Genomic DNA, 56,341 nt, shown 5'->3' with positions numbered 1-56,341 from the left:
GGCCCAGGGTCTCGGCGATGCTTCGCGACTGGTCGGCCACCTGGCGCAGGACGTCGTCGCCGTACAGGCCCTGACTTCCGGTGAGAAACCAGATCTCGTGATCGGGGTAGGGGGTGACATCGGTGTCCATGAGGGGCTGCCTTTCAGGAAGATCAGGGAGATCAGGAAGATGCGGGGATGTCGGCGCGCAGACGCCGTAGCCGGTGCATGACCTCATTGGTGCCGCGGCCGAAGTAGTCGTGCAGGAGCCGGTATTCGGCGTAGAGGCGGTCGTAGGCCGCGGCGCGTTCCGGGTCCGGCTGGTAGACACCGCGATCGGCCTTGCCCATGGACCGGGCGGCCGCCTGGATGTCGGAGTACGCTCCCGCCGCCACCGCGGCGTGCATCGCCGCACCGAGAGCGGGGCCCTGGGCGGAGCCGATGACGCCGAGGGGACGGCGGGTGACATCGGCGTAGATCTGCATGAGCAGCGCGTTCTTCGTCAGGCCGCCCGCGATGATCAGCTCGCCGACCGGCACCCCCGAGGTCTCGAACGCCTCGATGATGGTCCGGGTACCGAACGCGGTGGCCTCCAGCAGCGCGCGGTAGATGTCCTCGGGCCGGGTCGACAGTGTCAGGCCGACCATCACACCGCTGAGGTCGTGGTCGACCAGGACGGAGCGGTTGCCGCTGTGCCAGTCCAGCGCGATCAGCCCGTGCTCGCCCACCCGTTGCCCGGCCGCGAGAGCCGTCAGGTGTTCGTGCGCGTCGCGGCCGAGGGCGGCGGCCTGTTCGGCGTACGCGGCGGGGAAGCCGGTGCCGACGAACCAGCCGAAGATGTCGCCGACACCGCTCTGCCCGGCCTCGTAGCCCCACAGCCCCGGCAGGATGCCGCCGTCGACCACGCCGCACATGCCGGGCACCGTCTCGTGGCGGTCGGAGCTCATCACATGGCAGGTCGAGGTGCCCATGATGGCCACCATCTGCCCCGGCTCCACCGCACCCGCCGCGGGCGCCGTCACATGGGCGTCGACGTTGCCCACGCAGACCGCGATGCCCTCGGGCAGCCCGGTCCAGGCCGCCGCCTCGGCCGTCAACCCACCGGCGAGGCCGCCGAGTTGGCCGATCGGGTGCTCCAGCTTCTCCGTCACGAAGTCGGCGAAGCCGGGGTTGAGCGCCTCCAGGTAGGCACGGGAGGGGTAGGCGCCGTCCTGGAGCTGGCCCTTGTAACCGGCGGTACAGGCGTTGCGGACGTACGTCCCGCACAGCCGCCACACGATCCAGTCCGCCGCCTCCACCCACCGCTCCGTGCGGTCGTAGATCTCGGGATCTTCCTCCAGCACCTGGAGGGCCTTGGCGAACTCCCACTCGGAGGAGATCTTCCCGCCGTACCGCGGCAGCCACGGCTCCTTCCGTTCGGCGGCCAGTGCGGTGATCCGGTCGGCCTGGGCCTGGGCCGCGTGGTGGCGCCAGAGCTTGACGAAGGAGTGCGGGCGGGAGGCGTACTCGGGCAGCTCGCACAGGGGTGTGCCGTCGGCGAGCACCGGCAGGACCGTGCAGGCGGTGAAGTCCGTGCCGATGCCGATCACTTGCTCAGGGCGCACACCGGCTGCCGCGAGCGCTGCCGGCACCGCGTGGCGGAGCACGTCGACGTAGTCGGACGGGACCTGGAGGGCCCAGTCCGGGGGCAGTCCCGTACCGTCCGGCAGTTCCCGGTCCAGGACCGCGTGCCGGTACACGTGCTCGGCCGTCCCCAACTCCGCGCCGTCCCGCACGCGGACCACCACGGCCCGTCCGGACAGCGTCCCGAAGTCGACTCCTACGACGCAGGGTTCGGGGTTCGTGGCTGTCTCTTGTCCGGCGTTCACCGGCGGCCTCCTCCACACTCAGGCGTTCGACATATCGATCTGCGTTCGAAGAAATGCGAGAGGGTCGGCGAAGTCCACCGGCCCGACGTACTAACTCCGACTCCTGCCGAAGTAACGAGCGCGCGCCCGGTCGAGCAGGATGGCGACGCCGAGGACCGCTCCCTGGACGACCTGCTGGTCGTAGGGGCTGACCTTGAGGGCGAGCAGGCCGTTGGTGATGAACTCCAGCAGGATCGCGCCCGCCGCGATCCCCGCGATACGGCCCTCGCCGCCCGACAGTGACATCCCGCCGACCACGGCGGCGGCGATCGCGGTCAGTTCCCAGCCGGCGCCGACCGAGGGGTCGGCCACGTTCATACGGCCGATCACCAGGATGCCGACCAGACCGGCGAGGGCCGCGCTGGCGACGTAGGTGGAGGTGATCCGGCGGGCGGTCGGGATGCCGGCCAGCCGGGCGGCCTCCTTGTTGCCGCCGACCGCGTAGATCTGGCGGCCCACGTAGGTGCGCTCCAGCACGAACCAGGCGACGGCCGCCGCACCGACGAAGAACAGGGCGGGGACCGGTACTTCGCCGAGGTAGTACTGGCTCAGGTTGCTGAACATCGGGTCGAGGTTGTTGATGGGCGAGCCGCTCGTGATGGCGAGCGCCGTGCCCTGCGCGACGGTGTAGGTGACCAGGGTGATCACGAAGGGCGGCACGTTGAGGCGGGTGACCATGACGCCGTGCCAGAGACCGACGCAGGCGGTGATCACCAGCGTGAGCAGGATCGCGAGGGGGGCGGGCAGGCCCTCGTTGACGTTCATCCAGCCGGCCAGGATGCCGGCCAGGCCGGCCAGCGCGCCCACCGACAGGTCGATGCCACCGGTCAGGATGACCAGCGCCTCACCGATCGCGAGGATCCCCACCTGCGAGAGGTCGCGGCCCATCACCTGGAGGTTGCCCACCGCCGTGTACGTCTCCGCGTTGGCGGCGATCGCCACGAACACCACCACGCAGGCGATGATCACGCCGGCCTCCGGGGAGGCGGCGAGTCTGCGGGCGAGGGTCGATGCGGCCGAACGGGACGGCGGCGCGACCTCGTTCGGGGCGAGCGTGGTCTGCGCGCTCATGCTGTAACTCCGTTCGTCACTTGGTGCTCATCCAGCGAGGAGGTGCCGGCCGCGGCCGTCATGATCCGCTCCTTGGTGGCGTCGGCCCGGTCGATGACCGTGACCACCCGCCCGTGGTTCATCACCGCGATGCGGTGGCAGATCCACAGCAGCTCCTCCAGTTCGGAGGAGGCGACCACGATCCCCATGCCCTGCTCGGCCGCCTGGTCGATCAGCTTGTAGATCTCCGCCTTCGCGCCCACGTCCACGCCACGGGTCGGCTCGTCGAGCAGCAGCAGACGCGGTTCGGCGGCGAACGCCCGGCCGAAGATGGCGCGTTGCTGGTTGCCGCCGGACAGCGAGCCGATCGGCTGCTCCACCGACTGCATCCGCACGTTGACGTTCTCGGTGATCTTCCGCGCCTCGGCGCGTTCCCGGCCCGGTGCGAGCAGACCCCGGGTACTGATCCGTTTGAGCACCGAGACGACGACGTTCGCCCGGATCGACGCGAACAGGACGAGCGACTGCTCCTTGCGGTCCTCGGGGATCAGCGCGATCCCGGCCGCCACGCCGTCACCCGCGCCCCGCGGCCGGTAGGGCGTGCCGCCCAGCAGCATCCGGCCGCCGGTCGAGGGCTGTGCCCCGGCGATCGTGTGGACCAGGCGGCTGCGGCCCGAGCCCATCAGCCCGGCCACGCCCAGGATCTCGCCCTCGCGCACGTCCAGGTCGACCGGTCCGAGACCGTCCGCGGTCAGGCCCTCGGCCTGGAGCAGGACCGGGCTCGTCGCGGGCGGTGCCTTCGGTTCGCCCTGCGCGACCTCGCCGCCGACCATCTCGCGGATCAGGCGTTCCTCACTGGCCTCGGCGGGTTCGAGGTCGGCGACCAGCCTGCCGTTGCGCAGGACCAGGACACGGTCGCTGATCTCCCGCACCTCGTCGAGGCGGTGTCCGATGAACAGCACGGTGCCGCCGCGGTCGGCGAGTTGGCGGGCCAGGCCGAGCACCATCTGGGCCTCGACCGGCCCCAGTGAGGAGGTCGGCTCGTCCAGGATCAGCAGCTTGGGTTCGCGGCCCCAGGCCTTGGCGATCTCGATCATCTGGCGGGTCGGCACCGGAAGGGTGCGGACCTCCCGGTTCACCTCGATCGTCTCGGCGGACAGGCCGATCTCCGCGAGCATCGCCTTCGCCTCGGCCCGCTGTGCCGTACGGTCCACCAGCAGCCGTCGCTTCGACTGGCGCGGGCGGCGGCCGAGGAGCAGGTTCTCGGCCACCGAGAGCTGTCCGACCAGCGGGAACTCCTGGGAGACCATGGCGATGCCGAGCTGCCCCGCGGCCTCGGTGGACCCGGCGGCGAGCGGCTCCCCGTCGATCAGGATCTCGCCGCCGTCCCGGTGCACCGATCCGGCCAGCGTGCCCATCAGCGTGGACTTCCCGGCGCCGTTCTCGCCGACCACGCCGATCACCTGGCCGGCGTAGAGGTCGAGTTCGGGCAGGTCGAGGACGCGCACCGGTCCGTAGGACTTGTGCACCCCCCGCAGCCGCGCGGTGACCGCGCGGTCGGGGGCGTTCTTCGTGGCCGTCATGCTCAGCCGATCCCGAGCTGCGACTCGAGGGACTGGTACGCGCTCAGGTCGGACTTGGTGACCAGGCCCACGCCGGAACTCAGGGTCGAACCGTCCTTCTCCAGGTACGGCTTGACGAGCGCCATCGTCTTGTCCTTGCCCAGCACCTTCTCCGCGGCCAGGATGTACGCCCCGGTGTAGCCCTGCTGGTACGGCATCTGCACGACGGTCCCGGAGATCACGCCGGACTTGATGAACTTCAGCGTCTGGGCGTCGGAGTCGTCGGACACGATGTGCACGGACGAGGTCTTTCCGGCCGAGGTGACCGCCTGCGCCAGCGCGGGACCGTCGTAGGAGTAGACGCCGTACAGGCCGTTGACGTCCGGGTTGTTCGCGAGGATGGTCTCCGCGTCCGAAGTGGCCGTACTGGCCTGGAGGTTGTCGTTGACCTTCTGGGCGACCGTGATCTTGGTGCCCTTGAGAGCGGCCTCGAAGCCGGCGATCCGCTGGGTGGCGTTGGAGGCGGTGAGGGAGCCGACCAGGATGGCCACCTTGCCCTTGCCGCCGAGCACCTGCTTCATCGCGGTGCCCGCCTGGAAGCCGGCGGTGTAGTTCGGGGTGCCCAGGTAGAGCGAGGCGGCGTCGGTGCCCGGCAGCGGGGAGTCGATCGCCAGGACGCCGATGCCCTTCTGGACGTCGGTGTGGATGGTCCCCGCGGCCGAGGTCGGGTCGATCGCCGAGATCGAGTAGCCGGTGACGCCCTGCGAACGCAGGGTCTCCAGCTCCGAGTTCTGCTCGGTCAGCTTGCCGCCGGGCGGGGCGAAGTAGGTGCACTTGCTCTTCGCGATGCCGAGGTCGGAGCAGCCCTTGAGGAAGCCGACCTGGCCGGCCTTCCAGTAGTCGGCGGCCACGTTCACGACCATCGCGATGTCGACCTTGGACAGGTCCTTGCCGGCCAGCGCGGACTTCAGCGCCGCGTCGAGCTTGGCGAGGTTCGTCTGGTTGAAGGTGACCGAGCCGGCCAGCGCGACCGGGGCGGCGGCCTTGGTACCGGCCGAGCTGGACGCGTCGGAGCCGCCCGCGCTCTTGGAGCAGCCTGCGGCGGCGAGCGAGAGGAGCACCGCGGTCGCGGTGGCCAGGGTGCGGGACCTTCTGGTGCGGAGCATGGGAATCAGCGCCCTTCTTGGCGTGTCTGGTTGGCGTGTCTGTCTGGTGTCTCGGGATGGGTGGAAACGCTGGGAACGCACACCTGTTCACGGGCATGCCGGTGCCGGGGAGAGGCGGGGCAGGTGTGGGGGCCACTTGGAAGCGGTACGTGGCGGAGGGCGCCGTAGTCGCCGGGCGGGGGGCTCATCGAGGTGAGCGCGGCGAGGGCGCGGGCTGTCTGACGGAGGGTCAGGACTGAGAAGGAGCCGGCCGTTCGGGGCGGTGGGCCGGGGTGGAGCCGTCGCGCGTCGGGGACGTCACGGCCGATCGCTCATGGTCGGCGCGGCGGCTGCCCGAACGGCAGGTGGCTCACAACAAGGCTTGCAGATAAGGGAGTTGTCATCGGAGCGTTAGCAGGGACGGGTCATGTCGGACTTTCCGTTCGGGGTCGCGGGCGGGTCGCCGAGGTCCGCACGACAAGGCTGGGCGGGATGACGATGTGGGGTCTCTCGCCGGATGCCGGGATCCCGGCGTCCGGATCACCGACGAGCTCGATCAGCGCGCGCAGGGCGCGGCGGCCGAGTTCGTCGAAGTCCTGGCGGACGGTGGTCAGCGACGGGCCGAAGTACTCGGCCTCCGGCATGTCGTCGAAACCCACGACGCTGATGTCCTCCGGCACCCGGCGCCCTGCCTGCTGCAGGGCCCGCAGCAGGCCGAGGGCCAGGTGGTCGTTGGCGCAGAACACCGCGGTGACCTCGGGGTCGGCGGCGATCCGACGGCCGTGCTCGTATCCGGTACGAGCCGTCCAGTCGGCGCCGGCCGAAGGGTCGGGCACGGGAGCCCCCCGCTTCTCCAGAGCGGCGCGCCAGCCGGCCTCGCGTTCCTGTGCGTCGAGCCAGGAACGCGGCCCGACCAGGTGGTGCACCGTGCGATGGCCGAGGTCGAGCAGGTAGGAGGTGGCCAGTTCGGCACCCGCCTCGTTGTCCACGGCGACCGAGACCAGCGCGGTGTGGGTGCCGCAGCCGACCGCGACCAGGGGCACGTCCGCCGGCACGTTCGCCAGTGCGCCCACCGCGGCGGTCTGCGGCGCGATGACGACGATCCCCGCCACGTTCTGGTCGCGCAGCCGGTCCACGGCGTCCAGCACCGAGTACCGGTCAAGGGTGCCGACCGCCGCCACGGTGACGGAGTACTCGTGCTCCCTGGCCGCCTGCTCGATGCCGTAGAGCATGCAAGCGGGGCCGTAGAGCGTGGTGTTGAAGCTGATCACCCCCAGGGTGCGGGTGCGGCGGGACGCCAGGGTGCGGGCGGCGGCGTTGGGCCGGTAGCCGAGTTCGCGGACGGCGGCGAGCACGCGTTCCCGGGTGCGGGGCCGGACGTTGGGGTGGTCGTTGAGGACCCGGGAGACGGTCTGGTGCGAGACCCCCGCGATCCGGGCCACGTCCGCCATCACCGGTGCGCGATCGCCGTCCATGTCCCGCCTCCTCACACGCCGTCGTGTTGTTGTCAATGGTCTGCTACTCCGGTGGGAGCGGCACGCCGTCGATCGAATTGTTAGCGCACACATTCTTCAGGGGCAAGGCAGCCCGGGCCCCTCGATCACGGGTTTTCCGGACTTCGACGAGCAAGCAAAGCACCTTGTGACCTGGCAGTACGTCCCAGCCGAACGCCCCTTCCGGCATCGCCGCGCACCCGGGTAAACAGACGGCACAGCTTTTGTTTCCGCACTCTTGACTGTTCGACCGTGTTGACCCGGTATTCATCGGGCCGTAAAAAGACGGTGCCACAAGAGCGGCCGTCCAGGTCGCCGACCGCGCGAGAACGGCACCCACACCAGTCCCCCACCCCGGACCGATCCGCCGCCCTGACCAGCAGTGACACTCCCCACGACGCTGCTCGATCCGCGGATCGCCCAGTCCGACCTCCCCCCTCCCCCACCCCTCGCCCTCCCGTACGGCTCGCATGTGCGCCGATCTCCGAGGGCCCGAAATGTTAGCGCCCACATTTCTGTCTCCCGGAGCACATGGCGCCGGACGAGAGAAGAACCCACGACGGAAGAGGTTCACCGTGACAGGTCGAGTGACAGGCCGAGTGAGCAGCCGGGTGAGAAGCCGACTGCGAGGCCCGCGCCGGAGAGGGCTCCTGCTGACACTGGGCGCGATCCTCACGCTCGTCGGAGGCGTCCTGGCCGGGGTCGTAGGCACCGCGGGCACAGCAGCGGCCGCAACCTCCCTGCCCTGCGACATCTACGCCTCCGCGGGAACACCGTGCGCCGCGGCACACAGCACCACACGGGCGCTCTACGCCTCCTACAGCGGCTCCCTCTACCAGGTCAAGCGCGCTTCGGACGGCGCGACCACCAACATCGGCGTCCTCAGCGCCGGCGGCTACGCCAACGCGGCGGCCCAGGACTCCTTCTGCTCCGGGACGACCTGCACCATCACCAAGATCTACGACCAGAGCGCGAACCACAACGACCTGACCATCGAGGGGCCCGGCGGCAACGGCGGCCAGGACGTCGGCGCGATCGCCGACGCCCTGCCGGTCACGGTCGGCGGCCACGCGGCGTACGGCGTCTTCGTGTCCGCCGGCGTCGGCTACCGCGACAACAGCACCACCGGCATCGCCACCGGCAGCTCCCCCGAGGGCGCGTACATGGTGACCAGCGGCCACCACGTGAACAACCGCTGCTGCTTCGACTACGGCAACGCCGAGACGTCCGGCAACGACACCGGCAACGGCCACATGGACGCGATCAACTTCGGTACGGAGTGCTGGTTCTCGTGTTCCGGCGCCGGATCGGGCCCCTGGGTCGAGGCGGACCTGGAGAACGGGCTCTTCTTCGGAGGGAACGGCTCGAATTCGAACAACAAGGGCAACTCCAGCGAGTACGTCACCGCCTTGGAGAAGAACAACGGCACGACCACCTACGCGATCAAGGGCGGCAACGCCCAATCAGGCTCACTGACCACCTGGTACAACGGCGCGCTACCCAACCTCGGCGGATACACCCCGATGCACCTGGAGGGCGCCATCGTCCTCGGCACCGGCGGTGACAACAGCAACGGGTCCGACGGCTCCTTCTTCGAGGGCGTCATGACCTCCGGCTACCCGACCGACGCCGCCGACAACGCCGTACAGGCCAACATCACCTCGGTCGGCTACACCACCCCCGCCGCGAACTTCCCGGTCACCGGCACCGCGTACCGCCTGACCAACGCCAACTCCGGCAAGGTCCTGGACGCGGTCAACTGCGGCACCGGCAACGGGACGTCGATCGACATCTGGGCCTCACTCGGCAACACCTGCCAGCAGTGGAAGTTCGCCAGCGCGGGCAACGGCCACTACACGATCAGCAACGTCAACAGCGGCACGGTCCTGGACGACAAGAACTGCACGCAGAGCAACGGCACGGCCGTCCAGCTCTGGGCCTCGCTCGGCAACACGTGCCAGCAGTGGGACGTCACCAAGTTCGGCAGCCACTACACGATCACCAACGTCAACACCGGCATGGCGTTGGACGTGGCGAACTGCGGAACGGCCAACGGCACGGCGGTCCGGCAGTGGCAGCAGCTCGACAACGCGTGCCAGCAGTGGAACATCGCGCCCTGACCTGACGGTCGGGGCCATCGCGGGCTCGTCGGCCCCTCCCCGCCGACGGGCCCGCGCTTCATCGGTTCATCTGGGTTCACCTGGTTACCTCTGACACGAAGGAACTGCGCATGCCCTCAGAAGCCGGACCGTCCCGCAGGACCGTCCTGACCGCCATCGGTGTCACGTCCCTGGCCGGGACCTTCGCCGGGTCCGTTCCCGCTGTCGCCGCGCCCGCAGCCGCAGCCGTGGCCGCTCCCGTGGCCCTCCCCGCCGCGGCCGCACACTGGAGCTTCGACGAAGGCTCCGGCACCACCGCCGCCGACGCGTCCGGCAACGCCCACACCGCCACGCTCCAGGGCGCGGCCGGCTGGGACACCGGCAAGGTCGGCGCCCACAGCCTGAGTCTCACGGCAGGCGGCAACGCCACCGCGTCCGGACCGGTCGTCGACACCTCGAAGGCCTTCTCGGTGGCCGCCTGGGTCAACCTCGCCCAGCTGGGCGGCTACCAGACCGCAGTCAGCATCGACGGGACCGTGGTCAGCGCCTTCTACCTGGGTCTACGAGACGACACCGGCACCTTCGCCTTCGCCCGCCTCGCGTCCGACGCCACCCAGGGAGCCGCCGTAGCGGCCGCTGCCTCCGCCCCGACCGCCGGCACCTGGACCCACCTGGTCGGCGTCAGCGACGCCACGGAAGGCGTCACCCGCCTGTACGTCAACGGCGTACTGGAAGGGGAAACGGCCTACACCGCGGGCTGGGCCGGCACCGGCGCCACCGCCATCGGCCGCGCGCTGTACGGCGGCGGACAGGTCGACCAGTGGCACGGCCTGATCGACGACGTACAGCTGTTCCCGACCGCCCTCACCTCGGACCAGGTGGCGACGCTGGCCGGAGTGCCGGTGGAGTCGACGACACCGCTGCTGAGCGTGGACGTGGCGAATCCCGCCCACGCGGTCTCCCCCATCCTCCCGGGCCTGATGTTCGAGGACATCAACCACTCCGGCGAGGGCGGCATCTACGCCGAACTGGTCCAGAACCGCTCGATGATGGCCAGCGACACGTCGCCGGTGCACTGGTCCGCGGTGGGCGCCACGACGCTGACGCTGGACACGGCCACGCCGTTGAACGAGGCGCTGAACCGCTCCCTCAAGGTGGTACTGCCGAGCGGTACGGGGGCCGGCAGCCGAGCCGGTGTGGCGAACGACGGCTTCTGGGGCATCCCGGTGCGCCCCCGAACCACGTACACGGCCCGCCTGTTCGCGAAGGCGTCGCGCGGGATCGGTCCTCTCACGGTGTCGATCGAGTCGGCGGACGGGGGAACGGTGTACGCCTCCGCGAGGATCGCGCACGTAGGTACTGGATTCCCCGACCGCCCCTTCGAACTGACCCTGCGCACAGGTGCCGGCGCCCCGGTGACGGGCGACGCAAGGCTGACCGTCACCACGGCCGACCCGACCGCCGCGGGCGAGACGCTGTGGCTCCAGCACGTCTCCCTCTTCCCGCCCACCTACAACAACCGCCCCAACGGCCTGCGCATCGACCTGATGGAGAAGTTGGTCGCCCTGAAGCCGAAGTTCCTGCGCTTCCCCGGCGGCAACTTCCTCGAGGGCAACACGATCGCGACCCGCTTCAACTGGAAGAACACGATCGGCCCGGTCTGGGAGCGCCCCGGCCACATGGACGACGCGTGGGGCTACTGGTCCACGGACGGACTGGGCGTTCTGGAGTACCTGCAGTGGGTCGAGGACATGAAGGCCCAACCGGTCCTGGCCGTCTTCGCCGGCTACACCCTGAAGGGCGAACACGTCACGGGCGACGCGCTCAAGCCGTACATCCAGGACGCTCTGGACGAGATCGAGTACGTCACGGGTCCGGTCACCAGCACCTGGGGCGCCCGGCGTGCGGCCGACGGCCACCCGAAGCCGTTCCCCCTGGAGTACGTGGAGATAGGCAACGAGGACTGGTTCGACGGGTCGGGCTCGTACGACTCCCGCTTCGCGGACTTCTACGACGCGATCAAGGCGAAGTACCCGCACCTGAAACTGATCGCGACGACAACGGTGACAAGCCGCACTCCGGACCTCATAGACGAGCACTATTACCTGGCCCCGTCCGCAGCCCAGGCCGCCACCCACAAGTACGACAACAGGGACCGCGCGTCGACGAAGGTCTTCGTGGGCGAGTGGGCGGCGCAGGAGGGCCGCCCGACGCCCGACCTCAACGCAGCGCTCGGCGACGCGTCGTGGCTGGCGGGTCTGATCCGCAACTCCGACCAGGTGCTGATGGAGTGCTACGCACCCTTGTTCTCCCACGTGAAGAACAACGTCTGGGCGACGAACCTGATCGCCTACGACAACCTCACCAGCTACGTCTCCCCCAGCTACTGGGCCCAACAGATGCTGACAAGCAACCTGGGAGACACGGTCCTCCCGGCCACGGCCCGCGCGCTGCCGGGCCTGGCGACGGTGGCCACGCGCTCCGGGAAGCGGCTGTACCTCGCGGTGGTGAACTACGGGACTCAGAAGGTGGATGTGCCGGTGGAGCTGCGGGGCTTGGCGAACGGGGTCAAGAGGAACGCGACGGCCACGGTCCTGACGGGGCCGTCACCGACGGCGACGAACACCCTGACCGAGCCCGACACACTCGTGCCCACTTCCAGGACGGTGACCGGTGCGGCGGCAACGTTCACGAGCACGCTGCCACCGCTGTCGGTGACGATTCTGGAGCTCACCTTGACCTGAGACCTGTATCGCCTCAGCCCTGCTGGATGTCGGTGATTTCCACGGAGAGCTCCGTGCTGCTCGCCGAAGCGGTGCTGATCAGAGACGGTCTGTAGCTGAGGCTGGTCTGGTTCGTCAGCTCGGCGGTCTGGATGACCGGCCCGGACTCGTCGCCGTGGATCTCGTAGGTGATCTCGTAGACGGCGTCCGGGTCGAGGTCGCCACTGCTGCCCAGGTAGGTGAGCTCCGGTTGCACGGTCACGTTGCAGCCCGCTGATCCGAAGCACTGCCGCGCGGTGGTGCGCAGGTCGATCGAGAAGCTGTCGGCGTCGACCGCGACGTACGTCGGTTCCGGGTCCGGCGCCCTGACGGGGCTGACGGGGCTGACGGGGCTGACGGCGTCAGCGTCCGGGACGCTCGATGCCGCGACGCCGGCCGGCTTGTCGTCGCCGTTCGTGGACCGCACGGCGACAACGCCTGTGGTGACGATCGCGGCGATCACGGCGGCGGCCGAGCCGAGGACGATCGCGCTGGTGCGGAGCCTCCTCGGCGGAGTCGGCACCTCGGACGGCGGGAAGGCGGGCGGCGGCGGAGTGGTGGGCGGTTGCGGAGTGGTGGGCGATGGCGGAGTGGTGTCGACCATCGTCAGTGCCACCCTCCCAGCAGGCCCGAACTGAGCTGGGCCATACAGATGTTGTAGTCGCCGGCCGCGTGGGCCTTCTTCGTCTTCCCGCCGACCGTGACGGAGCAGTGGATGTCCCCGGACCCCTGAAGCTGTGCCGTGACGTTGAAGTACATCGCGTCGTCGTCAAGGGGCAGGGTGGCCTCGAATTTGCCGTTCTCGAAGGCGCCGTCGCGGTTGTCGGAGTCGGACCCGTAGGTGATGTTGAGCGGTCCGAGGGCGCCGGCGCGCGCGGTGCCCCACACCTTGAAGATCACGACCTTCTTGCCGGTCTTCTTTTCGGCCTTCTCGTCACTGCCTTCGGAGGCATCAGCCGTCTCGTGGCCCTTCGACGTGGAGCCACCGGCCTTGGTGTCGTCGGCCCTCTTGGAGTCGTTCAAGCCGGAGCCACCGCCCGCGACAGCACCGATGAGAGCGATCAGAACGAAGAGACCGACGAGCCCGAGACAGCCCAGACCGATGACCTTCCCCGCGCCGGGCTTCTTCGGTGGCGGCGGCGCGAACGGCGGCTGTCCGAAGGGCTGTTGGGGGCCGCCCGATCCGGGCTGCTGCGGCGGGTACTGCTGCTGGCTCATGGTCCCCCCTGGGGCATATGTCGTGCAGTGCAAGGTGTGTGACTTGCACAGGCTCCGAACGGTTTCCTCAAACCGGATGGATTCACCTGATCGTGGTGAACTCACCGCAAATCGAACACCTTTGGCGTCCGGCCGAGAGGGGTCCTGCCGCCGCAGCCGATGACGAAGTCGGGTCGAATCCTGAGTAGCTTCACTCGAGCAAATCGACCGCAGGCTGGATCATCGACCACCTAGTCGCGCGGTCCCGGCCGTGCCCGTCGTCGCCCACCGTGTCGGCCGGCCGCAGGGACTGCTGGTCGACGATCACCGCCGTCGGCGTGCGGTTACAGGCGTACACTGCTGAGCAAATGGGCTTTTGATTGTTTTAAACGGGAAATTCAGGCAGAAGTGTCGTCAGAACTGTCGGATCCGGCGTCCGATCTGCCTGGGAGGTCCGCAGCGAGTGGCCGTCGGCAGCCTTGGGAGGCGCGGGCGGATCACACAGGCGCCAGGAGGAAGATTTCTCGATGACCCGGCGCGATGACCCGCGCACCGCGGCGGCCCGGGTGTTCGCCGAGGGCGGCGCGTTCGGCGAGCTGCTGTCAGGGATCGACTGGGCGGCGACGCCGCTCGGGCCTCCCGTCTCCTGGCCGGGGCCCCTGGTGGACAGCCTGCGCCTCATGCTCACCTCTGAGCATGGGATGGCTCTGTACTGGGGGCCTGAATTCGCCACGCTGTACAACTCGGGCTCCACACCCATTGTCGGCGCCAAACACCCCTGGGCGCTCGGCAGGCCCTATAAGGAGGTGTTCCCCGAGGTCTGGGCCCACCCCGTGAGCTCCCACTTCCACTATGTGACCGACACCCGCAAGCCCCTGCTGGTCCCGGATGAGCTGCTCATCATGGAGCGCCACGGCTTTTTGGAGCAGTGCTACTTCGACTCCGCCTTCCAGCCCGTGCTGATGGATGACGGCACCGCCGGCGGCGTCCTGCAGATCCTCACCGAGACCACGGGCCGGGTACTGGGCGAGCGCCGGCTGCGCCTGCTGAGCGAGACCGGCACGCGCACGGCCGGGCTGCCCACTCCGGGCGAGGTCGCCCGCGTGGTCGCCGAGGTGGCGGGCTCCTACCCCGACGAGATCCCGTTTCTGGGCCTGTACCTGGTTTCCGAGCCAGGGATGCAGCGGCCGGCGGCCTCCACCGGGCTCCGGTCGGCGCCCGAGACCGTCTCACTGAATGCGGCCGACGCGCCGGAGGCGGCGGCCCGGCTGACGCAGGTGGTCGCCGACGGTGCCCCGGCCACGCTCCCGGCCGCCGCGTTCACCGGCGGCAGCATGGCCGGGCAGCACGCCGCGGCCTCCCGGCTCCCGGTCGAGCAGGCGCTGGCCCTTCCGCTGCACAGCGCGGGCCGGGTGGAGGGCGTGCTGGTGGTGGGCGTCAACCCCTGCTTCCCCCCCGCCGGGGCCTACTACGACTTCCTGGAGGTGCTCGCCTCGGCTGTGGCCGGGGCGCTGTCGGCCGCGCTCGCGCACGAAGAGCAGCGCAGGCGGGCGGAGGCGCTGGCCGAGCTCGACCGGGCCAAGACCACCTTCTTCGCCAACGTCAGCCACGAGTTCCGCACCCCGCTCACCCTGCTCCTGGGCCCGCTCCAACAGGCCCTGGCCGACGAGGACCGGCCCGAGCGGCGCGAGCAGCTGGAGCTGGCCGAGCGCGGCGCCCTGCGCCTGCTGAAGCAGGTCAACACCCTCCTGGACGTCGCCCGTGCCGAGGCCGGGCAGACGCGCCCCGCCCTCGAGCCGGTCGACCTCGCCGGTGCCACGGCCGAGCTGGCCGGGGTGTTCCGGTCCGCCTTCGAGGCAGCAGGGCTGACGCTGGAGGTGGACTGCCCGCCGCTGCCCAAGCCGGTGCCCCTGGACCGGGAGATGTGGGAGAAGATCATCCTCAACCTGCTCAGCAACGCCATGAAGTTCACCTTCACCGGCGGCGCCCAGGTGCAGGTGGCCGCGGCCGGCGACCGGGCCAGGCTGACCGTGACCGACACCGGCACCGGCATCCCCGCGGACGAGTTGCCGCGCCTGTTCGAGCGCTTCCACAGGGTCCGCGGCGCCCGCTCCCGCTCCCACGAGGGCAGCGGCCTCGGCCTGGTGCTGGTCAAGGATCTGGTGGAAGCGCACGGCGGCACCGTCGGCGTGGACAGCCGCCTCGGCCAGGGCACCACCCTCACCGTGGACCTCCCCTTCGCCACCGCCCAGCGGCCCCGCCCGGCCCCGCCCGCGGCCGGCGCCGGATCCCCCGGGGAGATCCCCGGGGAAGGCGGAGGCGGCCGGCCCGGCCGCACCGCGGCCTATGTGGACGAGGCGCTGGGCTGGCTGGCGGCCGATCCCGTCCCCCCCGCGGCCACCTCCGCGGCACGCACCCCGCACGCCCCCGCGGCCCACGATGCCCTCCATGGCCCCGGCCCGCACGAATCCGACCGCCCCCACCGGGCCCGCCTGCTGGTCGTCGACGACAACGCCGACATGCGCGCCTACCTCACCCAGCTCCTGCAGCCCGACTACGACGTGCTGCTCGCCGCCGACGGCCGGGCCGCCCTGGAGATGGCCCTGGCGCAGCCGGTGGAGCTGGTGCTCAGCGACGTGATGATGCCCCGCATGGACGGCTTCGAGCTGGTCCGGGCGCTGCGCGCCGACCCGCGCACCGCCCGCCTGCCCATCGTCTTGCTCACCGCCCGCGCCGGCGAGGAGGAATCCGTGCAGGGTCGGCACGCCGGCGCCGACGACTACCTGGCCAAACCCTTCTCCGCGCGCCAGCTGCTGGCGCGTGTCCGCACCGGGTTGGAACTCTCCCGGCTGCGCGAACAGGCCCTGACCGAGACCCGCAACCAGCTGGCCGTGCTGGCCTCCCTGGCCGACGCGGGCCTGCGGCTGGCTGCCACCCTCGACCCGGACCAGATCCTGCAGACTGCCGGTCAGATCCTGCTGCCAGACTTCGCCGACCAGATCAGCATCCACCTCACCCCTGCGGCACCCGCCCCGGCGCAGTCGCCCGCGCCATACATCGCCGGCACCCCCCTTCTTGCCCACGAGGCCCTGGCCACCGCCGCCACCCGCGCGATCAACGGCACCGCCCCAGCCCCAGTCGGCCCGCACCCGGCGCCCGCCGCCGTGCTGGCCCTGCCGCTGCGCGCCCACGACCAGACGCTGGGGGCCCTGGTACTGGTCCGGCACACCGGCGGCTATTCCGCGGTCGAACACAAGTATCTGGAGAACCTCGCCCACCGCCTGGCCCTGGCCTATGACAACGCCGCCCGGTACCACAACGAGCGCCGCCTCGCCCTGACCCTGCAGCGCGCCCTGCTGCCCCACCGCCTGCCCCAGGTGCCCGGAGTGCGCCTGGCCACCCACTATCGGGCCAGCAACCGCGGCGCCGAGGTCGGCGGCGACTGGTACGACGTTCTCGCCCTGCCCGACGGCGCCGTGGGGCTGGCCATCGGCGACGTCATGGGCCACGACGTGGAAGCCGCCACTCTGATGGGCCAACTCCGCTCCGCCCTGCACGGCCTCGCCCTGGAGGGCGCCGGCCCGGCCCAGGTGCTGACCAGGCTGGACGCCTATCTGCAGTCGCTCGCCACCGACCGCTTCGCCACCTGCCTCTACGCGGTCTACGACCCCCACCGCCACCGCCTGCGCTACGCCGCCAGCGGGCACCTGCCGCCCCTGCTGGTAGCCGCCGACACCGCCTATCTGGAGCTGCCCCCGGCGCTGCCGCTGGGTCTGGGCAGCACCCCGGTCGACCGCGAGGTGGCGTTCCCGCCGGGCACCGGCCTGCTGCTGTACACCGACGGCCTGGTGGAGAACCGGACTCTGTCCCTGGACGACGGCCTGGCGGCCCTGCGCCGGACCTGCGACGCGCTGCCCGCCGCCGCCCGCTCCGACCCCCAGCGGATCACCGAACGGGCCCTGGAACTGCTGAACACCCCCGACCGGGTCGACGACGACGCCGCCCTGCTCGCAGCCACCGCCGAACCATCGCGTCGAACCGGCGACCCGCAGACCGACAGAAGTGCCGTACAACCGACCGCTACTGCTCGTGGTCGTTGCTGATTCAGGGACTTTCAGCCCTGTCTGAGGGAATTCCGAGGGACTTTCCGCCGCCCAATACTCCAGCCGTGGATCGCAATCTCGCTGGTCAGGGGCGGTGTGAAGGCAGCTGCGGTCTGCGCAGGGCCCCTCCCACCGGCTAAGATCTCAGGCCGACGCAACCGACGACATCAGCTCCTCCAGCTTGTCGAGGCCCTGAGTCCAGCCTTCCTCGTGAAGAGCTTGGCGCCGCTCAGTGGCGAAGTCGCCCTGGGTGAAGACCAGTTCGGCCGAGGTACCGCCGATGTCGCGAAGGGACAGCGTCACCACCGTCTCCCGATCCTCGGGATCGGGATCCTCCCACCGGAAGGTGTAGGACAGTCGTTCCGGAGGGTCGACCACAAGGAATTCCCCCACCAGGTAGAACCGATCGCCTTCCGGAGGCTGCATCGCGATCCGATAACCGCCTCCTGGCCGAAGGTCGCTTTCCACATCCGGGGTGGTGAACCCGTCGGGGCCCCACCACTTGGCCAATTCCTGCGGTTCGGTCAACGCTCGGAATACGACCGGACGCGGTGCGCGGAGGACACGTTGCATGTGCAGCATCAGCCCGCCATCGTGCGTCATCACGAACCTCCTCCGGACCGAAGGCGTCGGGATTGAACACTGCACTTATCCTATGTATCCCCGCCGTAGGCTGCGATCTCACAGGTCGGGGGCGGTGTGGGGGGCAGGTGCGGCCACCGGTGATCATCTCCCTGAGGATGATCCGCAGCAACGTCCTGCCCTCGTCGTCATCAATCTCCCGGATCCGCACACGTTCAGCCACGTCGTCATTCCGGCCGCCCGATGCCGCCCCGTCGCGACCGTGTCGCCGGTAGCTGGTCCTCAGCGTTGCATCTCAGCGGTCTTCCGCGGATCCTCCGCCAGAATGCGGTCCGTCAGCCGCCGTACCTGCTCCTCCACGGGGTGATCGCGGGTGACGAACAACTCGAACCGGTAGAGATCCGTACCCTCGCCTGGCCCCCGGACCTGGTGGAAGTCGACATCAACACCCTGGGGGCTGGTGAACTCCTCGGGGAGACCGGGCTCCTCACGTCGTGGCTGGCAATCCGTAAGAACGCAGCCCCACCGTTCGAACCAGCCGCTGTCCGCAAGCGTCTGCTCGAGGAGCCGGGCAACGGTGTCCACTGGCTCTTCCCAGCTACGGTCCGCAGCGGCCCGCGCGAGCTCAGCCTCGTACTGCGCACTGTCGAAGCGGAAGTCCGCCGGCACCGCTGTGATGTTGCTGGTGTTTTCCCAAGCGCCCCAGATCACCTGATCGCCCTCGCGGCGTATCGTGACGTACAGGGCGCCGCAGCAGCCCGCCGTGCAGACCGGCTCGGTGATCATGATCCTGCGGGGTTCCTCCGTGACCGCCAGCGGCCAGCTCTCGGCCGGCCCCCTCCAGTGTCGGCAGCTGAGCCCGAGGCCTTCCGGATGGACTTCCTTCAGGACGTCCACGCCGTCGATCAGAGGATGCACTTCGGCCCAGGGATCCGCCGCCCAGTCGTCCGGAATCCTGTGCTGCAAAGTCAAGGTGCTGATCGTCAGATGTTCGTCCACACCCCCATGATCGGTCGAGACCACGCAACCGCACACCCATTTTCTGGCTGTGCTCATCCTCGGCGAGCGCACCGCGCTCGGTCATCGTTCGTGATTCGGCTGAAGCTGCTCGAACCATGCCGTGGTCAGCGAGGCCGACGACCTACTCGCGGACGCCGGTCCTCCGGTAGTCATGCCGGGGCGACGGGGCTCGGGGGGTGCCGTAGGACAGAACCGCAGCCATCAGCAGAACCCTCATCGCCGTGAGCAGTTCGCGCGCCACGACACCGCGTTGAGCACGGGCGAGTTCATGCAGGCCTCCATGGGGATGCGAGGTCATGTCCGTGTGCATCCCCGCTCTGAGGCACAACCGCCTCTACCTCAGCCGAGATCCTCCAAGAGCAGGTCGAGTGCCGCCTCCTCGTGCAGGGCGATTCCCAATGCCTCCATGGCCGGGGCCAGTTCCGCGTCCCACACCGCCTCCGCACGCGGTCCGCTGAGCAGTAACTGCGGCGTGCCGTGGGCCTGGGCTCGGGTCGCGAGGTACTCGTAGTCCTCTGCCCCCATACGCCACGGCTCCGCGCCGTACCGCTCCACGACACGGTTGGCCAGCATGATCCCCGGCCAGTCGAAATCGCCGTGGTACACGAAGGCACATCCGGCGGCGGCCAGTGCGTCGAGCAGAGTGAGGACGACTGTCGTGGCGCTGCCCGAGGTGCAGATCAACGGTTCGCCGCAACCGGCGTCGGCGGCGGCCTCGACAACTCGTGGATTCTCACAGACATGGATGCGGGTGCGGTACGGCAACTCCATCTGCAGAGCACGCAGTTCACGCAGCGTGAGATGGGTCTCCAGGCAGTGGTCCGCACGTTCTCGCAGGGTTCTCTCGCCCCAGGTCGCGCCGATCGGGCGCAATCCATAGGTGAGCACTGTGCTGGACACCTCGTCGGGGGTGACCGAGGCGAGACGCCACAGGGCCCGGCGGCCCGGAGCGTCGGCGGGGAAGTCTGCGCGACATGCGAGGGCGATGCCGCGCAGGACCAGGCGGGACAGCAGAGTGCCGTCGTCCAGGCCGTGGGTCGAGCCGGTGGTACGGGTGGCCAGCTCGCCACGACCCCAGACAGCAGGGGTGGGCTGTGCGTCCGGGCCGGGTAAAGAGTGTGGCCAGGGCTCGGATCGCCAGTACCGGACCGTCGGCGTCACGCGTGAGGTGCGCGTCGGAACCCAACTCCCCAGCCGGAAGTCCACGGTCCTGCCCGGCCTGTCCCCGACCGTCCGGTACTCCGGCTTCGCGACAGACAGCTCGTTCGACTGCCCTAGGATCGTCAGCAATCGCTTACGCACTGTCATGTCATGTGGACGTACGAGCTTGGGGAGGCCCGGATTGGCTCGGGGAGAGCGCATCGCCGATCGCTACGAATTGCGCACTCCGATCGGCCACGGGGCGATGGGCGAAGTGTGGGAGTGCACCGACCTGCGTCTGAAACGGCAGGTCGCCCTCAAGTTCATCCGTCCAGAACTCCTCGACTCCGACGACGAACGGCAGCGCTTCATCAGGCGCTTTCGGCGTGAGGCCGCCGCTCTCGCCGGGGTCGACCACCCCCACGTCGCGACCGTGCACGACGCCGGTGAGTGGAAGGCAATGCAGTATCTCGTCATGCAACTCGTGCCGGGCGTGGCGACTGTGGCGGATCTCGTGGCGGAGCATGGTCCACTCACTGTGAAGGCAGCCGCCGCCGCGGGCGCGCAGATCGCCGCCGGGCTGTCCGCCGTTCATGCGGCAGGTCTCGTACACAGGGATCTCAAGCCGCACAACATCATGGTTGCTCCCGACGGCATCTTGAAGATCATTGACTTCGGTCTGGTGGCCGTACCCGGCGCTACGCCCACACGGTTGACCGCCGCCGGAGAGGACATCGGCGCACCGGACTATCGGGCCCCGGAGCAGGAAGGTGGCCCCTATTCCCACGTCGACCACCGGGCCGATCTCTACTCACTGGGCTGCGTACTGCACTTCATGCTGACCGAGAAGCCCCCATTCACCGCCCCGACAGCAGCGCTCGTCATGCTGGCGCACCGCAACAGTGCGCCCCCAACCTTCACGTCACTCCGCACCGACGTCCCACCGGAGCTCGGAGATCTGCTCGCCCGGCTCCTTGCGAAGCACCCCGACGAGCGGCCCGCCGACGCCGCCTCGGTGTACTCCCTCCTGGCCCGCCATGTCCCTTCGTCCGCACCTGACGCATCGTGGGCTTCCGTTCCGGAGGCGGGTATGGACGTCACGCGGCCGTTCCGGTTCCCCTCGTCTCCTCGACCACCGGCAGCCCGGGTCGACGACGAAGTGCGGGAGAGGCGATGAGGTACCAGCACATGGCGACAGGCGAGCTGATCGACGGCCGCTACGAGCTGGCGGAGTTGCTCGGCAGAGGCGGCATGGGCGAGGTGTGGGCGGCGTACGACCAGCGGCTGGACCGGTCCGTGGCGGTGAAACTGCTGATGCCGCAGACGACTGTTTCCGGGATGCCGCGCCACCTCGATCCGCAGGACCCCGCCGTCATCCGCTTCACCCGGGAAGCCCGGCTGATGGCCAAGCTGGAGCATCCCTACGTACCGGTCATCCATGATGCGGGCACCCATCGAGCGAGTCGGCTCTACCTGGTGATGCAGCGCGTGTACGGGCACACGCTGGACCGGCTGGTCGCCCGGCGCGGACCCTTTCCCGTCGAGTGGGCCGCCGCGGTGGGCGCCCAGGTGTGCTCCGTACTGGTCCAGGCCCACGGACGCGGGTTCGTCCACCGGGATCTGACGCCCCGGAACGTGATGCTCACGGCGGACGGCACGGTACGCGTCCTCGATTTCGGCATCGCCACCGCGCTGCAACCTCCGGACGGGCCACGGTTGACGGGCGCCGGCATGGTGGCCGGAACTCCGGGCTTCATCTCGCCCGAGCAGGGCAAGGGGCAGGCGGCGACCCCCCTCAGTGATCTGTACGCGCTGGGCTGCGTGCTGTACGAGATCCTGGGCGGCCGACCGCCGTTCACCGCCGACGAGCCACTGGCCCTGGTGGTCAAGCACATCGCCAATGACCCGGTCCCGCTGGACCGGCTGCGCGACGACGCGCCGGCGGAACTGTGCGAGCTGGTCTCCCGCCTGCTTGCGAAGAGTCCGGAGGATCGCCCGGCGGACGCGGCCGAAGTCCGGGAAGTCCTCGCGCCCTGGGCCGAGCAGGCAGTGCCGAAGGCCGCCCGCGCAGGTGCTCCGGGGCCCGGCTCGGCCACCGCACGTCCGCCGCGTGGCGGCGCAGAGCTTCCAGGAAATCCTCCTACGGACGAGGACGACGCACCCGCCCCGGAGGACGCCCCGGCCCCGCCACCCGCAGCGCCGCCTCCCGCCCGGACGCCGCAGCCGCGGTCCCCCTCGGGAGCCGGGTCGCCCGCGCCTCCTGACACGGAGGACCTGCGCGAGCACGCGCGACGCCTTGCGGCCGAGGGGCGGCTGTCCCAGGCGCTGGAGCTGCTGGGCAAGGATCTCGACGCGGCGCTGCCCCGCTTCGGCTTATCCCATCCGGAGGTCGTCTCCCGCAGGCTGGCCATCTTGCGATTGCAGTTCGAGGCGCAGGAACTGCAAGCGGTGCGCGACGGTTGTCTGGAGCTTGCGGCAACCCTCGCGTCGACCCGTTCCGCGCCGGACGCCGACCTCGCGGCGTGCCGGGTGATGGCCGCCCGCTGCCTCGGCCGTCTCGGACACAACTCCGCCGCTCTGCGGGAGCTTCGTCAGGCGCTCGATCTCCAGAAGGAGGTGCTTCCCCCTCTGCACGCGGAGGTATTGGAGACCCGCCGGGAGATCGCCACCCTCCTCGCGGGCTCGGGCTCGGCCGGCGAAGCCCTGGAGGCCCTGCGCTCCCTCGCCGACGATCAGCGGACCGCGCTGCCTGCGGACCATCCCGCGCATGCCGAGGTGGAGCGCCTGGTCGGCCGGTTGGGCAGACTGACCCGCACCCTCCATCTCCCGCAGTAAGCCCGGCCGAGGTCCATCGCAACCGAAAAGCATCTGCGTGAACTAAGTCAACGAATGAATCACTCGCTAGTATGAGGCGCTCCGGTAGGCACCGCGTCTCGCCGATAGTGGAGGATGTCCGCATGCCCGGTACCACCCGTACTTCCGAAGCCTCCACAATCGTCGCGCCGCCCAAGGAGAACGCTCTCGTCCAGGTGCGCGGCCAGAACTGGGTGGTGTCCGGCGTCGAAGCCGCCCCGACGGGCGATGTCACGGTGGTGCACCTGCAGTCCGTCGCCGACGGCCGCTACGGCGACACCCTGTCCGTCATATGGGAGGTCGAGCCGGGACGCCGCGTGCTGCCCGCCGGCTCCCTTCCCGATGCCTCCGCGGGGGCGTTCGACCCGCCGGAGCAGCTCGCGGCCTTCCTCGACGCCGTCCGCTGGTCCGCCGTCGCCTCAGCCGACGTCAAGACACTCCAGGCACCCTTCCGTTCAGGAGTGGCCATCGAGCCGTATCAGCTGGAGCCGGTCGCACGCGCCGTCGGTGCCCCTCGCGTCAACCTGTTGCTAGCCGACGACGTCGGTCTCGGCAAGACCGTGGAGGCCGGACTGGTCGCCGAGGAGCTGCGGCTGCGCGGTCGGGCCCACCGCATCATGGTCGTCTGCCCGGCGGGGCTCACCCTCAAGTGGCGCGATGAGATGGCGGACAAGTTCGGCCTCGACTTCACCGTGGTCGACTCGGCCTGCTGCGCCGAGCTTCGCCGTACCCACAGCAGCGCTGCCAACCCGTTCCGGGTGTTCCCGATGACCATCGTGAGCCTTCCCTGGCTGCGTACGCCCAAGGCGCAGAGACTCATCGACGAGGTTCTGCCGCCCGGCGGGTCCACGGAGCTGCCGGGCCGCCCCGGACGCCGTACCTTCGACCTGCTGATCCTGGACGAGGCGCACCACGTCGCCCCCAGCGCGCCCAAGCAGATCTACGCCGTCGACTCCCAGCAGACCAAGCTGATCCGGCGCCTCGCCCCCCACTTCGAGCACCGGCTCTTCCTCTCCGCCACCCCGCACAACGGCTACCAGGACTCCTACACGGCGCTGCTGGAGCTCATCGACAACCAGCGCTTCTTCCGCAGCGTCGAGCCGGACAAGGCCGCCCTCGACGACACCGTCGTACGGCGTCTGAAGAGCACCGTGACCAACGAGGACGGCAGCCCGCGCTTCCACGCCCGCGAGTCCCAGGCGCTGCCCGTCGAGTATCCGGACACCGAACGGGAGATCCACGCCCTCCTCACCCGCTACGCCGAGCTGCGCAGGAAGCGCGTCGCTCCCGACCGGCGCGGCGGCCGGAAGGCCGTCGACCTGGTCACCCTGCTGCTGAAGAAGCGGCTGTTCTCCTCCCCCGCCGCCTTCGCGCACACGGTCGGCGTCCACCTCGAATCGGTGCGCGCCAAGGCGAAGTCCGGCAGGAACAAGGAAGTTCAGGCCCCGGTGGAAACCCCACTGTGGATCACTCAGTACGAGGACTACGCCGCCGACCTCGACGACGAGGAGCTCTCCGAGGCCGAGCACGACGCGATCACCCGCGCCGCCACGGTCACCCCGGGAACGTCCGAGGAAGAGTCCGAGCTGCTGGAGCGGATGGCCCACTGGGGCCAGGCCCACCAGGCATCCCCCGATGCCAAGGCCAAGGAGCTCATCAAGACCCTCAGGGCCATCTGCCTCACCGGCGGGACGTGGGGGACGGAGCGGGTCGTCGTCTTCACCGAGTACCGCGACACCCAGGACTGGCTGCTGAACCTCCTCCAGCAGGAGGGCCTCGCCCAGGAGGGCCGCGTCCTCACCCTCCACGGTGGGAAGAACGCCGACGAGCGCGAGCAGATCCGGCTCGCCTTCCAGGAGCCGCCCCACAACCCGGAGGGCAAGGTCCGCATCCTCATCGCCACCGACGCCGCCAGCGAGGGCATCGACCTCCAGGACCACTGCCGGCACCTGATCAACTACGACATCCCGTTCAACCCCAACAAGCTCGAACAGCGCATCGGCCGTATCGACCGCTACGGCCAGCGTCACAACCCGCAGATCATGCACTTCGTCGGTGCCGCCTGGGACAAGGCCAGGACCGATGTGTACGAGGCCGACCTGGAGTTCCTCGCCCGTATCGCGAGAAAGGTCGCGCGGATGGAGGAGGACCTCGGCGAGGTCAACGCCGTGCTCGCCGAGAAGGTTCAGCTCCGGATGACCGGGCAGCTCAGCGACTTCGACATCGAGCACGCCCGTGCCCGGAAGATCAAGGGCCGTCCCACCGGCGGCAAGGTGGACGCCGAGCAGAACGTCACCGAGCAGGTGCGGCGGCTCAGCGCCCAGCTGAAGCAGACCACCGACGAACTCGGCATCACCCCGGACCGGGTCGCCCGCGTCGTGAACACGGCGCTGAACCTGGCACGGCAGCAGCCCCTCGTGCCGTGCCTCGACGAGAACGCGCCGTCCGAGGACGACTTCCGGCAGGGACTGTTCACCGTGCCGCCCCTGACCGGTTCCTGGGAGCGCGCCACCCGCGGCCTGCCCGACAAGCTCCGCCCCGACGTCCTACGCCCGGTGACGTTCGACGCGAAGGCGGCCTCGGGACGCCCCGACATCGTGCTGGCCCATCTGAACCATCCGCTGGTCGCCATGTCGACGCGGCTGCTGCGCGCGGCCGTGTGGAACGCGAACAACGTCGACCTGCGCCGGATCACGGCCGTCGTCAGCGACGACCCCGCCCTGGAGACCACTTTCGTCGGCGCGTACGCCCGATTCGTGCTGGTCGGCACGGACGGGCAGCGCCTCCACGAGGAGATCCTGCACGCGGGCGGCTGGCTCGGCGACAACGGCTGGCAGCGGCGACTGCGCGGTGTGGAGGCGGTCGCCTCGATCCTCGACCACGCACTCACCGAGGGCCGCCCCGCCAAGGAGCGCCTGATCCACCGTCTGCAGCAGAGCTGGTCGAAGACGTACGAGGGCCTCACCCAGTCCGTCGAGGCGCGCGGCAAGGAGCGCAAGGCATCCCTGATGGACCGGCTGGCCGAGCGCCAGGCCGACGAGGAGCAGCGCATCAACGGCACCCTCGACCGCCTCCAGCGCACCCTGCGCGCCCGGCTCGGCGAGACCTCCTCCGGCACAGCGACCTCCCCTGCGGGCGGGATGGACACGCTCTTCGGTCTGGACGAGCTGAAGGACCCCGACGAGCGCCGCCAGCTCACCGACGACCGCAAGCGCTGGCGGGCCCGGCTCGACGGCCTTGAGGACGAGCGTCAGCGCGAACTCGCCGCGATCGCCGCCCGCTACCGCGATCCGCAGGACCACCTCTTCCCGGTCGCCGTCGTCTTCGTCATCCCTGCCAAGGAGGCCTACTGATGAGCCCCGCGCCCCGCTCCGGAGGCCACCGTCCCTCCGCCGCCGCGATCCGTGCCGCGAAGGCGTCCGACGGCAAGCAGCAGCACCTGGACTGGCTGAACCTCGTCGAGGTGTCCGGCCCGTTCCTCACCCTGCCGGTCCTGCTGCGCACCTGGCCGCAGCTGGAGGGCGTCCCCAGCGAGCGCCGCGCCGACATCCGTCTCCACCACGGCATCTGGCAGGACGACCGCAAGGGCGCCGGCCGCCTCGACTGGATCGGCTTCCTGCTGCGCACCCTGCTGGAATGGGACGAGGCCCTGCATCTGCGGGAGGGCGCCGGGCAGTTCGGCGACAGCGGCGAGAGCCTGGCCGAGGACGACGCGCTGCTGGACCGGTTCGCCGTCAGCCCGCCCGGGGCCGACACCACCGTCCGCCCCGACTTCGCCCTCGTCCGCCCCGGCACCGCCCCCGCCGCCGAACCGGACCCTGCTGCCGCCGCCAAGCACGTACCCATCCTCGGCCTGGTCCTGCCGCACGACACCGTGCCGACCCGCCGTATCAAGGGCGACTCCTGGTCGGCGAGCGGAGTCGACCGCCTCGCCCACGTCCTGCGCCAGCACGGAGTCGAGCTGGGCCTGGTCACCGACGGCCGCTGGTGGTCCCTGGTCTGGGCGCCCCCCGGCGGTGTCACCACGAGCGCCACCTTCGACACCATCGCCTGGAACGAGAAGGCCGACCTGGTGGCGGTCCGCGCCTGGGTGTCCCTGCTGCGGCGCGGCCGGTTCTTCGGACGGCCGGAGGACGAGCTCCTTCCGGCGCTGCTGCGCGAGAGCCTGGAGGGCCAGGAAGACGTCACCGAGGCCCTCGGTATCCAGGTCCGCCAGGCCGTCGAACTCCTGGTGGACTCCATCGGCCGCGCCGAGGCCGAGATGGTCAAGCGCGGCGGCAAGGGCCTGTCGGGCGTACCGGCGAGCGAGGTCTACCGTGGCGCCGTCGCGGTCATGATGCGCGTCGTCTTCCTGCTCTTCGCCGAGGAACGGGGCCTGCTGCCCGCGGACAACGAGCTGTACGCGGAGGCGTACTCGGCCGGGCGGCTGTACGAGACGCTGGACAAGCGCCGCCGCGCGGACGGCGAGGACTCCCTGGGTCACACGACGGCCGCCTGGCACCGGCTGATCGCCCTCTTCCACGCCGTGCACGGCGGAGTGGACCACCCGCTGCTCACACTGCCCGCGTACGACGGCTCCATCTTCGACCCCAAGCGCTTCCCCTGGCTGGAGGCCGTCCCGGAAGGCGCGGACGGCACGGACGGCGACGCCACGCGGGCCGCCGACGGCCACACCTCCCTCCTCCCGATCTACGACCGCACCGTCCTGCACGTCCTCGACTCGGTGCAGTTCGTCGTCGTCAACAGGGAGCGGCGCCGGCTGACCTTCCGCGCCCTGGACGTCGAGCAGATCGGCTACGTGTACGAGGGCCTGCTCTCGTACGACGGCAAGCGCGCCCAGGACACCGTGCTCGGGCTCGTCGGCAAGCCGGGCCTGGAACACGAGGTGAGCCTGACCGAACTGGAGGAGCTGGCAGCCCCGTTCGGCGTGGGTGCACGAGCCGTACCCGGCCAGAAGCCGAACCTGCCGGGCCTCGCAAAGAAGCTCTACGAGCGCTTCAAGGACCCCAAGCCGCCGGCCACGGCGTCGAAGCTGGAGAAGCTGCTCGCCCCCGGCGACGAGCAGGCGCGGGGCAAGGCCCTTCACCGCCTGCTCGCGGTCACCGAGAACGACCGCGAACTGGCCGAGCGCATCCTCCCCTTCCACGGGCTGCTCCGCGACGATCTGCGTAGTCTGCCGGTGGTGATCCCGGAGGACGGCCTGTACGTCACGGAGTCCCGCCTCCGCAAGAACACCGGCACCCACTACACGCCACGCGCCCTGGCCCAGCAGGTCGCCGAGGGAGCACTGGAACCGCTGGTCTACCGTCCGGGCCCGCTCCAGACAGCGGACGACAAGCAGTGGAAGCTCATCAAGCCGGACGAGATCCTGAAGCTCAAGGTCGCCGACATCGCGATGGGTTCGGCGGCGTTCCTGGTCGCCGCCTGCCGCTACCTCGCGGACCGGCTGGTCGACGCGTGGGTCGAGGAAGAGGACGAGGAGGCCCTGGCGTTCCGCGGCAGCCACCGCGACCAGGCGGGCGCGGTCACGGCGGCGGACGCGGAGAGCGACCGGGTGATGATCCGCGCCCGGCGCCTGATCATCGAGCACTGCCTGTACGGGGTGGACATCAACCCGATGGCGGTGGAGATGGCCAAGCTGTCGCTGTGGCTGATCTCCATGGACCCCGAGCGGCCGTTCACGTTCCTGGACGACCGGTTGGTGGCGGGGGACTCGCTGCTGGGTATCACGTCCGTGGAGCAGTTGGAGGTCATGGACCTCGACGCACGACGGGGCCGCGAGCGGCACAAGCGGGGCGTCATCGACTTCACGGCGGGTGTGCGGGAGCTGGTCCACGAACTCGCCGAGGACCGCAAGCAGATCGGCGACATGCCGGGCGAGACGCTGAAGGACATCGCGGAGAAGCGGGCCATACTCGCGGACGTTCAGGAGCGGGCGGCCCGGGTCAACCTGCTCGCGGACCTGACGGCGGGGGCCGCTCTGGCCTCGCACGGGAGCGGGCCGCTGCCGGCTCGGGAGTCGTTGAAGAAGGAGATGGCCCGGAACGGGTGGTCCCTGAAGCGGTCCGAGGCTCCGATGGCTGCGGCGGGCATGGGGTTCGCCGTGGCGAAGGGGCTTGAGGGGGCCACGGAGGAGGCTCGGGCACTGGCTCGGGAGTGGCTGGCTACGGATCTACCGGAGGGTGGGTTCGAGAGGGAGCCGGTCCACTGGCCGTTGGTGTTTCCGGAGGTGTTTGAAGGGGGCGGGTTTGACGCGGTGATTGGAAATCCACCATTTTTGGGCGGAACTAAGATCAGCGGGGCCATGGGGGTTGCGTACCGACAATTCGCAGGAATCCAAATTGCCGGGTACAAAGCAGATCGTTGCGACCTGGTCGGCTATTTTGCTCTGCGCTGTCATAGCCTACTAAGAAACTCTGGACAGCTCGCAATCATTGCAACCAACTCACTCGCCCAAGGCGACACCCGAGAAGCCTCTCTCGATAAAATAACGTCCAGCGGATCAGAGATTCGCAAAGCTATCAAGAGTCGCCCTTGGCCCTCCAAGTCCGCGGTTTTGGAGTACTGCGCCGTGTGGGTTTCCCGGGCTCCTATGCACGTGGAAGCAACGCGAGCGCTAGATGACACACCCGTGCGCAAGATCGACCCGTCACTTACACCTGCCTCCAGAGCAGATCGCACGGCGCATCGCCTGGCAACTAACGCCGGAATCTCGTTCGAAGGGTCGAAACTAACCGGCATGGGATTTGTCCTTACCAGCGAGAAAGCCCAGTCCCTAATCGCGAGTGATCCCGCCAATAAAGCTGTACTGTTCCCTTACCTTGTTGGCGAAGACGTCAACAACAGATACGACATGAGCGCTAGCAGATGGGTAATCAACTTTCACGACTGGCCTCTTGAGAGAGCAAAACAATATCCTAACGTCTACGAAATCATCGAACGCGAGGTAAAACCAGAAAGGCAACGCAAGAACACAGACGGGTCCTACGTCCTGCGAAAGCCACTGCCGGAGCGGTTCTGGCAATATGGAGATAAGCGCCCCGCACTAACAGCGGCCATTTCCTCGATGGATCGGATCATCGTCATCACAAAGGTCAGCAAGGTGGTGATGCCCGCAATAGTGCCGACTGGGCAGGTATTCTCACATGCGCTTGGGGTATTCGCATCCAACGACCTTTCACTTTTCGCTCTCCTGAGCAGCGCACCTCACTATTGGTGGGCTATCGACCGCGCTTCCACCATGAAAGGCGATTTGCGCTACACTCCCACGGACGTCTTCGAAACACTCGTGAGACCCGTAGATAATCAGGAAATGAAGAATCTTGGGGCAAGCCTCGATGAATACCGGCGCTGCCTCATGACCGAACGCCGCGTTGGACTCACTGCCATCTACAACCTCGTTCATGACCCGGAATGCCACGACGACGACGTCGTCGAACTCCGCGCCGCACATCGTGCCATCGACGAGGCCGCCATTCGCGCGTACAGATGGGACGACCTCCTGGAGGCTCCCGGTGGGCTGGACCACGGATTCCACGAGACCGACCAGGGCACCCGCTACACCATCGGCCTCATCGTCCGTACCGAAGTCATCGACCGGCTCCGCGAGTTGAACCACGAGCGATACGCCGCCGAGGTAGCTGCGGGACTTCACAAGGGCAAGTCCGGCACCACGGGGAAGCGGTCGCAGGGCACGCCTAAGAAGGCGCAGCGGGAGGAAATCCCGGGCACCGAGGAGGGTGACCCAGCCCAGCATTTCGGGGACGACGGCCTGTTCCCGCCCCAAGATGCCCTCTTCTGATTCGGTCATCACCAGGGCCGCCACCACCCCCACAGCAGCACCGGCGGCGGCCCGCTCTTCCCTCACGCGCAATGCCCAGGCCCCTTCACTCCCGCCCAGTGGAGCGCGTCATGTCTGTCGTCGATACCCGGCTCGTCCAGACCGCCGTTATCGGTACCAAGGACTCGGACCAGCCGGTCATCCTCCCCGAAGAGCCTTACAACCTCGACCAGTTCCGCCGCCACTTCCGGGGGAAGCGGTTCTGGTGCGGCACACTGCTCGGCGGTTGCGGCGAGGAGCTGATGACCAAGCGGTACGAGACCAAGGTCTGCCACTTCGCGCATTTCCCGGATCGGACGGGCATGGCTCCCGCATGTCATCGCGTCGCGAACGGCGCCGACAGCGCCGACCATCTCTTCATCAAGAGGGATCTGACCGAATGGCTCAAGGCCCAGGGGGTCCGTGTCCAGGCCGAGCTGCGCAATCTCGGTACCGGTCCCGGCGACGCGGTGGACTTCTGGCTCCCCTCGACCCGCCAACGGCTGCGCTTCCAGCTGTGTCTTCAGGACTACCGCACCTGGTACCGGGCCGAGCAGGAGCTCGGCACATCCTCCGAGCAGATGGACTGGGTCTTCGGCGCTGAAGGGCCGATCTCGGCCAACATGGTGCAGCGGCAGGGATACGCGCTCCGCGTCAAGTGCGAGACCCACGGCTCGGACCGGCGTGTCTTGATCGGCGTCGAACGCACCGGGCGGCCTGTCACCTGGTCATCACTCGACGATTGCCGACTCACTTCCGACGGGCTAGTCACGCCCGTTCTGGAGGAGCTGCTCAGCGACCGCAGTGTCACCCAGCGCGGCAAAGGCGCGTGGCTCCGGCCTGCCACGTTCCCGCTCCGGGCCGACCAGATTGTCTTCGCTATCGACGCCAAGGCTCCGACGCCCAAGCACTCCCCACTCGCGGCCGAAGGTCGCTACATCATCGCCGCGGACGTGAAGCCCGCCAGCAGCCGCATCATTCGTGCGCATGTGTCCCTCCCGGCTGACGTCCCCATGCCAACCGAGCAGTACGTGTACCGGCTGCACGGAGTGGCCCGTCTCCTCCTCACCGATCCTGACCCGCAGGACGGCGCGCAGTGGGCTGTGCGGGCCGATGGCGTCATCCAGCTCAGTGGCATCGAGGCAGAACGCACTGGCCTGTGGCGCCCAGGCGTCGCTCTTCCCGAACCGGTACGGACAACGCCTGACGTCCCTGTTCCGGAGCAGCGCACTGTCACGGGACAGACGGCTACCGCATCCGGCCGGGCCAACTCAGCCGCTCAATCGACGAGTAGTTCCTCCACAGGGCCGGACCCGGACATGGTGACCCGAGTTCGCAAAGCGCTGGAGGATTTCGCCAGGCGTCGCACGCTCACGGCGTGGAGCACGCTGGGGTTGGTTGCGAAGGTCAACCTGGTCCGGCTGTCTGCGACCGACCGTCGGGACCTCCTTATCGCAGTGGATCGCCCTGCCTCTCCGGACAAGCCCGTACTCTCGGCTCTGGTGCGGGACTCCGGTGGCCGTCCGCTCCCGGATATGACGACCATCATCCGCAAGCTCGGGCTTCAGCCACCTACCGACGATGTCACCTTGAAGCTGTGGTGCGACCGCGAGAAGGAACGCGCCTACCAGACCCACAGCGCATCAGGAGTCCGCCTGATCCCGGCCCGCCTGGCGCTCGGCTCCGACGGCAAGGCATCTGGGCCGCCGATCGTCCCCCAGCCCAATAAGCGCAACGCGCAATCAGGCAGCGGCCATCCGCAGCGACAAGGACTGCTGGAGGAGGGCGTTGCACGGCTGCGTAAAGCTTTGACCCAAGCCGAGGAGTTGCTGCCCCGACTCAGCGGAAGGCACCACAAGCGCCTGTCCGACACGATCAAAGGGGCGCGTAGGCGCCTGAACACGTACGAGTCCGCACGCGCCAAGGGAACCCCTTACCTCGACTGGCTCGGCAGCCGGAGCGACACACCGAGCCACCACGCGCGACTCCTGTTGCGAGCCATTGAGGCCGTGGAGCCCCACGCCGGCCCTCAGCCAACCCCGAAAACGGAACCGCCCGTCGCTTCCCAACCAGTTCCACCGCCCCGGATTACCCAACCCATCTCCTCTAGCCCTCAGGGCAAGGAATCCGGCTCCCAATCGCCCAGGGACCACTCCGCTGACCAGTTCGACGAGTTGGTCAACCAGTTCAGAGAGGCGCAGCGGGTTCTCGATGTCGATCGGGCGGAACAGATCTATCGCATGGCCGGCCCCATCTATAAAGCGCAGTTGTCTCCCGCAGCCCAGCACCGCAATCGCCCGATCCTCGCGGAGATGAGGACGTGGGTAGGCGTCCAACAGCCCAACCGTTCCTCATCGCTTCTCAGACGTTGCCGTCGGCTGATCCACCAGATGCGAGATGAAAAGGACAAGCTGAGTACCGATGCCTTGGTGGCCCTCGTCGCGGAAGCGGAAGCCCTGAGCGAACGAGTCACCCTGTCCGACGGCGAGAAGAAGGACCTCGCCAGGTGGCAACGGCACCTCCAAACGCGGCGCGAAGCCGAGCAGTCCGCCTCGGCCGATGATCCGTCTGAGAACGAGCATGTGGGCGAGGCTCGGCTCTCCCAGTCGCAGATACTGCAACTCGCCTCGACGGTCCGCACTTTGTTGGAGCAGACCGCACGAGGGCAGTCCCTGACAACATGGGGTGAACTGCGGCGGCGCCTGGGAGAGAGCGTCCTCCCCCGCTTGCATCCCGATGATCAGGGCGAGGTTCTCGTCGCTGTCGACCGTGACACCCCCGCCAACGAGCCGCTCCTGTCGAGCCTCATCGTCGTGGGGGACGGCGAAATCCACCCCTTGTACCGTCACGTCGCCTTCTCGCTCGACCGCGACGTTCCTCTCTCCGATGCGGCTCTCCGGAGCGAGTGGACCGTGGAAGTACTACGTCTACGGACACTGTGGAAGCATCGATGACCTGCCAGTTGTCGGCTACGACTCGGTCGCGGTGGCGAGGAAGTCCTTCCAGGCCGGGAAGGTAAACGTGAGCTGCTGCCCCATGTTGTTCTTCGAGTCGCGCACGTGCACGGTTCCCGGAGTTATCGCGACTTCGATGCAATCGCCTCCTCCCGACCCGCTGTACGTGCTTTTGAACCAGATCAGACCAGGCGATGACGGACGCTCATGTCCAACAGTCATAGCTCCCCTGCCAGTTGTTCGATGAGCCGTGCGGACTCCATGACGTTGAGAGCCTGCGACCGCAGCTTGCCATACCGCAGCCCGAACGCACTGGCCTTCGCCGGGTCGGTGACCACGACGCCGATCTCCTGCGACTCGATGTAGCCGACATGTTGGTGTTCCAGAGTCTCCAGCAGCACCAACGGACCGTTGAGCCCTGGATGGAAGCCCCTCACTGTCGGCATGACCTGCACTTCCACATTGCGCAGCTCGGCCTGCTTGAGGATCTTCCTAAACGCGACGCGCATGACCTCGGCACCGCCGATGGGGTTGCGTAGAGCGGCCTCGCCGATGATGAAACAGAGCTCGACACTTGGTTCCCGGGTCAGCAGTTGCTGCCGGTCAAGGCGCGCTTCGACGTGCTGCTCGATTGTCTCGTCACTCAAGGGCGGACAGTGCCCGGAGATCAGCGCCCGCGCGTATGCCTCGGACTGCAACAACCCCGGGATCAACAGCGGATCGTACGAGAACCGGCTCACCGCCTCCGCCTCAATCGCCGCGAAGTCCTGGAAGAACAGCGGCAGTCGCGCCAGGTCCACGTCCTCCTGGAGTGCCCGCAGCGCACCGCCCGCGTTCAGCACCCGCTCCGCCGCCTCCGTGAACGCGGCCTTCGCCGGACGCCGGCCCTGCTCGATGGAGGCGACCTGCTCGCACGAGTAGCCGACGGCGTCCGCCAGTTCCGACTGGGTCATTCCTGCCAGTTCACGGAAGTGCTTGACCAGTTTCCCGTACCCCGTCCAGATCCGGGGGCGATCGTCACCGCCGCCTCCCCCACCGCCGCTCTTGCGCCTGACAGCGTGGCGGTCGCCCATACGCACACTCCTTGGACTCGACAGGGATCGGACCAACTCCCGTAGCGCCCGACGCGTCACGGTCGGCCACCCGTACAAAGGCGGATCCGGCTCGTACACCGGCAGGGCGTACTCCCAGGTGTCCTGTTCAGGCTAGATGCGTGACGGGACGGTTACCCTGTGAATTCCCTTTCGAGCCACTCCCCTGCGCGCCTCGCGCACCCCGGCCCCACCCGCACCTTCACCCAGCAGTTCAGTTCCACGCGGCGAGGGGCGCGGCTGGCCCGTCTCCTCGCGGTGTGCCAATTCGATGCCTGGGGCTGGCCGCACCAGTCGGACACCTCGCAGACCGCCGCACTCCTCGTCGCCGAGCTGGCGTCGAACGCCGTCCTGCACGGCCAGGTGTGCGGCCGGGACTTCCGGCTGCGCCTCACCGTGGACGACACCCCGGCCCAGCCGCACGAACTGGTCACCGCGTTCCCGGCCGTTCTCCGGATCGAGGTGACCGATCCGCGTGGGGAACGCCTGCCGCAGCCGCCCGAGCAGGCGGGGCCCGACGCCGATCCCTGCAGCAGCCCCGCCGCCACCCGCCGCGAAGGTGGGCACGGGCTGCTGCTCGTCCAGAGCCTCGCCACTCGCTGGGGCGTCGAGCCGTATCCGCCCTCCGGCAAGACGGTCTGGTGCGAGCTGGACGTCAGCTCCTGTCCGACACCCGGAGAGCGGTCCTGCCCCAGGGACTGATCACCAGGGACGACCCGCGGTCAGAACAGCATGTCGTCGCGCTGGAAGAGCCCCCCGTCGAAGACGGGAGCCGACTCCCTTTCGCGCGGCAGGTCCTTGTTCACCACCAGGCCGTCCCTCTCGACCCCGTCTTCCCACGGCCCGGCGCCGCCGCGCCCGGCACTCCGCCGCGTCAGCTCCTCTGCCCCGGGCTCGCCAGCACCGCCGGCCTCGCCACTCAGCGTCCTCAGCCTGGCATACGCGTACTCCCCACACAGGTCCCGCACCTCCCCGGGTACATCCACCCGGATCGTGCGCAGCACCCGGAGCCCGCCCGCCTGCCGCGCGGCAAGGATGTCGAGGCGGGCGAATCCGGTCATGGCGAGCATCAGCAGCCGGGACAGGTCGTCGAGGTCGTCCTCGTCGTACCGGAAGCGCAGGTGGTGGAGGAAGCTCTCGGGCTCGTCGTCGGGCAGGCCTATGAGCAGGTCTCCCGGCCGGTCCTTGCTGACCTCGAACTGGATCCGGCCGTCGTGGCCGAGCTTGGCCGCCATGTGCTCTTCGGGGCCGGGGCGCACGGCGCAGAACCACCAAGGGGTGTGGCCGGGCAGGGAGTGCCAGGTGAAGGTCTTCGGTGCCGCTCCCCGGTTGGACTCGGCGCGCAGCTCGACCATGGTCGTCATCCAGCTCGGTGCCGGTGCCTGCGGGTCGGGCAAAACCAGCCTCGGGTGGGGACCGGCGCCCGCGTCCCGCGCGAGGTGGGCCTCCAGCAGCGGTTCCCAGTCGCGTTGCCGGGAGCCGTGGGCCGCCTGGAACAGCTCCTGCTCGTACGTCGTGAGGCCTTCACGTACCCGCCGACAGACCCTGCCGTAGTCCGCTGCCGCGGCCGACACATCCGCCCAGAGGCCGCTGCCCGTGCCGGAGCTCAGCTCATCGGCTCGTAGGCGTACGTACTCCGCGATCTCGTTCCCGCTGCCGAGCGCGACGAGGTGTCGCGCCTCTCCGAGGTACTCCTCGAGGTAGTGGGCCGAGCGGCTCAGTCGTTCGGCGACGGGCGCCCGCTCCAGCAGCCCGAGGGCGGCTCCCGTGACGTTGTCCCGCTGGGTGTCGCGCAGATACGCGGCGAAGGACTGCCATCGGACTCCCGGGTCGAGGGGCCTGTCCAGGGAGCCGTCGCTCATCGCCCTCCGGTCGAGTGCCCAGCGTTCGTCCAGTTCCCGGGCCGCGCGCAGGGCTCCGACGGCTGCGGCGCGGCGTGCGGTGTACAGCTGGAGCAGCCCGCTCCACAGGTCGAAGCTCCGCCAGGGGCGCAGCAGCGGGAGGGAGTGCTCGTGCAGGTGGCGCAGGAGACGGGCGACCAGGTCCGCGCAGTCCTCCAGGGGTGGTTCCCGGTCCGGCCAGAGTGAGTAGAGCTCGTTGGCGATGTCGGTGGCGGCGGCCACCCGCTGTTCGCGCAGCGCGGTGCGGGCCATGAGCATGGCCTGTACGAGGGCGAGGTCTCCCAGGTCATGGGGGAGGAATCGTTCCGTCCCCGGGCAGGCGAAGTCCAGTTCCATCGCCAGTTCCTGGACGATGCCCTCCCACCACTCGGCTCTGGCGCCGGAGAACTCACTGCCGCTGTCCACTTCCCACCCCTGTAACTGCTTCTGCTGACACCATTGTTGAGGATGTGTCAGCTGTTGCCGGACCGGCATCACTGTACGCCGCACGACAGGAGAAGTCACTTGTGAACTGAGTACACGGATGCAATGCTTGGGATGCGCAGTTCGTCGCGGCATCACTCTGTCAGTGGGCCGCCCTATCGTTGTTCGCGGGTGCCGGTCAGCACCCAGGGAGGGAAACGCGCATGCCGTCACCACAGAACGCCCCCGCTCCGGAGCCCGGCGTTCCCCACCCCGTCGACGAGGTCCCGCAGACCTTCCGGTCCGGGTCGTCGTACGACGTCCGGGAGGAGCTCGGCGACCTGATCTCATGGGACCTGCTGGGGCCGTGGGCGGACAACGAGACCGAAGCGCTGCCGCCGAACAGCGCGGGGCCCCGTGACCGCTACCTCGTCGGACTTCTCGGGCCCCGCCCCGCGCCGACCGACCAACCCGTAAAGGTCGCGGTCGGCCAGGCGGAGACCGAGGTCAGCGCGGAGGGCGACGGGCAGGACGCGGAGCTCGGGGACCGGCTCACCCCGCAGGCGGCCGGACGGCTGTGGGCGTCGTCCATGGGCCTGAGCTTCCTGGTGCCGGCCGATGTGGGCATGCTCAGTGTCGTCGCCTCCTGGGGCCGGTACCGGCAGAGCGACAGCAAGACCGACGACGGCCGGTCGGTGCGCACGTGGTCGCGGGAGCCTGCGCGCCACGAGGTGGACGTCCCCGCCGACGCCCCGGGCACCTTCCGTACCGTCCTGGAGGGCGACGACGAGAGCGACCCGAATCGTCCCTGCATCCGGCTCGATGTGCACGTACGGGAGCGTCCCGGCACGGTCGACGGGGCGGACAACCTGCGCTTCGTCGACGTGTCGCTGATCAACGCGCTGGAGGAGTCCCGTGAACTGCGGGACGGGCAGTGGCTGTTCCAGACGAAGCTGGAGGTCACCTCCTTCGACGGGCAGTCCAGCGTCTTCCTGCCGATCGACGACCCGCTGTCCGACGAGCCCGGCCGGATCCAGGAAAGTCCCGAGGAGCAGCATCTGCGGCTGCTGTACCGGCAGGAGCTGAAGCATGCGCACGGGCGGAACGTCGCCGTGCACGCGAGGGTCCTGCCGAAGGGGCGCCGTGCGGTCAAGCTGGAGACGACCTGGCTGCCGGTGAAGGACGTGCCCGCCACGGTCGCACCGAGCACGGCGCAGCAGCCGCTCCTCGCCGGTCTCGAAGTGAGCATGGACAAGCTTGCCGACCTGGCCGTGTGGGAGCGGCGCGATGATCTACTGAAGGCCCTGCAGCCACTGGCCGACGGATACGACGGGTGGCTGGAGCAGCAGGCCGCCAAGGCGCAGTCGCTGTCGGGCGAGCTGCGGACCGCCGCACTGCGTGCGGTCGACGAGGCCCGCGACGCGTGCGCCAGGATCGCGCTCGGCATTGACCTGCTGCACGCCGACGAGGACGCACTGCGGGCGTTCCGTTTCGCCAACCGGGCGATGGCCATGCAGCGGCGGGCCACGGCGACGGCCGCGCTGCGGGCCGAGGGCGGCGAGAAGCCGCCGACGTATGCGGCGGCCTACGCCGAGGTCGACGGTCGCGGCCCCGCGGCCGCGAGCTGGTATCCCTTCCAGCTGGCGTTCGTGCTGCTCAACCTGTGCTCGCTCACCGACCCGGCGCACAAGGAGCGCAGGGCGGACAGCACCGCCACGGTCGACCTGCTGTTCTTCCCGACCGGTGGCGGCAAGACGGAGGCCTATCTGGGCCTCACGGCCTACACCTTCGCCATCCGGCGCCTGCAGAAGATCGCCGGGGAGGGCGAGGACGCCCGCGAAGGTCGGGACGGCGTCGCCGTGCTGATGCGCTACACGCTGCGGCTGCTGACGGCCCAGCAGTTCCAGCGGGCCTCCGCCCTGGTGTGCGCGACGGAGGTGCTGCGCAGGGAGGACGAGACGGTCTGGGGCAGCAGGCCCTTCCGTATCGGGCTGTGGGTCGGCGCCGGTGTCTCGCCGAACTGGTACGGGGACGCGGCGCAGCAGATCGCCGAGGCCACGGAGTCCGCCTCGGGCCGGCATGCGAACGTCCTGCAGGTGCTGTCCTGCCCGTGGTGCGGCGAGGAGCTGCGCGCCTGGCGGGACGTGTCACCGGACGACGTACGGCGTCGCGTCATCGTGTACTGCCCGCGCGGGGAGGACGCGGAGCCCTGCCCGTTCTCGCGGATGAAGGCCCAGGGTGAGGGGCTGCCGATCCTCACGGTCGACGAGGAGATCTACCGGCTGGTGCCGAGCATGCTGATCGCGACCGTGGACAAGCTCGCCCAGCTGCCGTGGCGCGGCTATGCCGGGATGCTGTTCGGGCGCGTGACCGAGTACTGCGACCGGCACGGCTACCGCCACAACGACCTCGACGAGGAGACCGGCTGCGGGTCCCGGCACAACGCCAAGGACAAGCACAAGGCCGTGACCAGCCGGCCGATGCCGCGACGGCTGCGGCCGCCGGACCTCATCATCCAGGACGAGCTGCACCTGATCTCCGGGTCGCTGGGCACCACGGTGGGGCTGTTCGAGTCGGCCGTGGACCAACTGTGCACCTGGCGGGTGAAGGACGCCCGCGGGCAGCTCCGCGAGACCGGGCCGAAGATCGTCGCGTCGACGGCCACCACCCGCAACGCCCGCGCCCAGGTACTGGGGGTGTTCGCCCGGGACTTGGCGATCTTCCCGCCACAGGTGGTCGACGTCGGTGACACCTTCTTCTCCCAGCAGGTCGACGTCACCCGCGACAACCCGGGGCGGCGTTACTACGGCGTGTGCGCCCACGGGGTACGCATGAAGGCCGCAGAGATCCGTCTCGCGGAGATCCTGCTGCTCGCCGGACAGCACATGTTCGACCTCTACGGCGCTCCCGCCGATCCATACATGACGGTGGTCGGGTACTTCAACGCGACCAAGGAGCTCGCCGGTATGCGGCGGGTCCTGGACGACGACGTGCCGAGCCGGCTGCGGGCCAACGGACGCCGCAGGGGCATCGCCAACCGGCTGCTGCGTGACACCGACATGCTCAACCTCCAGGAACTGACCTCCCGTATCTCGTCGGCGGACATCAGCGCCACCCTCAAGCGGCTGGAGATCGGGTTCAACCCGGAGCACGACACGTCGGTGCGCAAGCAGGCGATCATCGACGAGTTCCGGGACGCGGGCAAGGCGCGCCAGCCGCGGGTCCTGCCCGCCATGCCGCACCGCAAGCCGGTCGACTACGTGCTGGCCACGTCGATGCTGCAGGTCGGTGTGGACGTCTCCCGCTTCGGTCTGATGGTCGTCACCGGGCAGCCGAAGAACACCGCCGAGTACATCCAGGCGTCCTCCCGCGTCGGACGACAGGCCAAGCGACCCGGCATCGTGGTCACGCTCTACAACTGGGCACGGCCCCGGGATCTCGCCCATTTCGAGGACTTCGAGCACTACCACGCGACGTTCTACCGGCAGGTCGAGGCGCTGTCGGTGACCCCGTTCACGCGGCGGGCGCTCGACCGGGGCACCACCGCCACGTATGTCTCCGCGGTCCGGCAGGCCTGCGACGAGTTCTCCGACAACGTGGACGCGGAGGGGGTGGACCTCGACGATCCGCGCGTGCGGGACGTCGAGCGGCGGCTGCTGGCGCGTGCGGAGGCGGTGGACGGGGACCGGGCCCGCGGATACCTCGCCGAACGCATCGACGCGCTGCGCGACGCCTGGTCGGCCAAGAAGAGCGAGCAGGGCAGGCTCGGCTATAGGGGCCAGACCCGGCAGAAGCAGACGGTGTTGGGGCTGCTGCGCAACGCGGACGGCAGCGGATGGGACGTGCTCACCGTCCCGCAGTCGATGCGCGAGACGGAGAACGAGATCAACATGCTGCTGCCCGCCGACACGGTGCTATCGGCCCCGGCCGGGAAGGCCTGGGAGTTCGGACCGCCGACCGAGGGCGGCGGCGACGCGGATACGGCGGGCGGCGACGAGTTCGGCGAGGTGCCGGACTCGGACGGGAACGGCAACGGCAACGGCACGGCCAGGGGGCGGCGGTCATGAGCGGCGGCGGATACTTCAGGCGGGTGGGCGCGGTACGGCCGAGCCACCTCATGTTCACCGGCGGCGTCGGCGCCCTCGTGGACCTGCCCAACTTCTCCGTCATGGTCAAGGGCATCGACCACTGGAGCTACGCCGGCGTACCGGACCCGGTGATCGAGGAGCCTCGTCTCCGCAAGGCCGTCAATCGGGCACTGCGACGCTACGGCCCGAACCAGGTGAGCGAGCTGCGCGCCGCGCCGTGGATCCCCGGCACCGACACCGACCCGAAGGGGTACGCGGCGCGGATCGGGGTGCCCGTGACGCCCTTCCCGCAGTGGCTGCGCTGCACGGCGTGCAACGAGCTGGCCTCCCTGGGCTCCGGCAAGTGGGGATTCGAGAACCAGAACCCCCGCCGCCCCGACGAGGCGCGTTTCTACCACGAGAACTGTTACCGGAAGAAGAAGGGCCGCAAGCCCCTCGCCGTGGCCGCCCGCTTCGCGCTCGCCTGCACCAAAGGGCACCTCGACGAGTTCCCGTACACGGAGTTCGTGCACGAGGGCCGGGCGTGCCCCGACACGACGTATCCGACGCTGCGGATGCGGGACAACGGCGGCAACCTCGCAGCCAACGTGTCCCTCGAATGTCTGGTGTGCAAGAAGGCCAAGCGCAACATCCGGGACGCGATGGGCGACAAGGGCCGGGAGAACCTGCCCCGTTGCCGCGGTCGGCACCCCCAGTTCGACGGTGTCTACGACAACTGCGACGCGCAGCCCTATCTGCTGGTCGTGGGCGCCTCCAACCAGTGGTTCCCCGTGGCACTCAGTGCGCTGGCACTGCCCGACACCGGGACCGACTCACTGCGCAAGCTCGTCGAGGAACGCTGGCCGGATCTTGAGGACTTCGAGGACGAGGCGGAGATCGCCATGTTCGCCAAGAAGTCGAAGCACCACCGCTACCTGCGCGACTACGAGCCCGGACAGGTCTGGCAGGCCATATCCGCCTACCGTGCGGCCTTGTCGGGCGAGGAAGGCGAGGCCGAGCAGCCGCCGGGCCCTCCGGACCTGCTGACCCCCGAGTGGCAGGTGCTGTCCGCGGCGAAGACCGCCGACCCGACGGAGGACTTCGCGCTGGTGGAGGCCTCGCTCAGCGGGCCGTTGTCCACCGTCTTCTCCCAGGTGCGGCAGGTGGAGCGGCTGCGCGAGGTGCGAGCCCTCATCGGCTTCACCCGGCTCGACGCTCCCGACCCGGAGGACCCGGGCCTGGTCACCCGCGTCGAGCTCGGGCGGCGCGAACGCGGCTGGATACCGGCCAGCGAGGTGCGCGGCGAGGGCCTGTTCCTGCGGGTGGACGATCAGCTGATGGAGCAGTGGGAGAACCGGGTCGCGTCGAGCGTGGCCCTCGCTGCACACGCCGCGGCCTTCGGCCGGTTCCGAGAGCACCGCAAGTCGGACCGGATCCAGGACAACTCCGATCCGATGCAGGGCTGGCCGGGCAGCCGCTACATCGCCCTGCACACGCTCTCCCATCTGCTCATCCGCACCATCGCGATGGAGTGCGGCTACAACTCGGCGAGTTTGGCCGAGCGGATCTACAGCGGCGACGCCGAGGAGCGGCGGACCGGCATCCTCATCTACACGGCCGTCCCGGACTCCGAGGGCACTCTCGGCGGACTGGTGTCCCTCGCCGACCAGGACCCGAGCACCGGGGAGAACCGGCTGGCCAGGATCGTGCGGATGGCGCTGCACAAGGCGGGGCGGTGCTCCTCGGATCCGCTGTGTGGCGAGCGTCTTCCCCAGGCGCCGGAGGACTTCCTGCACGGTGCGGCCTGCCACTCCTGCCTGTTCGTGTCCGAGACCACGTGCGAGCGCGGCAACCGGTTCCTGGACCGGCGGTTCATCACCCCGCTGGCGGGCGACACCGAACCGCTGGCGCTCATCCCGGACTTCAAGTGAGCGGATTGACCGGGTGAGCCGCAGGCGCTTCGAGGCGGCGGTCGCGACGGCCGCCGCCTCGCTCGGGCCCACACGGACGAAGGCCCTGGCCACGCTCCTAGTTCAGGGCCGCTCCCCGGCATACATCCTCGGCAGGCTGCAGACACCGGCCGCGCTGGAGACCGTCTCGTCGTTGCTGGCCTCGATCACGGAGGACGGCGTGCCCTCGGCGGAGGCGGCGGCGTATCTGCGCGGCTATGTGGCGGCCTGGGTCCGCCAGCGCGAGGGGACCGAGACCCGTGCCGTGTGGAGCGGCCCCTCCACGCCAGGGACACCTGGCCGCTCCACAGCCCAGGTGCTGTCGGAGGTAGTCCGGGCTGCGGAGCACCGACTCGTCGCCATGACCTACTCGGCCCGCTCGTACGCTCCGCTGACCGCGGCACTGTCCGAGGCCGTGGCGCGTGGGGTCACGGTGGACATCGTCGTGGAGACGCTGGCAGGCGCGGGCGGGCTGCTCTCCGGAAGCGAGCCGGCCGACGCCTTCTCCCGCATACCAGGCCTGCGGCTCTGGCACTGGCCGACGGCCCAACGGGCCACTCCCGGCAGCCGGTTGCACGCGAAACTCGCGGTGGCCGACGACCGGATCCTCTTCCTCACCAGCGCCAACCTCACGGCGGCGGGCGCCGAGCGCAACATCGAGGCGGGTGTGCTGCTGAACGGCGGCCCCATGCCGGGGCGGATGGCGGACCACATACGGGAGCTGCAGCGCAGGGGGGTTCTCGCGCGGTTGCCGGGCGCTTCATGAGGCCCCATCACCGTCGAATCATCGCCATTCACATGACTGATTGACAGCCACTCCGCCCTGACGGCCGGAACCTGGCCAACAATTGAGCCTCCGCTTTCACGAAATGTAGGAGGTCACAGATGGTCGCCGTCGCTCTGGTCCACAGCACCGCGCTGATGATGGAGCGGCTCCCGGAGGAACCACCGGCATGGCTGACCCGCGGTGAGCGGACCTTCGCTTACCCGTACAAGGACTGGAGAAAGCCGCGCGTCTGGTGTCTTGCGTTCTTCACCGACCGTCACGCCCGCGACGAGCAGCGCAGAATCATCGGGGTGGGCAGCGTCTTCCCGGGCAGACGATCGGGCACCTACGAACGTGCCCTGCTCACCCGCGACTTCACCGCACTCCGGCTTCCGCTGCCGCTCGTCGACCTTGAGGACACCATGGGGGCCAGCCGCCGGTTCCTCGGCGACGACGGCCGCTTGTCTCCTGCCGCCGGCGACAAACTGCTCGCCGCCGTCCGGCATCTACGGCCGGAACTGAACGAGACACTGGACGACCTGGAGAACAGCCTGGGGGCCAATCCTCCGACAGGGCGGGAGGGAGAACAGCGGAGCCTTGAGAAGGACGCCTTTGGCACCCTCCTTGAGACGTTCGGCGCGGACCGCGATCCGCTCGAAGCGTGGCAGCAGCCGCTCAGCAGGGACGATCCCCGCTCCCGGTCCGTCCCCTTCATCGAAGGGCTGCCCGCCCTTCGGCAGATCGAGGATCAGCAGATCGTCCATGACTACATGCGTTTCCCCGGCATGGAGGGCGAGGATGCCGTGCAGGTCGGCTGGCGGATCTACCGCCGCAACTCCGAATCCCCGCACCGGTTGTTCGTGTACAACGCCAACCGCACGAACGCCGAGACCGTCATGGGCGTCGACATGATCTACGTGAACGAGCACGCGCGCAGCGTGGCCATGGTCCAGTACAAGCGCATGCGGCAGAGCGGGCGCGGCTGGGTGTACTGGCACGACGCCACCGGTGAGCGGGAACTGAAGCGGATGGAGGCCGTGGACGCCGAGTGCGAGGCCGAGGACGAGTGGGCTCGGACCGGACAGGAGGCCTCAACGACGCTGGGAGACCCCCGCCTGGTCCTCACACCGAGCATGGTCAAGCTGTGCCGGACCACTCCCTTCATGATGAACTCCGCCGCCCTCATCCCCGGCATGTACCTGACGCGGGAGCACTTCTGGGAACTGCTGCAACGCCCCGAGGCCGACGGGCCGTCCGGTGGGACACGTATCGTCGAGGAGTCGGTTCCCCGGTACCTGAACAACACCACGTTCACCACGTTGCTCAGGGACGGGTGGATCGGCACGCGCGGCACCGGCTGGGACTACGTCATCCACCTGATCCGCGAGAGCCTGTCTGCCGGGGGGCCGGGCTCCGTGGTCGTAGGGATGCACCGGAGTGAGGTTCCGCCAGGCAATCGCCGAGTCAACTGACCCGCACCGCAGGCAAACGCGAGCCGTCCGCCCTCGCGTCCTGGCACGTACGGACCGGCCTCGCGAATCGGAGCCGGTCAGTAAAGTGATCGTAGTCTTCTGGAGGGGGCACGGATGGCGACGCTGGGCATGCACCGGGACTTTCTGATGGAGTTCGCCGCGCTGGAGAAACCCGTCCAGAAACGTGTCTTCGAGGTGTTCGAGAAGTTCGCGGCGGCCACGCACGCGGGACTGCACCTGGAGAAGCTCACTCACCAGAAGGATCCGCGGCTGCGGACCATCCGGATCACCGACTTCTGGCGCGGCGTCGTCCTCAAGGCGGAGTCCGGCGACAGCTATCTGCTGTTGAAGGTGCTCCCGCACGACAAGGCCAACGACTGGGCCGCCAAGCACCGCGCGTCGGTGAACGAGGCCACCCAGGGTATCGAGATACGCAACGACGTGGCCCTGGAGCGGGCCACGGCCGGGCTGCGGGCGCTGGCCGCCGACGAGCCGTCCCGTCTGTTCTCCGCCTCCGAGTATCCGGACAAGGTGCTGCGCAGCCTCGGCGTCGACGAGGAGATCCTGCCGATCATCCGGCTGGTCCCCGACGAGGCCCACCTGGAGGCGCTGCACAAGGTGCTGCCCGAGCAGCAGTACGACGTGCTGCTCGGGCTCGCGACCGGCATGAAGCCCGAGGAGATCGACCGCGAGCTCGTGCAGGCGTACGCCCGGACCGCCGTGCAGAGCGCCCGCGCCTCCGAAGGCGACGAGCTGGGCACCGCCATGGCCCGCTCGCGCGGCCGTATCGCCCTCGTCTCCGGGGCCGATGAGCTGCTGGAGATCCTTCAGCGCCCCTTCGACGCCTGGCGGGTCTTCCTTCACCCGAGCCAGTACCGGGTGGCCTACCAGGAGAGCTACGCCGGGTCGGCGCGGGTCACCGGCGGACCCGGCACCGGCAAGACCGTCGTCGCGCTGCACCGGGCATACCACCTCGCGCGGCACCTGCCCTCCGACGCACCCGATGGCTGTGTGCTGCTGACGACCTACACGAAGGACCTGGCCGCCGAACTACAGCGCTGCGTGGAGCTGCTGATCACGGATGACGCCGTCCGCGCGAAGATCCGGGTGGTGAACGTCGACGCCCTGGCCAACGAGATCGTACGGGCGGACCGCGGCGGCGCACCGCTGAAGCTGGTCTTCGACCAGAAGGAGGTCACCGCCCGGTGGGCGCGGATCGCGCGGCGGTTGGACCTCGACTTCACGGACGTCTTCCTCGACCAGGAGTGGCGGCACGTCATCCTCGCGCACGCCGTCGCCACTCCCGAGGAGTACCTGAAAGTGGTGCGGACGGGCCGTGGCAGCGGGCTCGGGCCGCTGAAACGCCTTCAGGTGTGGCGTGCGGTCTCCGCTTTCGAGGAGCAGCTGCGCCAGGCCGGGGAGTGGACCTTCCTGCAGGTGTGCGCCGAGGCAGCACGTGTCCTGGACGGGCGGCGCGACGAGCGGCCCTTCCGGCACGTGGTGGTCGACGAGGCGCAGGACCTGCACCCCGCCCAATGGCGGTTCCTGCGCGCCCTCGTCGGGCCCGGCGCCGACGACCTGTTCCTCGCCGGGGACACCCACCAGCGCATCTACGGCAACCGGGTCTCGCTTCGCTCGCTCGGCGTCGAGGTCGTCGGACGCTCGTACCGGCTGCGGGTCAACTACCGCACCACACAGGAGATCCTCGCCTGGTCCACCGCGCTGTTGACCGGAGAGAAGCCCGACGACATGGACGAGGGGAAGGAGACCCTGGCCGGCTATCGCTCCACGATGCATGGCGAACGACCCGAGACCGCGGGACACGCCACGAAGCCCGAGGAGATGGCGGCGCTCGTGGCGCAGGTTGAGAAGTGGACCGCCTCGGGCGTGGAGGCGGAACACATCGGCATCGCGGTGCGGTTCATCCAGTTCGGGCGGGACATCGCCCAGGCCCTGGAGCGCGCTGGCATCTCCGCTTTCGTCCTGGGGGCCGGGCGCAGTGGCGCGGGGGTGCGGATAGGGACCATGCACCGGATGAAGGGGCTGGAGTTCCGCTGCGTGGCCGTGGCCGGGGTGATGGACGGCACGGTTCCGATGAAGTCCGCCGTGACTCCGGTGGACGTCGACGCCCAGCAGCACCAGGAAGACCTCAACAGCGAGCTCAGCGTGCTGTTCGTGGCGTGCACGCGGGCGCGTGAGGCACTGCGTGTGTCCTGGCACGGGACGCCGAGCCCCTTCCTGGCACCTGTCATCAGCGGCCCGCGTCAATAGCACCTTGTTCGACAGCACATTGTGTTCGAGGTGCGTGGGCCCACGGGTTCTCGGGTCCCACGCACCTGATGGGCACGTCAGAGCGTGTCCGGACCGTCGTCCATCATGCGGCGGGCCTCGGCCAGAGCGGCGGTGTGCGCGAACCACTCCAGCACCGCGCAGATCTCCTCGCCGTGCCCGGAGAAGACCTCCAGCGGGAAGGACGGACGCAGGTCCAGTTTGGCCTCGGCCAGGTCGATGCCCTCGATGCCGTTCAGCCGGATCAACAGCTCACGGCGCAGTGGCTCGTCGTCGAACGGGGGGCGCCGCTTCAAGTGCTGGAATACCACTTCGACGGTGCCCGCGACCGGGTAGATCCCGAGCGGCCAGAGCGCACGGGCGGTATCGCTCGCGGCGCCGAACCGCACCATAGGGAAGCAACTGGTCTCGTCGGCTCGGCCGTAGGCAAGGTGGCCACCCTGCTGCTCCCAGAAACGCAGCGCACCGAGAACGCCCTGCACGGTCTCCTCGGTCTGGTTGTCGCGGAGTTGCGCTTCGAACCGGTCAGCCGTCGTCTGCTGCTGCTCGACTTCGGCCTGCGCGGACGGCACCGTCTCATCGGCGGTGTCCCTGCCAAGCAGGACTGCCAGGTCGGCGGTGGTCAGCCGGTGGGACCGGCGGGCCCGTCCCGCGTCGTCGAAGGGAACACCCTCCGCTTCCAGACGGGTTCGCGCGTCGCCGGACTCCTTGCCGTCCGGCCACCGGAAGCCCGCCGAGACGCGGCCGTCCGCGGTCAGCACGCGGTAGGCGCCGTGCAGGCTCGTCTTGGTCGCCAGATGCTGTCCCACTGGGACGGCATGGGTGCCGATGAGTGCCGCCATATCGCCGTAGGTCGTCCACGTGCCGGCCGGCATGGCGAGAAGCGCGGCCCGGAGCTCCTTCCAGCCGGCCCATTCGTCCTCTGCCTGGACGACTCCCTCGACGGGGCCGGGCCACAACCGCACTGCTCTGTCCGCCAGTTCGTCCGCGCGGGCGAGGATCTCCGTCTTTCCCCACCGTTCCTCGTCGGCGATCCGCTGGTTCATGCGCAGGGCGCTGGCGTCGAGGATTTCCTGCTTGCGGCGGAAGGGGTGGTTCGACAGGCGTGCGTTGTCCGCGGAGAGGGTGAGGTTGCCCAGGGTGTGGACGAGCAGGGCGTGCAGTTCGTCCGGGCTCTGGCCGTCCTCGGCGTCCTCGGCGAGAAGGTCGTACCACTGCTGGGCCGGGTTCTGCGGCAGAACGTGCTCGACGGTGAGGGAGGCCTTGGCGTAGTCGACGGGCTCGCTGCCGTCGTAGCTCTCCTCGAGTCTGCGCAGTACCTGGAACCGCTGGTTGCTTCGTCCCGCCTTGTAAAAGGGGCGGGTGCGGACCGCCTCGCGCAGCGCTTCGTCGCCGGGCCAGACGCGTGCCCCCGTTCTGTTCCGCGACAGGAAACGGCGTACGGCGTCCGCCGGGTCGTCCTTCTCTAGTTCCTTGGGCATCTCCATGAAGACCCGGTTGCTGCCCGTGGTGGACAGACCCGCCAAGAGGCGGCGCACCATGTAACTCTCGGCGTAGGCCAGCGCTCGGGCGGCCTGTTGGGGCGTGGCCCGTCCGTCGTCGACGCGGTCGAGTAGTTGGAGCGCCAGCGGGTAGTGGGTCTGGCCGCCCCACCGGGACAGGCGCTCCAGGACCTCGCGCAGCTGCGGGTCCGGCTCCCGCCGGGGCTCCAGGATGCGCATCAGCCGTTCGGCCCGCCGGGCGAGGGAGGCGATCTCGGCCTCCAGTGCCGCCTCGTCGGTGCTCAGCGGCTCCAGGCGCTTCTTCTGGTCGCGGTAGATCTCGCTCTGCTTGGCGCGGCTGTTGCCGGCCACGACCAGGTCGAGCCAGACGAGCAGTTCGAGGTTGTCGGGACCGAGGAGGTCCTGCATGGGCAGCCAGTGATTGCGGTAGACGGACTCGCCTCGGGTCTGCAGGCACATGAAGAGGTAGTTGCGCAGCAAGTCGCTCTGGCGGAGACCGACACCGGTGTTGTTGATGGACTCGAAGATGCGGTAGACGTTGTCGCCTTCGGCCGCGGTGATCTCGACGATGGACAGCAGACTGCTCAGGACGGTTTCCACCGCGCCCGTCCACGCCTCGCCGCCGTTCTCCTCACCCTCCGTGAAGACGGTCAGGAAAAAGCGATAGGCGGCGCCCACGTTGCCGGGGCCACCGGCCTTGGGGGTGCTCTCGACGCACGCGGTGAAGGCCTCGCGGTCTGCCTGCGTCGGCAGGAGGCGGTAGTGGTCATCGCCGTTGCGGTACCTGTTGACGAGCACGAGGTCGTGGATACGGTCGGCGTCCCGCTCGGCGCCGCGCTCCCGGTAGCGGTCACGCAGCGCCGTGAGGGCCAGCATGAGGGTGGTGAGCCGCTGCTGGCCGTCGACGACGAGCCAGCGCTGCATGCCTCCCGCGGTGATCCTTCCCGGGGCGAGTACCACGGAGCCGAGGAAGTGGGTCGCGGGGGTCCTGCCCTCCAACTGCTCCTCGACCAGCTCCAACACGTCGTCCCAGAGCTGCCGCAGCTCGTCCTTCTCCCAACTGTAGGTGCGCTGGTAAAGCGGCACCTGGAACTGCTTCTCGCCCTGGACGAGCTCCTTGAACGTGGTCTCCTGAGCGTGCACTCGCCTCTCCCCCACTGTCTGCCGGACCGGCTCATGCTCCCCGTCGAGGTGGGATGGCCTCTGCCCCCGGCTCGATCACCAGCGGTGACACTACCGGCCGAGCCTCAGGGCGCACACCTCGTTCCCCTGCCATGGGGATGTCATAGGTGAACCAGATGGCCCGAAAGGCCGTATCTGACCTGTGAACAAAGTCAATGACCGTAGTAGCCTGACAGGCCTAGGAGGGGAAGGGTGGCTCAATCACGCACCTGCTGTAGGGGGCAAATCCTCGTTCGATCAGAAACGCCCTGGGAGTGCAGATGTCCACGCCGCGCGCCGTACCGGTGACCCTGGCCGAAATTGCCCGTCTCGCCGGCGTCGGGCGGGCTGCCGTCAGCAACTGGCGGCGGCGGCATCCGACCTTCCCTCAGCGCATCGCGGGCACCGATGTCAACCCCCAATTCTCCATGACTGACATCGAGAGCTGGCTGCGCCAGAACAAGAAACTCAAGAAGTCCGTCGAGCGGGAATGGCTCTGGCCTCGCTTCGAAATGCTCGGCGGGCGCGACGAGACTGGGGACGCCGTCGCACGGACGGGACGACTCCTCGCCGGCCAGGAGGACGAGGAACGTGGTCAACTCCTCCCTGAAGCATCAGAGTTGGTCGACCAGGCCGTGGCGCTGGGGCGGCGCGAGGGGGAGACCGGAACGTTCGCGTTTCTGCTGCGCCGGTGGCTCGACGTCCACGTACGCCAGATCGCCACGACGCCGGAGCCCCTGGCAGCACTCATGGCGGACCTCGCCCTCGGCTCGGCCGACAGTGCCGGGAGTGGCTCAGGCAGCGTCACGATCATGGATCCTGCCTGCGGCACCGGGCACCTGCTCGTGGCCGGTGCCGAAGCGATGAAGGCATCCGGAGGCGGGGAGCCTACCCTGCTCGGCGGTGACCGCGACCCCATCCTCGCCGCACTTGCGGACGCTCGCCTGAGACTCGCCGAGAAGGAAGGCGGGCGGGCCGTCATCGATGTACGAGCCGCCGACTCGCTGCGCGACGACCCCTTCGCCGATACCCCCGCCGACATCGTCCTGTGCAACCCGCCCTTCAGCGAGCGGGACTGGGGGTACGAGGAGCTCGCCACCGACGCGCGTTGGAGCCACGGGCTGCCCCCGCGTACCGAGCCCGAACTCGCCTGGGTGCAGCACTGCCTGGCCCGGCTGCGTCCAGGCGGCGCCGCTGTGCTGCTGCTGCCGCCCGCCGTCGCAGCCAGGAAGGCGGGACGGCGGATCCGTGGTTCGCTGCTGCGCACCGGCCACCTCCGGGCCGTCGTCGCACTGCCGCCGGGATGCGCTGCACCGCACAGCGTCTCCCTGCACCTGTGGCTGCTGCGGACGCCCGCGCCCGGGGAGGAAAAGCAGGCGGGCGGGCGGCTACTGGTCGCCGACGCCGCGTCACGCTTCTCCCGGGATTCCGCGCGGGAGAGCACCCCCGCCCCCGACTGGGCGGCGATCGGCGCCTTCGTCCGCGTGGCCGTCGAGCAGGCCGATTCCCCGCAGCTCCCCGCCTATGTCGCGCAGGTGCCTGTCATCGAACTCCTCGACGACGAGGTCGATCTCACCCCGGGACGCCACATCACCCCGTCCCCAGCGGACACCGCGCCCAGGCTTGCCACATCCTGGGCGGAGTTCACCTCACTTACCGCAAACGTGGATAAGTCGGCGCGGCTGCTCGCCGCGCTCGACCTCGTCTCAGCCAACGCGGACACACCGACGGCGACCACCGTCGCCGAACTCGCCCGGGCGGGTGCGCTCACACTGCGCGGCGGCCAACAGCCACCGGAGGGGTCGATCCGCACCAGCCCCTCGTCCGACGGCGACACCCCCTTTCTCACGGTTCCCGACCTCCTGGGGACGGGGGAACCCGGGGGCTGGCTCGCCTCCGACGGCGATTCGGCCCGCGAGGCAGTGATCGTCCAACCCGGGGACATCGTGGTCGTGGGCGTGGCGCGGAATTTCTCCGCCTGGGTCCACGAGGGGCCGCCGACCGCCCTCGGTCCGCATCTGCATGCCGTTCGGGTACAGCCCGAACAGCTCGACGCCTGGTTCCTCGCCGGTTCGCTCCGTGCCCCGGCCAACGCCCGGCAGGCCGGCACCCACACGACGAGTTCCTCCCGCATCGACGTCCGCCGCCTCCAGGTCCGCCAGGTCCCGCTCGGTGAACAGCGTCGCTACGGCGAGGTTTTCCGTGAACTGGATTCCTTCGAGCGGGTGTTGCGCCGCGCCGCCGACCTCGGCGCGGACCTCGTCCGCGGCCTCGGCGACGAACTCGCGGCGGGACGCCTGGCGGGCGGGGCATAGAGCGCTGAGCGTTACACGGCGGCCGGTTCCGTGTGACTCGCGAAACGGCTCTACCGCCGAACTGCGAACGTCATCCGGCCCGGCCTGCGCGGGTCGTGTTCACGAGTCGGCGTCCGTAGTCGCAGCGACGAAAGGCGAACCTCAGCATGGCTGGGCACACCACCGGCCTCAGCCCCGCTGCCGCCCTTCTCAGCCTCCTGGTCCGCCGCTACGACCTCAATCAATTGGCTCGAGGCTTACTCGACACCGCAGGTCATTGCCTCGGATCCAGTCGGTTCCGTAGACCTCCCGCCAGTACTCTCGCCCTTCCTGCCCGCCTCGATGGGGGCTTGGCGGCGCCGTTGAAGCTCATCGCGCTCAACGTCCGGGATCGTCATCGACTCGGCAAGCACGGCGGCAAGCGCGTCCACTTGAGTGTTGTCGGCCATGGCTACCTTCATGGCGACCTACGTAGCCGTGCGACCCCGTTTGAACCGGTACGGAACGGGTCTGGCTGACTCTCAGATTCGACAGAAAAGCGCCCCTGATGGCAATTTCACCGGTCAGGGGCCCTTGGCGGCAGACGAGTCGGGCTGTACGCCGGGTTCTGTCACCCGGGCTCCTCGCGGGGCCCGGGGAGACGGCCATCCATCTAGGGCCGGCGTTGCCGCCGGCCTCGTGCGGTCTACCCGGGGACTCGGGCGGGCAGCCCTCGAACGTCCTCGCAGGAGCGCCAAGGCGCTCCCTTTTGACCTTGCTCCGGGTGGGGTTTACCTAGCTGCTCAGGTCGCCCTGGGCACTGGTGGTCTCTTACACCACCGTTTCACCCTTACCGAGGACCGAAGTCCCCGGCGGTTTGTTTTCTGTGGCACTTTCCCGCGGGTCACCCCGGGTGGCCGTTAGCCATCACCCTGCCCTGTGGAGCCCGGACGTTCCTCGGGAAGGCCCCTGAGGGACTTCACGCGGCCGTCCGCCCGGCTCGTCTGCCGTGTCGACCATGTTACCGGGCGCGCGCCTCGCCTCTGTCCGGCCGGGGTTCCGGACCGCGGCGGACGAGTCGCTTTGCGCGGCCTCGCCCCTCCGGGTGACTCAGCACCGGGCGGGTGGCGGCCCCCCGACCGGAGGCCGTCGCCAGTACCGAGCCCGCCAGGATCAGGGTGAAGGCCGCCAGGATGGTCGCCGTCAGTGGCTCGGACAGGAAGATCGCCCCCGCTGCCACCGCTACCGCCGGATTGACGTACGTGAAGACGGTTGCCCTGGTCGGGCCCGCCTCCTTGATCAGCTCCAGGAAGGCCACGAAGGCGACCGCGGTGCAGACCACGCCCAGGGTGGCCAGCGCGGCCAGGACCGAAGGGGAAGGCATCTCCGACGGCCAGGTCATCGCCGCCGCCGGGGCGTAGACCAGTGCCGCGAGGGCCAGGCAGGGGGCGATGAGCTGGAGGGTCGGGACAGCCTTGAGGTAGCGCGCTGCGATCAACGGAGCCGTTGCGTAGCCGATCACCGTGATCAGCACCTCTGCCAGGGAACGGGCGTCCCCGCCTGTCAGGTGCGGGATCGTGAGGACTCCTACGCCGGCCAGGCCCAGGCCGAGTCCGACGACGCGCCGCACTCCCAGCCTCTCCGTTTCGCCGAAAAAGCGGGCCAGGGCCACTCCTACGATCGGGACGCCCGCGATCAACAGGCCCGCTGTCGAGCTGGACAGGTGGCGTTCCGCGTCGGTCAAGGTCCACCAGGGGCCGATGATCTCGATGCACGCGAAGGCCAGCATCGGGCGCCAGTGGGTTCGAACGGTGGCGGGAAGGCCGCCCTGCCGTATCGCGAAGGGCAGGAGCAGGGCCGCGCCCAACGCGCAGCGCGTGAACACCACCATCGACGGGGACAGCGGGGCATCCACCGCCACCTTGATCAACAGGTAGGGGATGCCCCAGACCACTCCCATCAGGGAGAACAGAAACCAGCCGCGTGCAGTCATGCGGCCATGTTCGCCACGTCAGCGGCGGCCGTCTTGAACGCTGTTGCGGTACGCCGCCGGGGTGACCCCGAGGACCCGTCGGAACCAGCGGGTCAGGTGCGCCTGGTCGGCGAAGCCCACCAGGCCGGCGACCTCGGCCGGCTTCAAGCCGGACTCCAGTAGTCCGCGGGCCCGGTGTACCCGGTGCTGCGCCAGCCAGGCGTACGGGGGTATCCCCATCGTCGTACGGAAGGCTCGGAGGAGTTGGTAGCGGGACAGGCCCAAAGCGGTGGCGAGTTCGGCGAGGGAGGGGGGCTCCAGGAGGTCGTCGGCCAGGCGGTCCCGCACCGCGTGGGCGATGTGGGCGGCGCCCGGCACCGTGTCGTTCGTCGCGCGGGCCGTGGAGTGGCGGCGGGCGAGGGCCGTCAGCAGCCACGGGAGGCGGGACTCCATCTCCAACGGGTCGGGGCAGACGCTGAGTTCGGTGTGGGCGCGGCGGAGCGCGGTGGCTAGTTCGGGGTCGTCAAGGAGTGGCTCGTGGAAGTACGGGAGACCGCCGCCGACGGTGCCTTCGGTGAGGAGGGCAGGGTCGGGGTACAGGGCGCGGTAGGCGTAGCCGCCGTCGGAGGCTGCGGGGCGGCCGGTGTGCATCTCGCCTGGGGCCAGTACGACGATGGAGCCGGGGCCGGGGCGGAGGTGGTCGCCCCGGTAGTCGATCACCTCGGAGCCGCCGACGCAGATGCCGATGCTGAACTGCTCGTGCGTGTGCGAGGCGTAGACGTGGCGGTCGAAGCGGGCGGTCAGGAGGTCCAGCGGGGGGCCGCAACGGCCCAGCCGTGCCCTGGTCCACAGAGCCTGTTCCCGTGCACTCATCCCCGTACCCCCGTCCACCACCCTCGTGCACCGCTAAGGGTGCAACGACTTCAGGCCCCTCTTCCATGCCGCGTTCAGGTCCGCGTCGTCCGGAAACCTGCCGTGGATCTCCAGGATCACCATGCCGTGGGCGAAGGCCCAGACCGAGCGGGCCAGGTCCAGGTCGCCGTCGCAGGCCCGCATCAGCGGCATCGCGGCGCGGTCCTCCAGACCCGCGGGGAGGGCGGGGCGCGGGAGGGGGCGTTCGGTGCTGAGGCAGTACAGGTGGGGGTGGGCCAGGGCGTACGTCCGGTAGGCCTCGGCCAGGGCCGGCAGGGAGCCGGGGGCTCGTTGCTCCGCCGACTCCAGCGCCGCCGCCGACTCCTCCAGCATCTGCGCGATCAGTTCGACCTCCACGGCCTGCTTGTCCGGGAAGTGCTTGTAGAGGGAGGGCGCCTTGATGCCGAGGCGGTCGGCGAGGGCCCGCAGGGTGAGGGCGGTGGGGCCGGACTCCTCCAGCAGCTCGCGAGCCGCCGTCGCGATCTGCCGGGCGCGGGGGGTGAGACGGTCGGTCACGTCCGCACCTCCCCCAGACGCACGATCGGTCACTACGGAAGCCCTCTCAGCCACGCTGGAACCCCTCCTTCGTCCGCAGCCCGTACCCGAAAGCGCGATCGTACGAGATGTGGGCGAGCCAGCCGCACAGGGCCGCGAAGAGCGCGGGCACGGCGACCGGGCCGACCGTGTACAGAGCCATCAGCGCCAGCGGGACCAGGGCCCGGTGCATCGCGTTGTAGTACGGCACCGCTCGCGGCGGCAGCTGGCCCTTCGCCATCCGGGGCGCCTCGTCGAGGGCGACCAGGAAGGTCAGGTCCGGGAGGACGAAGAAGGTGAGGGCGAGGGTGCCCGCGAGCCAGCCGTGGTTGACGGCCTCCAGGACCGAGAACGCGGACCAGAACAGCGCCCCCGCGAGCCAGGC

At 69.3% G+C, this 56,341-nt stretch carries 35 protein-coding genes and 1 other RNA gene (1 of these 36 running past the window's edge); 15 read left to right on the top strand and 21 right to left on the bottom strand.

Translation table 11 applies throughout. From position 1 onward, the window contains the following. The 6 genes from AQJ46_RS54190 to AQJ46_RS13640 all read right to left on the bottom strand — a co-directional run. The coding region (locus AQJ46_RS54190; RefSeq protein ID WP_159064025.1) for a hypothetical protein at positions 1 to 130 on the bottom strand (130 nt) is incomplete at its 3' end. Between the two features lie 31 nt (positions 131 to 161). Further along, complete coding sequence (araB, locus tag AQJ46_RS13660; protein WP_059205807.1) at positions 162 to 1,847, bottom strand: ribulokinase; 1,686 nt, start codon at positions 1,845 to 1,847, stop codon at positions 162 to 164. A gap of 90 nt (positions 1,848 to 1,937) precedes the next feature. Then, a complete protein-coding gene (locus AQJ46_RS13655) occupies positions 1,938 to 2,957 on the bottom strand; it encodes an ABC transporter permease (protein ID WP_059205806.1) in 1,020 nt (339 codons plus the stop codon). After that, positions 2,954 to 4,519, bottom strand: coding sequence for a sugar ABC transporter ATP-binding protein (locus AQJ46_RS13650; RefSeq protein ID WP_059205805.1), 1,566 nt, complete (start codon positions 4,517 to 4,519; stop codon positions 2,954 to 2,956). The genes AQJ46_RS13655 and AQJ46_RS13650 overlap by 4 nt, the downstream gene beginning before the upstream one ends. Positions 4,520 to 4,521: 2 nt before the next feature. Further along, positions 4,522 to 5,664: a substrate-binding domain-containing protein gene (locus tag AQJ46_RS13645; RefSeq protein WP_057613894.1), complete on the bottom strand. Its 1,143-nt coding sequence runs from the start codon at positions 5,662 to 5,664 to the stop codon at positions 4,522 to 4,524. Between the two features lie 404 nt (positions 5,665 to 6,068). After that, complete coding sequence (locus AQJ46_RS13640) at positions 6,069 to 7,118, bottom strand: LacI family DNA-binding transcriptional regulator (protein ID WP_225887317.1); 1,050 nt, start codon at positions 7,116 to 7,118, stop codon at positions 6,069 to 6,071. Positions 7,119 to 7,711: 593 nt separating this feature from the next. On the opposite strand from AQJ46_RS13640, the gene AQJ46_RS13635 reads away from it, so the two are divergent. Beyond that, on the top strand, positions 7,712 to 9,256 hold the full coding sequence (locus AQJ46_RS13635; RefSeq protein WP_404828428.1) for an arabinofuranosidase catalytic domain-containing protein: 1,545 nt from the start codon (positions 7,712 to 7,714) through the stop codon (positions 9,254 to 9,256). A 110-nt stretch (positions 9,257 to 9,366) separates the two neighbouring features. Further along, complete coding sequence (locus AQJ46_RS13630; protein ID WP_059205803.1) at positions 9,367 to 11,979, top strand: LamG-like jellyroll fold domain-containing protein; 2,613 nt, start codon at positions 9,367 to 9,369, stop codon at positions 11,977 to 11,979. A gap of 13 nt (positions 11,980 to 11,992) precedes the next feature. On the opposite strand, the gene AQJ46_RS13625 is transcribed toward AQJ46_RS13630, so the two are convergent. Further along, complete coding sequence (locus tag AQJ46_RS13625; protein WP_059205802.1) at positions 11,993 to 12,601, bottom strand: hypothetical protein; 609 nt, start codon at positions 12,599 to 12,601, stop codon at positions 11,993 to 11,995. A 2-nt stretch (positions 12,602 to 12,603) separates the two neighbouring features. Then, positions 12,604 to 13,215 carry a hypothetical protein gene (locus AQJ46_RS57215; RefSeq protein WP_225887316.1) on the bottom strand — a complete coding sequence of 204 codons (612 nt, stop codon included), beginning with the start codon at positions 13,213 to 13,215 and terminating at the stop codon, positions 12,604 to 12,606. Between the two features lie 506 nt (positions 13,216 to 13,721). Here AQJ46_RS57215 and AQJ46_RS13615 point away from each other — a divergent pair. Beyond that, complete coding sequence (locus tag AQJ46_RS13615; RefSeq protein WP_059205801.1) at positions 13,722 to 17,297, top strand: SpoIIE family protein phosphatase; 3,576 nt, start codon at positions 13,722 to 13,724, stop codon at positions 17,295 to 17,297. Between the two features lie 144 nt (positions 17,298 to 17,441). On the opposite strand, the gene AQJ46_RS13610 is transcribed toward AQJ46_RS13615, so the two are convergent. From AQJ46_RS13610 to AQJ46_RS52125, 4 genes are all read right to left on the bottom strand, one after another. Then, entirely contained in the window at positions 17,442 to 17,900 is a 459-nt protein-coding gene (locus tag AQJ46_RS13610; RefSeq protein WP_225887315.1) for an SRPBCC family protein, read from the bottom strand. A 261-nt stretch (positions 17,901 to 18,161) separates the two neighbouring features. Beyond that, positions 18,162 to 18,878, bottom strand: a complete 717-nt coding sequence (locus AQJ46_RS13605) for a hypothetical protein (protein WP_059205870.1) — start codon at positions 18,876 to 18,878, stop codon at positions 18,162 to 18,164. Between the two features lie 142 nt (positions 18,879 to 19,020). Next, positions 19,021 to 19,197 (bottom strand): hypothetical protein, encoded by a 177-nt coding sequence (locus AQJ46_RS13600; protein WP_159064024.1) that lies wholly within the window; start codon positions 19,195 to 19,197, stop codon positions 19,021 to 19,023. Positions 19,198 to 19,238: 41 nt separating this feature from the next. Continuing rightward, positions 19,239 to 20,060, bottom strand: a complete 822-nt coding sequence (locus tag AQJ46_RS52125) for a DUF2399 domain-containing protein (protein ID WP_225887314.1) — start codon at positions 20,058 to 20,060, stop codon at positions 19,239 to 19,241. Positions 20,061 to 20,241: 181 nt separating this feature from the next. On the opposite strand from AQJ46_RS52125, the gene AQJ46_RS13590 reads away from it, so the two are divergent. From AQJ46_RS13590 to AQJ46_RS13570, 5 genes are all read left to right on the top strand, one after another. Then, positions 20,242 to 21,216: a serine/threonine-protein kinase gene (locus AQJ46_RS13590; RefSeq protein WP_208616922.1), complete on the top strand. Its 975-nt coding sequence runs from the start codon at positions 20,242 to 20,244 to the stop codon at positions 21,214 to 21,216. Beyond that, complete coding sequence (locus tag AQJ46_RS13585) at positions 21,213 to 22,874, top strand: serine/threonine-protein kinase (RefSeq protein ID WP_059205797.1); 1,662 nt, start codon at positions 21,213 to 21,215, stop codon at positions 22,872 to 22,874. Before AQJ46_RS13590 ends, AQJ46_RS13585 begins: the two co-directional genes overlap by 4 nt. Positions 22,875 to 22,996: 122 nt before the next feature. After that, positions 22,997 to 26,245, top strand: coding sequence for a DISARM system SNF2-like helicase DrmD (drmD, locus tag AQJ46_RS13580; RefSeq protein ID WP_059205796.1), 3,249 nt, complete (start codon positions 22,997 to 22,999; stop codon positions 26,243 to 26,245). A gap of 110 nt (positions 26,246 to 26,355) precedes the next feature. Then, entirely contained in the window at positions 26,356 to 30,693 is a 4,338-nt protein-coding gene (locus tag AQJ46_RS13575; protein ID WP_208616921.1) for an Eco57I restriction-modification methylase domain-containing protein, read from the top strand. Between the two features lie 110 nt (positions 30,694 to 30,803). Next, complete coding sequence (locus AQJ46_RS13570) at positions 30,804 to 33,665, top strand: competence protein CoiA family protein (RefSeq protein WP_059205794.1); 2,862 nt, start codon at positions 30,804 to 30,806, stop codon at positions 33,663 to 33,665. A gap of 15 nt (positions 33,666 to 33,680) precedes the next feature. Here AQJ46_RS13570 and AQJ46_RS52120 read toward each other — a convergent pair whose 3' ends face one another. Both AQJ46_RS52120 and AQJ46_RS13565 read right to left on the bottom strand, forming a co-directional pair. Further along, the gene (locus tag AQJ46_RS52120; protein WP_079072239.1) at positions 33,681 to 33,887 is read right to left on the bottom strand and encodes a DUF397 domain-containing protein; all 207 of its coding nucleotides are present in this window, start codon (positions 33,885 to 33,887) and stop codon (positions 33,681 to 33,683) included. Beyond that, complete coding sequence (locus AQJ46_RS13565; RefSeq protein WP_059205793.1) at positions 33,884 to 34,738, bottom strand: helix-turn-helix domain-containing protein; 855 nt, start codon at positions 34,736 to 34,738, stop codon at positions 33,884 to 33,886. Before AQJ46_RS13565 ends, AQJ46_RS52120 begins: the two co-directional genes overlap by 4 nt. Before the next feature lie 159 nt (positions 34,739 to 34,897). On the opposite strand from AQJ46_RS13565, the gene AQJ46_RS13560 reads away from it, so the two are divergent. Continuing rightward, entirely contained in the window at positions 34,898 to 35,458 is a 561-nt protein-coding gene (locus tag AQJ46_RS13560) for an ATP-binding protein (protein ID WP_059205792.1), read from the top strand. Positions 35,459 to 35,478: 20 nt separating this feature from the next. Here the strand turns inward: AQJ46_RS13560 and AQJ46_RS13555 are convergent, their stop codons facing one another. After that, a complete protein-coding gene (locus AQJ46_RS13555; RefSeq protein ID WP_059205791.1) occupies positions 35,479 to 37,062 on the bottom strand; it encodes a hypothetical protein in 1,584 nt (527 codons plus the stop codon). A gap of 221 nt (positions 37,063 to 37,283) precedes the next feature. On the opposite strand from AQJ46_RS13555, the gene drmA reads away from it, so the two are divergent. The 5 genes from drmA (at position 37,284) to AQJ46_RS13530 (ending at position 47,584) form a co-directional block, all read left to right on the top strand. Further along, the gene (gene drmA, locus AQJ46_RS13550; RefSeq protein ID WP_079072238.1) at positions 37,284 to 41,126 is read left to right on the top strand and encodes a DISARM system helicase DrmA; all 3,843 of its coding nucleotides are present in this window, start codon (positions 37,284 to 37,286) and stop codon (positions 41,124 to 41,126) included. Continuing rightward, positions 41,123 to 43,057 carry a DUF1998 domain-containing protein gene (gene drmB, locus AQJ46_RS13545; protein ID WP_059205790.1) on the top strand — a complete coding sequence of 645 codons (1,935 nt, stop codon included), beginning with the start codon at positions 41,123 to 41,125 and terminating at the stop codon, positions 43,055 to 43,057. Before drmA ends, drmB begins: the two co-directional genes overlap by 4 nt. Positions 43,058 to 43,070: 13 nt before the next feature. Beyond that, entirely contained in the window at positions 43,071 to 43,841 is a 771-nt protein-coding gene (gene drmC / locus AQJ46_RS13540) for a DISARM system phospholipase D-like protein DrmC (RefSeq protein ID WP_059205789.1), read from the top strand. A gap of 119 nt (positions 43,842 to 43,960) precedes the next feature. Then, positions 43,961 to 45,313 carry a hypothetical protein gene (locus AQJ46_RS13535; RefSeq protein ID WP_059205788.1) on the top strand — a complete coding sequence of 451 codons (1,353 nt, stop codon included), beginning with the start codon at positions 43,961 to 43,963 and terminating at the stop codon, positions 45,311 to 45,313. A 114-nt stretch (positions 45,314 to 45,427) separates the two neighbouring features. Next, positions 45,428 to 47,584 carry a UvrD-helicase domain-containing protein gene (locus AQJ46_RS13530; RefSeq protein ID WP_059205787.1) on the top strand — a complete coding sequence of 719 codons (2,157 nt, stop codon included), beginning with the start codon at positions 45,428 to 45,430 and terminating at the stop codon, positions 47,582 to 47,584. Between the two features lie 77 nt (positions 47,585 to 47,661). On the opposite strand, the gene AQJ46_RS13525 is transcribed toward AQJ46_RS13530, so the two are convergent. Continuing rightward, positions 47,662 to 50,247: a GmrSD restriction endonuclease domain-containing protein gene (locus AQJ46_RS13525; protein ID WP_059205786.1), complete on the bottom strand. Its 2,586-nt coding sequence runs from the start codon at positions 50,245 to 50,247 to the stop codon at positions 47,662 to 47,664. 299 nt (positions 50,248 to 50,546) lie between these two features. Here AQJ46_RS13525 and AQJ46_RS13520 point away from each other — a divergent pair, with 299 nt between their 5' ends. Beyond that, complete coding sequence (locus AQJ46_RS13520; RefSeq protein WP_059205785.1) at positions 50,547 to 52,580, top strand: N-6 DNA methylase; 2,034 nt, start codon at positions 50,547 to 50,549, stop codon at positions 52,578 to 52,580. A gap of 559 nt (positions 52,581 to 53,139) precedes the next feature. On the opposite strand, the gene rnpB is transcribed toward AQJ46_RS13520, so the two are convergent. The 5 genes from rnpB to AQJ46_RS13490 form a co-directional block, all read right to left on the bottom strand. Continuing rightward, positions 53,140 to 53,541: RNase P RNA component class A (gene rnpB, locus AQJ46_RS13510), an RNA gene on the bottom strand. A gap of 18 nt (positions 53,542 to 53,559) precedes the next feature. Next, positions 53,560 to 54,531, bottom strand: a complete 972-nt coding sequence (locus tag AQJ46_RS13505; RefSeq protein ID WP_079072237.1) for a DMT family transporter — start codon at positions 54,529 to 54,531, stop codon at positions 53,560 to 53,562. An 18-nt stretch (positions 54,532 to 54,549) separates the two neighbouring features. Next, on the bottom strand, positions 54,550 to 55,383 hold the full coding sequence (locus AQJ46_RS13500) for an AraC family transcriptional regulator (RefSeq protein ID WP_059205783.1): 834 nt from the start codon (positions 55,381 to 55,383) through the stop codon (positions 54,550 to 54,552). A gap of 33 nt (positions 55,384 to 55,416) precedes the next feature. Continuing rightward, positions 55,417 to 55,938 carry a TetR/AcrR family transcriptional regulator gene (locus AQJ46_RS13495; RefSeq protein ID WP_059205782.1) on the bottom strand — a complete coding sequence of 174 codons (522 nt, stop codon included), beginning with the start codon at positions 55,936 to 55,938 and terminating at the stop codon, positions 55,417 to 55,419. A gap of 46 nt (positions 55,939 to 55,984) precedes the next feature. Beyond that, positions 55,985 to 56,341, bottom strand: the 3' portion of a protein-coding gene (locus AQJ46_RS13490; protein WP_059205781.1) for a DUF4260 family protein. The gene runs 87 nt beyond the window's last position; the window shows 357 of its 444 coding nt (coding positions 88–444); its start codon lies off the right edge, out of view; the stop codon is at positions 55,985 to 55,987.

This window comes from Streptomyces canus (genome assembly GCF_001514145.1).
Classification (GTDB): Bacteria; Actinomycetota; Actinomycetes; order Streptomycetales; family Streptomycetaceae; genus Streptomyces; species Streptomyces canus.
Note: the sequence above shows the minus strand (reverse complement) of the source record. Positions and strands in the feature narration are given on the sequence as shown.

Coding starts and splice junctions, on each gene's coding strand:
- drmD (WP_059205796.1), top strand. CDS start 22,997: ATGCCCGGTACCACCCGTACTTCCGAAGCCTCCACAATCGTCGCGCCG.
- AQJ46_RS13650 (WP_059205805.1), bottom strand. CDS start 4,519: ATGACGGCCACGAAGAACGCCCCCGACCGCGCGGTCACCGCGCGGCTG.
- AQJ46_RS13530 (WP_059205787.1), top strand. CDS start 45,428: ATGGCGACGCTGGGCATGCACCGGGACTTTCTGATGGAGTTCGCCGCG.
- AQJ46_RS13645 (WP_057613894.1), bottom strand. CDS start 5,664: ATGCTCCGCACCAGAAGGTCCCGCACCCTGGCCACCGCGACCGCGGTG.
- AQJ46_RS52120 (WP_079072239.1), bottom strand. CDS start 33,887: ATGACTGTTGGACATGAGCGTCCGTCATCGCCTGGTCTGATCTGGTTC.
- drmB (WP_059205790.1), top strand. CDS start 41,123: ATGAGCGGCGGCGGATACTTCAGGCGGGTGGGCGCGGTACGGCCGAGC.
- AQJ46_RS57215 (WP_225887316.1), bottom strand. CDS start 13,215: ATGAGCCAGCAGCAGTACCCGCCGCAGCAGCCCGGATCGGGCGGCCCC.
- AQJ46_RS13565 (WP_059205793.1), bottom strand. CDS start 34,738: ATGGGCGACCGCCACGCTGTCAGGCGCAAGAGCGGCGGTGGGGGAGGC.
- AQJ46_RS13500 (WP_059205783.1), bottom strand. CDS start 55,383: ATGAGTGCACGGGAACAGGCTCTGTGGACCAGGGCACGGCTGGGCCGT.
- AQJ46_RS13610 (WP_225887315.1), bottom strand. CDS start 17,900: ATGACGCACGATGGCGGGCTGATGCTGCACATGCAACGTGTCCTCCGC.
- AQJ46_RS13600 (WP_159064024.1), bottom strand. CDS start 19,197: ATGACCTCGCATCCCCATGGAGGCCTGCATGAACTCGCCCGTGCTCAA.
- AQJ46_RS13640 (WP_225887317.1), bottom strand. CDS start 7,118: ATGGACGGCGATCGCGCACCGGTGATGGCGGACGTGGCCCGGATCGCG.
- AQJ46_RS13505 (WP_079072237.1), bottom strand. CDS start 54,531: ATGACTGCACGCGGCTGGTTTCTGTTCTCCCTGATGGGAGTGGTCTGG.
- drmA (WP_079072238.1), top strand. CDS start 37,284: ATGCCGTCACCACAGAACGCCCCCGCTCCGGAGCCCGGCGTTCCCCAC.
- AQJ46_RS13520 (WP_059205785.1), top strand. CDS start 50,547: ATGTCCACGCCGCGCGCCGTACCGGTGACCCTGGCCGAAATTGCCCGT.
- AQJ46_RS13655 (WP_059205806.1), bottom strand. CDS start 2,957: ATGAGCGCGCAGACCACGCTCGCCCCGAACGAGGTCGCGCCGCCGTCC.
- AQJ46_RS13615 (WP_059205801.1), top strand. CDS start 13,722: ATGACCCGGCGCGATGACCCGCGCACCGCGGCGGCCCGGGTGTTCGCC.
- AQJ46_RS13535 (WP_059205788.1), top strand. CDS start 43,961: ATGGTCGCCGTCGCTCTGGTCCACAGCACCGCGCTGATGATGGAGCGG.
- AQJ46_RS13585 (WP_059205797.1), top strand. CDS start 21,213: ATGAGGTACCAGCACATGGCGACAGGCGAGCTGATCGACGGCCGCTAC.
- AQJ46_RS13630 (WP_059205803.1), top strand. CDS start 9,367: ATGCCCTCAGAAGCCGGACCGTCCCGCAGGACCGTCCTGACCGCCATC.
- AQJ46_RS13625 (WP_059205802.1), bottom strand. CDS start 12,601: ATGGTCGACACCACTCCGCCATCGCCCACCACTCCGCAACCGCCCACC.
- AQJ46_RS13570 (WP_059205794.1), top strand. CDS start 30,804: ATGTCTGTCGTCGATACCCGGCTCGTCCAGACCGCCGTTATCGGTACC.